The sequence below is a fragment of the Ruegeria sp. HKCCA4812 genome (genome assembly GCF_013034245.1).
In the GTDB taxonomy this organism is placed as follows: Bacteria; Pseudomonadota; Alphaproteobacteria; order Rhodobacterales; family Rhodobacteraceae; genus Ruegeria.
The window spans coordinates 53865-109471 of record NZ_WQFQ01000010.1; the positions used below are offsets into that span (position 1 = coordinate 53865).

Here is a 55607-nt window from a genome sequence, read left to right on the forward strand (position 1 = left end):
AGCTTGATCCGGCGCCAGAAGCTGCACAACGGCGTCGCCCAGTTCGGTTGCAGTCTTAACCTCTTTGGCGGCGTTCACCTGTTGCAGGCTGGAATAGATTTCCTGATGGCGGTGCACATATGGTCCGAACATGATCGCAGACCCCAGCGCGATTGCTTCGGACGGGTCCTGACCGCCCGCGCCGCGTTCCAGTGAACTGCCCATGAAGGTCACTGGTGCCATGCGATGCCATAGGCCCAGGTTTTCGGGGTCCGATGTCAGGACGACCTGAGTGGTGTCTTCAATCATGTCCCCTTCATCCCAGCTGATGCAGCGCAGGTCCATCGATTCCAGCCGCCGTCTCAGCGGCGAGACTTCCGGCTCGTTTGCCACGTGCAACACCAGAACCAGCCGATGCAGCATCCGCAGCGCCTGACGGTGGGCTGTCAGAATCGAGATGAACTCCTTGTCCTGAACCCATGCCGCCAACCAAACCGGGCGCCCGGCAAGTGTATGTGTGGTCTCGATAAGCTCGTCTTCAGGCCAGGGCCGGGGATTGGGGCTGATCCGCAAAGGCGGTGATTCCGCAACTTTTCCGGATTGGATCCCGAGGCGGCGGATCTGCCGAGCCGTCTCGGCGGATGGCGTGAGAATCTTGCGGAAACAGTCAAAGGTCACCCGCGTGATGTCCGGCAGCCAACGGGCGTTCCGGGACAGAGTGACGCTGAATTGGGCGTCGAACAGGACCAGCGGGATCGCCTGTTCGTCAGCGCGCGTGACAATGTTGGGCATCAGATCGCCACCGACCCACAACCCCATGTTCGGACGCCAGTATTCGATAAACTCGCGGGCGGCGCCACTCTGTTCCTGTGGCAGGTTGATCAAAGGGAACCTGCTGTCCGGCCAGTTGGACAGATCCTCATCCGGGGGGGCTGTCAGCAGGAAATTCAGCTTGGCCTTGACCTGCGACAGCCGACGGCAGAAGTCGGTCACAGCCCGCAGCCGATCCGGGGTGGCAACATGGATCCATAGCAACTCACCTTCGGGGCGCGGCAGGTTGGATTGCGGCGCAACCCCGTTGCGCAACCCCCATGACAACACCCTGTAGGCGGCCAGGCTGAGTGAGCGCGGTTTGCTCATGTTCCGATTTCCGGCCCGGCCGGATCCAGCAGTGCCGACAGTTGCTGATGAATCGAGGCGCTGGCGGCGATCACGCCGTTCAACCTGGGATGCATATTGTTGAAGATCAGCCGTTGACCCGTACGGTCGGAACACACGCCGCCGGCCTCTCGGATGATCAGGTCGCCGGCGGCAATATCCCATTCCCAACTGGGGCGCAGGGTCAGCATGCCATCGAACCGACCCTGCGCAACCAAAGCCATGCGATAGGCAAGTGACGGGCGATACGCGCGTTCGAAATCTGGCGCCTGCGCGTCGCGCCAGTGCCGAGCGTCAAGATTTGGCTTGGCGGCCAGAATTTCTGATTGCAAAAGCTCTGCGGTATCCGAGGTCGTGATCGTCTTACCATTGAGAGTGGCGCCCTGACCCTGTGCCGCCGTGTACAGCAAATCCCGCATCGGCAGGTAAATGACCGCCGCCGTCACCACGCCGTTATCGGCGACGGCTATGGAATGTGCCCAGGTGCGCGCGCCTTCTGCAAAGCTCCGGGTGCCGTCGATCGGGTCGATGATGAAAGTGCTGTTACGGTCCAGCCGGTCGGTGGAATCCTCGGATTCCTCACTGAGCCAGCCATAGCCCGGTCGCACCGAACACAACCGCTCCTCCAGCATCGTGTTCACGGCAAGATCTGCCTCGGTCACTGGGCCGGCGCCATCGGGTTTGTCCCAGCGCTGTGCTTGCGTGCCGGAATAGCGCGTGGCGATCTTGCCGGCCTCCAGCGCCGCCTCGATCAGCAGGGGCAGATCAGTTGCCGGCAAGTGTCATTCCTTCGATCAGAAGCGACGGAACCACGCGCGACAGGTATGGGCGGGCATCGTTCGCCGGGATGATCCGGCGCAGCATGTCCCGCAGATTGCCCGCGATGGTGCATTCATTGACCGGATGCGTGATCTCGCCATTCTCGACCCAGAAGCCCGATGCACCCCTTGAATAGTCACCGGTATTGGGGTTGATCGTCGATCCGATCATGGATGTGACCAGCAACCCGGTCCCCATATCGCGCAGCAGGTCGGCGCGGCTTTGGTCACCTTGTGTCAGGCTCAGGTTCCAGTTGCTGGGCGATGGCGGGCCCGAGACCCCACGAGCGGCATTTCCCGTGGACGCCATATCCAGTTTTCGCCCGCTTGACAGGTCCAGCGTCCAGCCCGTCAGAACGCCGTTTTCCACGATTGCCCGGCGTTGTGTCGGCAAACCCTCGGCATCAAAGGGACGCGAGCCCGAAATGCGCGGGCGGTGCGGGTCTTCGATCAGGGACAGGTGCGCGGGCAGAACGTCCTGCCCCAAACAATCCTTGAGCCAGGATGCGCCCCGTGCGATCGCCGCGCCATTGCTGGCGGCCAGAAGGTGGCCGATGAGCGAAGACGAGATCCGTTCGTCGAAGAGCACCGGAAAACTTCCCGTCACAGGTTTGCGCGCACCAACCTGTTGCACGGCGCGTTCGCCTGCTGTGCGCCCGATTTCTTCCGCGCTGCGCAGGTCGGATTGGAACGTCCGGCTGTCGCCGTCATAATCCCGTTCCATCCCGGTGCCTTCGCCCGAGATCGCAACACAGGAAACCGACCGGCTGCTGCGCGCGTACCCGCCGGTGAACCCGTTTGTCGCGGCCAGATGCACATGGTGGGTCCCGTAACTTGCGGCCGCATCCGACACCTGGGTAACACCGGCGACGGCCAGCGCTGCGGCCTCGGCCGTCAGAGCATCCTGCATCAGGGCTTCGGCAGACGGAGCCGGGGCGGGGTCTGACAATTCCAGTGACTCTATGTTCCAGTCTGTAACCAGCTGGTCCTTGTCAGCCAGCCCGGAAAACGGATCTTCGGGGGCCTCCCTGGCCATCGCGACAGCTCGTTCCGCCATGGCGCGCAGGGTTTCAGGGCGGCTGTCGGAACTGGACACAATGGCGGATCGTTTGCCCAGAAACACCCGCAATCCCAGATCAGTCCCTTCCGAGCGTTCGGCATGTTCCAGCGCGCCGCCCCGCACTTCGACGGAAACAGAGGATCCGTCGATAACGATGGCATCCGCCGCGTCCGCGCCTGCCTTGCGGGCCACGTCAAGCAAGTGATGGCTGATTTCTTCTGGTGAGCAGGTCATGAGGCCTCCGGGTTGATTGCCAAGGACCTAGCCTTGGACCGCCCGTCTCGCAAGACCTGTGACCAGATTGTGCGTTGAGGATCGCGGTGAACCCGTGCCGTTTCAGAGGTTTGGGCAGGGGTTGGCAGGACAGAGAAAGGGCCGCATGTTGCGCGGCCCTTTCCGTTGATTGTCACTTGATACGCTGACCATTCGCCAGGATCTGGCCGTCTTCGGTGAACTCGATCTTCGAGTTCAAAGTGTCCGGTTCTTCGCCCGGAACTGCCATCAGACCCATCATCATGCGGGCACCCAGCGCGTCTTCGTCCGAGATGATTCCCATTCCGATCAGGGTGTCGATCAACTGGTTGGCGCCCACCAGCTGAAGGTTCGCCACGCCGCTTGGGCTGGGCAGGCCATCAAATTCTTCGGTATTGGTGTTGTCGAAAGCAAAATCACCGGTACCGGTCAGTTTGGCGCCAACCAGCGAAACCAGCAGTTCGTTGATCTTCAGCGAGTGCAATTCCCCCGGCGCTTCGTCGGATTCGACGTCGATTTCAGGATCGAAGATATTCATCAGCACTTTCGCGGTTCCCGTCGCATCCAGCGCAATCGTCGCCGGATCACGCGGCAGCGCGCCCGCAGGATCGAAAATGCCCCACAATATGTCCGACATGGTGAAATCGGTCAGGTTCAGCCCAAAGCCGAAGGGTTGAACCTCGTCCGATTGCTGGATGGGGAATTCGAAGTTCAGGCCCGCCTTGGCCATCGAAAGTTCGATCGGGAACGGCAGGCCCGCCGTGGTAACGGCCATCTTCGTGCTGTTCTGGTCAATGTCATAGACGATACGCTCTGCATCGATGCTGGCTGCAAAACGCCCGCCTTCGGACGTGCTGTTCATCGAGAACGCCTGACCTTCGCTGGTCCCGCTCAGATCCGTGCTGCCCGCGGCATAGGTGAAGGTGCCGTCAAACGAAAAACCAGCCTTGTAAAAGGCTTCTGGGTCCGAAAAGTCAAAATCCGGCGGGACCACGTTGTTGCCCTCAAATGCCAGTTGATCGAGTTGACCGTTGATCAACCCGTTTTCGCCGCTTTCAGGATCCTGAAAGTTCAGATCATAGGATAACGTGGCTGCGTTGAACGTCTGGCTGATGTTCCGATTGTCACCGATCTGCATCCGCGAGCTGCCGGACAGATCGCTTGCTTGGACATCGATGCCAAACACATCCTTGGGCAGAGCCTCACCATCGACCTCAATCGAATCCAGTTTCACGCCCAGATTGTCAGCCTTGTAGTCATAGGTCATGTCGTCCGGTGTGCCCGACACGACCATGTTCAGTTGGCTGTGGGAATAGGTGACAGTGGCTGCGAAGTTTTCGTCTTCGGCCTGACCGGTGATTTCCATGGGAAAGCTTTCCGGCAGGTCAATGGTAACGGTCCCGTCACCAATTTCGGTCAATGTCATTTCTGGCATGACCATCTGAAACTGTCCGTCCTCTTCGGGAAGGGCCACTGAAAGCGTCATGTTGGAAATCGTGGTGACGTCGCCCGAGGTGCTTTCGTCTCCTGTGACGGTGTAACCCATCGAGGTGAAATAGCTCTGCCAATCGGACCAGACGTCATCGGCCGACAGATCGGCAAACGCCCCTTGGGTGGCAACGGCATAAGCCAGGGCAGCGCCGCAGCTGCGGCGAAGGAAAACGGACATAAGGTAACCCTTCTTGATCAATTTGTGGCGCATGGTCGGTTTTGTGGCGGGTATCGTCAAGGGGGCAAGGGCTGGACCCTTTCCCCGTTTACGCGCTACGGCTGTAGCCGACAGAGATTGCAATGCGTGAGGAAGGGCAAATGCAGGGAAAAACTGTTCTCATAACCGGGGCCAGCCGAGGAATTGGGGCCGAGGCAGGGCGCGTTTTTGCCGCAGCCGGCGCCAATGTCGCATTGGTGGCTCGCAGCAAGGACCAGATTGACGCTCTGGCGGCCGCATTGGGCGATCAGGCCATCGCATTGGCCTGTGACGTCAGCGATTTCGCGCAGGTGGAACAAGCCGTGGCCACATGCGTGGACCGGTTCGGTGGGTTGGATGTTCTGATCGGCAACGCGGGTGTGATCGATCCGATCTTTCATCTCTCGAATGCTGACACCGAGGCGTGGAGCAAGGCCATCGACATCAACCTGAAAGGTATTTTCTACGGGATGCGCGCTGCGTTGCCGGTGATGCGGGCTGCGGGAGGAGGGAGCATTCTGACGATCTCGTCCGGTGCAGCATCGAACCCGGTCGAAGCCTGGAGCCATTATTGCGCCTCGAAGGCCGGGGCCAAGATGCTCACGGAATGTCTGCATCTGGAAGAAGCCCATAACGGTATTCGCGCCATGGGCCTGTCACCGGGGACGGTGGCCACCGATATGCAGCGGTCGATCAAGGCCAGCGGCATAAATCCAGTCAGTCAGCTGGACTGGGATGTGCATATCCCTGCGGACTGGCCCGCACGGGCGCTGTTGTGGATGTGCTCGGATGATGCCGATGAATTCCTTGGCACTGAAATTTCGCTGCGGCTTGAAGACATTCGCAAACGGGCCGGGCTGATATGATCGATTTGACCAAAGAAGGCGGCCTGTGGACCGTCACGATCAACAATCCCGGCAAGGCGAACGCCCTGACCGGGGCCATGCTGGCGGAACTGGCCGAGATCGCCGAATCCGCGACAGAGGCCAAGGCGTTGATCCTGACCGGCGCGGGCAAAGTGTTCAGCGCCGGGGCAGATCTGGACGAAGCGCGCGCCGGTCTGGCCAAATCGGATGTCTGGGAAAGGCTGTCCGGCGCCATTGCCGCGTTGCCCTGTCTGACCGTTGCCGCACTGAACGGCACTTTGGCAGGCGGGGCCAACGGTATGGCGCTGGCCTGTGATCTGCGCATTGCCGTGCCGTCGGCCAAGTTCTTCTACCCGGTGATGAAGCTGGGGTTTCTGCCACAACCGTCCGACCCCGCGCGGCTGGCGGCTCTGGTCGGACCGGCCAGGGCCAAGTTGATCTTTATGGCGGGTCAGAAAATTACCGCGCAGGAGGCGTATGAATTTGGCCTGGTGGACCGGATTGTCGATCCCGATCACCTGATGCAAACCGCACGCGATCTGGTGGCCGACAGCGTGAACGCCGACCCCGAGACCGCGGCGGGAATCGCAAGGTTGTGCTCATGAGGCTGTCTGCACTGCGCCTGCGGGTCGCTGACCCGGATCGGCTGGCCGCGTTTTATCGCGACATTCTGGGCATGTCCGTTGGCCGAACAGAAACCGGCCACCGTGTCGGCTATGACGGTGCAGACGCAGATATTTTGTTGCTGCCGGGTGGAGGAGGGTACACCCATGACAAGGGGCAGCGGTACTGGAAGATAGGAATCACCGTTCCGGATGTCGATCTTGCTGCGGCTCATCTGCGCAGGTTCGACGTACCAGTGAGCACGCCGAACCAGTTTCTGGACATCGGCTATATGTGCCATCTTGCGGATCCCGAAGGGTTCGTCATCGAACTGCTGCAACATGATTTCGAAGGCAACCAGCCGCCGTATGCAGCGGACCCCGACGCGCCTTTTGCGCAGGCTCGGATCGGTCAGATTACCCTTCGAACCGGCGATATTGCCGCCGAAGACGCATTCTGGCGCGCCCGGGGCATGTCGTTGCTGTCGATGCAGGAGGTCGCCCCTTACGGCTTTGACCTGCATTTCTATGCCTTTACCGACGAAACCCCGCCCAATCCTGACCTTTGGGCTGTTGAAAACCGCGAATGGCTGTGGAAACGCGCCTATACGACGTTGGAATTCCAACATGTTGCGGGCGCACAATTCGCTCATGTACCGGACTTTCAGGGTATCGAGATCGAAGGCCTGTCCGAACCTCTCACAGATATTGTCGGCGACCAGATCCTGCCAGGTTGATCAGCGCCCGCGCCGCTTGCCCGGAACTTTCGAACGAAACCCGGGTGGACGTTTGCAGACCCAAGTCAAAAATTTCTCGAGCCTTGGATGCGCACGCAGGGCCTCGACTGTGTTGAAACTGCGTGCCAGTTCGGCTTCGGTCAGGGTGGCGTGCACCTCTTTGTGGCAGATCTGATGCAGCAGAACGGTAGGTCCGCCCTTGCCTCCTTTGAGTTTTGGGATCAGATGATGCAGGCTGCCAGCCCCGTCGGGGATCGGGCGGCCGCAAAGCGGGCAGATCGGATCGCTGTTCGTCATGATGATGTGAAACTTGCGCCTGTGATGGGCGAAGGCAAGAGGGTGCGAATGGCGCAGGCAGTGGTGATCGGAGCAGGCCCCGCCGGATTGATGGCGGCCGAGCAGTTGGCCGCAGCCGGGCATTCCGTGTTGGTGGCCGAGGCCAAACCGTCGGTCGCGCGCAAGTTCCTGATGGCCGGGAAATCGGGGCTGAACCTGACCAAGGACGAGCCGCTTGATGACCTGATCCGCGCCTATGGTGAAGCGGCAGATTGGTTGCGTCCGATCATGTCTGAATTTGATGCCGAAGCTGTTCAGCACTGGGCGCGTGGGTTGGGGCAGACGTTGTTTGTCGGCTCGACGGGGCGCGTGTTTCCCGAAGCAATGAAGGCCTCGCCCTTGTTGCGGGCCTGGTTGGCACGATTGGACAAGGCCGGGGTCGAGATCAGGACCCGCTGGCGTTGGACTGGCTGGGAAAGTGATGCGCCGGTGTTCGACACTCCGGACGGGCGGCGCAGTGTTTCGACGGATGTCACCGTGCTGGCACTGGGCGGTGCAAGCTGGGCCCGCCTTGGCTCGGACGGTCACTGGGCGCAGATATTGGCCGGAAAAGACGTGGCTTTGGCACCCTTTGAACCCGCGAACTCAGCCATTTCCGTTGATTGGAGCCCATATATGCAGCCCCATTTCGGGGCCGCATTGAAATCGATCCGATGGATGGCAGGCGATTTGGAGAGCCGAGGAGAGGCTGCGATTTCCAGAACCGGTCTGGAAGGCGGAGGGCTGTATACGCTGACACCGGCCTTGCGCGCGGGGCAGCCATTGTTTGCTGATCTGACGCCTGATCTGGACCAACAGGCTCTGCTGGCGCGGTTGTCCGCGAAACGGTCGAAAACAACACTGTCCCAGTGGATGAGAAAATCGCTGAACCTGTCTGCTCAGAAAATCACCCTGTTTCATGAAATGGCAAAACGCGGCGGCCACTCTCAACCCGTGCAAGTGAGCATATTGAAAAAGCTGCCTATCCGGCATGCTGGCCTTCGCCCGATGGAAGAAGCCATTTCGACCGCAGGTGGTATCAAACGGACAGCGCTGGATGACGGGCTGATGCTGACAGCCCTGCCGGGTGTGTTCTGCGCTGGGGAAATGCTGGATTGGGAGGCCCCGACCGGGGGCTATCTGCTTACGGCTTGCCTGGCGACCGGGCGCTGGGCCGGTCGGTCTGCCGCCGACTGGCTGGAAAAGGCTGAGTGACCTAGCGGGATCGCGCCAACATCGCCAAACGGATCATCGCGCGTTCCACCAGCGCCATTGCGGGGGCTGTCTGCCCCGCAGACCGCAGCGCCAAATCCGTATCGGTTAGAACCGTAAGCGCGGTTTGCAGCTTGGCCGCACCCCAACCTTGTGCCTGCCGCAGGATACGGTCACGCCGTTTGCCGTAAACCGGCGGACGCAGCTTGCCGATGCCCTGCGCAGCACCACCGGGATCAGAAGCGCAGGCATAGAGTGTCTGAAAATGCCGCATCGCTCCGATACACAGAGTCACGCCATTGGTGCCCTGCGCCTGCAACCTCCGGATCAGCGGCCCGATCTCACCGGCGCGGCCTTCGGCAACGACGTTGAGAACATCATCCAGCGCCGCCTCGGTCGAGCGCGGGGCGCAGGCCTCGAAATCTTCGATCGTCAAATCAGAGCTGTCACCGCGCTTGTAAAGAGACAGTTTTTCAATCGTTTGGGCGAAATCACCGGGGCTGAGGCTGACGGCCAATTCGCTGATTGCAGACATGACATCTCGGGGCACGTTTTTCATACCCGACTCGGCAAGAACCCGTTCCACTTCGGCGCGTGAGGGAGGGTCGTCATAAATGCCGACGGCATAGGCGGCAGGGTGGCCTTCGAACGCCTTGCGGATTTTCGAGCTGGGTTTCAATTGCCCCGCGGTCACGATGATCTGGGCGTCTCCGGGGGCCCAATCTTCGAGCGCGGCCAGAATTGCCGACGCCGCGGTTTCGGTTGCGTCTTCCACGAAAACGGCACGTGGACCGGGAAAGAAGCCGACCGCCTTGACCGCGTCCAGCAGCAGGGCGGGATCACCACGCAGATCGCCACCGGGCATGCGGGTCAGGCGCATTTCTTCTTCGGCTTGGGGGCCAAGCAGAGCGGCCAGCACCTGCTGCCGCTTAAGCGCAACCCGCATCGCATCCGCGCCATAGATAAGCAGCCCGGTCTTGTCCGCGTCCGGCTTGGCAAAATACCCCTCAGCCTCGCGCGGGCTCAGCTTCATGCGGCCAGATCCGGTGTGGCGTAAAGTCGGTTCATGATCTGACCCGACAGAATCATCATCAGCCGCCTCTTGGCATCGCGCTCATCCGCCAATGTGGAAACGGTCGATCCTGCGGCAGAATATGACACAAAATCCGCCACCGAGCCCGAGGCGATGATCTGACCGGTTGCGTTGGACCGCAGGTTGTATTGTGCGCTTCCGTCGATGGTATAGCGCTGCGTTTCGTTTGTGGTGGTGATTGCTGCGCCACGCGTTACGGTCGAAACTTGAACATCCAGCTTGTAATCGTTCACCGACCCGGCGCTTCGCCCCAGTTGCTGTTCCAGATTTTGGACCAACAAATAGCTTTCCACGGTGTTGGGCGCCGACACCTCGACGCGGCCATACAAGGCCGAACCCGATCCGCCAGGTGCATAGACGGGCTCAAAGCCGCAGGCGGCCAGCGCCAGCGGCATCAGCAAAAACGTTCTGCGATCAAACGACAACATTCACAATCCGGCCTGGAACGACGATCACTTTCTTCGGCGCATTCCCTTCCAGCGCCTTTTGAACAGCTTCGGTGCTGAGCGCAATTTTTTCAACCTCGGCTTTGTCCAGATCCTTGGCCACGCTGATTTCCGCGCGACGCTTGCCGTTGATCTGAATCGGCAAGGTGACGGTGTCATCAACCAGCATCGCCTCGTCGGCGACGGGCCATGGCGCAACGGCCACAAGGCCTTCGCCGCCCTGATGGGCCCAAATATCTTCTGCCAGATGCGGTGTCATCGGCGACATCAGCTGTGCCAGCGTTTTGATGGCCTGCTTTTGGGCTGCAGCACCTGCCTTGGATTTCGCCAGAGTGTTGGTGAAGGCATAAAGCTTGGCGATGGCCGCGTTGAAGCCAAAGCTTTCGACACCCAAGGTCACATCGCGGATGGTTTTGTGCATCTCGCGCAAAAGCTCCTCATCGCCTTCACCCGTGGCGTTCGGGTCCATGGCGCCGATCTTGTCGCAGAGATTCCAGACACGGTTGAGATGCTTGTACGCGGCCTCGGCCCCCGCAGCCGTCCATTCCACGTCCCGTTCGGGCGGCGAATCGGACAGCACGAACCAGCGCGCGGTATCGGCGCCGAAGGCCGAGATGATGCTGACCGGGTCGACCACGTTCTTCTTGGACTTTGACATTTTGGCCGATGGGATGATCTCGACCTCTGTGCCGTCAGCCAGTTTTCCGTCCGTGACCTCCTCGGGCAGGTGATAGACCGGACGGCCGTTGGCATCGCGGGTCTGGTAGATCTCGTGCGTCACCATGCCTTGGGTAAACAGCGCGTCGAAGGGTTCGATGGCTTTGTCCGGCAAATGCCCGGTGATGTTCATCGCACGGGCGAAGAAACGCGAATACAGCAGGTGCAGAATCGCGTGTTCGATCCCGCCGATATACTGGTCTACATTCATCCAGTATTCCGCCTCGGCCAGATCGGTGGGCGTTTCCGCGCGCGGAGCGGTGAATCGGGCGAAATACCATGACGAATCCACGAATGTGTCCATCGTGTCGGTCTCGCGCTTGGCAGGGGCGCCACAGTTTGGGCAGGCGCAGTCGCGCCAGGTCGGGTGGCGGTCCAGCGGGTTGCCCGGTTTGTCGAAGGTGACATCATCGGGCAGGCGAACCGGAAGGTTCTCTTTCTTTTCAGGGACCACACCACAGCTTTCGCAGTGAACGACAGGAATCGGACAACCCCAATAGCGCTGACGGCTCAAGCCCCAGTCTCGCAGGCGATACTTCGTGACCCCTTCGCCCCAACCGGCTTTTTCGGCGAAATCGATGGTGGTGTTGATCGCCTCTTCTCCGGTTGCTTCGGTCAAGCCTGCGAAATGGTTCACCCAGCGGACTTTCTCGGTCTTTGGCGGGACAAAGGCGATCTTGTCGACCGGCGTGTCGTCGTCCAGCGCAAAGAACGTATCGATCACCGGCAGATCGTATTTGCGGCAGAAATCAAGGTCGCGCTGGTCATGGGCCGGGCAGGCGAAGATCGCGCCGGTGCCGTAATCCATCAGGATAAAATTGGCGATCCAGACCGGCAGTTCCCAGTTCGGGTCCAACGGGTGCTTGACGCGGATGCCGGTGTCGAAACCCAGCTTTTCGCCGGTTTCGATGGCCTCTTCCGTGGTGCCGCCCTTGCGGCATTCGGCAACGAATTCAGCGACTTCCGGGATTTCGGCCTCAAGCTGTTTGGCGATCGGGTGATCGGGCGAGATCCCAACGAAGGATGCGCCCAGCAGCGTGTCGGGGCGCGTCGTGTAGACAGTGATCGGTTCCCCACCATCCGTGCGCTCGAACCCGAATTGCAGGCCGCGCGACTTGCCGATCCAGTTTTCCTGCATCAGTCGAACCTTGGCGGGCCAGTTTTCCAGCGTGTCCAGAGCGTTCAGCAGTTCTTCGGAATAATCCGAGATCTTGAAGAACCACTGCGTCAGCTCGCGCCGTTCCACCAGCGCACCCGAGCGCCAGCCGCGCCCATTTTCCACCTGTTCATTGGCCAGAACGGTCATGTCGACCGGATCCCAGTTGACCACGGCATTCTTGCGATAGACCAGCCCGGCCTCAAGCATGTCGAGGAACAGCGCCTGCTGCTGGCCATAGTATTCCGGATCACATGTGGCGAATTCACGGGACCAGTCGATCGACAGGCCCAGTGGCTTCATCTGGGCGCGCATGTCGGCGATATTGCCGTAAGTCCACTCTTTGGGATGGCCGCCGATCGCCATGGCAGCGTTTTCCGCCGGCATCCCGAACGCGTCCCAGCCCATGGGGTGCAGAACATTGTGCCCGGTGGCCAGCTTGTGCCGCGCGATGACGTCGCCCATCGTATAGTTGCGCACATGCCCCATATGGATTCGGCCGGACGGGTAGGGGAACATCTCAAGCACATAGTATTTCGGCTTGTCCGCCTTGTGGTTGGCGGTGAAGATTCCTGCGTTGTCCCAGGCCTCTTGCCATTTTGCTTCGATTTCGGTGGCCGAATAGCGCGACATTGTGCGGTCCTTCGTGAATGAAAACGCCGGGTAGGAACCCGGCGTGGTATTAGTGTGATTTTCGGCGGAGTGCTAGAACTTGTTGTCCGCGATGCGCAGCTGACGCGCGCGGGACAGAATCGCATCCTCCACAGCACGGGTTGTTGCCGCGCTTACCGGGGCGCCCCCGCTGGATTGCAGGGCGACGGACAAAGACCGGGCCGCAAGCGCCGGATCACTGATGTGTACGGTCGCCCTGTATGACCGTCCTCCGCCCGGAGGAGTGCCGTAACCCGTTACGATCACTCCGGTAAACGGATCGACCTCCTGCACAGGCAAGAAGTTCAAAATGTCCAGTGAAGCTGCCCACAAGTACCGGTTTACATTGGTGGTCTGTTCGGCCGTGCTGCGGTCGAAAATGTCCCACAGCGTCGAACGTTCAGGATCGTTCAACTCGCGTTCATCGGAATTACCGCTGGCGGGATTGGCGGAATATGTCGAAGTGCTTCGATTCTGCCCGCATGCCGCAATAGTGGTGGTCAGCATGATTAATCCCAAAATCGTAGGCAGGCGCATTGTCAGCAGGTCCTGTTTTCACTTGTTGTGCAGTATTCAGGGCATACTCCTAGCCAAGGACCCTCGCTGCAACAAGCCTATTCTTCTGAAATGTAAGCGTGTCAGCCTGATCGGGGCAAAAACGAACTGTGGCATCCTTGCACCAATCTGACCCCAATGACGTGACCGGGTTTATGCCAAGCTTGCGCAATGGGGGCAAAAAGAGCGAAACGGTGTCCGTGCTGAGACATATGCCGAGGCATGTGTCGAGTAGATAACTCTTTTGAATGAAACCGAGGGAAACAAGATGAAAAAAGTTCTCTTCGCATCGACGGCGCTGATCGCGACCGCAGGCGTTGCAGCAGCTGAAGTTAACTTCAGCGGTTACGGCCGTTTTGGTATTGGCTACGTTGAAGACCGTACCGCAACCACAACCGTGAACGGACCTGGCGCAGACGGCCTGATGGGCACAGCCGATGACGTCTCCGCAAGCTCGACCGCACAGTCTGACGACGCTATCTTGGTCTCGCGCTTCCGTCTGAACATCGACGGCATCGTAGAAACCGACGGCGGCGTTCGCTTTGAAGGTCGTGTTCGTCTGCAAGCTGACGAAGACGCCAGCACCGGTGAAGCAAACTCGGCCGGCCTGAACGGCGCACGCTTCTCGGTCATCTACGGCGGTCTGCGTGTTGACGCGGGCAACGTCGCAGGTTCGTTTGACAACCTGGCAAACTACTACGGCAACGAAGTTGGTCTGGAACTGTTCGCAGGTCAGTACTCGGGCGTTGACTATAGCTTCCTGGCTTACTCGTCGACCGGTTCGGGCGCGAACGCTGTGTTCTTCCAGTATTCGGTTGGTGACTTCTCGTTTGGTGCATCTTATGACCAAGCGCAGGTTACAACTGTTGCAGCTGGTGGTACCACTTCGACCACCGTTGACGCAGACCGCTGGGACATCAGCGCAACCTACACCTTCAACAACATCACAGCCGCTCTGGCCTATGGTCAGACCGACGGTGGCGCAGGCAGCGATCCGAGTCTGACCGTTCTGACCCTGGGTGGCGAATGGGGTGATTTCTCGGGTACTCTGTTCGTTGCAGACGACAAAACCCGAGTCGCAGCAACTGACGGCACCGCATGGGGTCTGTCGGCTGCCTACAACCTGGGCGCTGCAACCACCCTGCTGTTCACCTACGGTGACGGTAACGCCTCTGCTGACACTCAGCAGGTTGCTATCGGTGCGATCTACGACCTGGGTGGCGGTGCATCGCTGCGCGGTGGTATCGGCCGTGACGATTGTGACAGCTGCGCAAGCGACACAATCCGTGCCGACTTCGGTGCTCAGTTCAACTTCTAAGCTGATCTGAACCGTACAGTTTAAGGGCGGGTCTTCGGACTCGCCCTTTTCTTTTGTGCCGACTTGGTGTTTTTCTGCGCCAAAGACAGATTGAGGGCCGCATGTCGTTGCAAGAAATCACCGCACGTATCGCCAAAGCCGAAGCCAAAGCTCAACGACAGGCTGGTTCGGTCAAATTGATTGCCGTGTCCAAGGTGCAGCCCAACGAACGGGTTCAGGCGGTGCTGGAGCAGGGCCACAGGTGTTTTGGTGAGAATCGCGTACAGGAGGCGGCCAGCAAATGGCCCGCTTTCAAAGAGCAATTCGATGCCGTCGATCTGCATCTCATCGGCCCGTTGCAGACCAACAAGGCCAGGCAGGCGATGGAACTGTGCAATGCGATCCATTCGGTCGACCGCCCCAAACTGGCCAAAACCCTGGCGCGGCTGGCGCAAGAGGAGGGATACTGCCCCGACCTGTTCATTCAGGTCAATACGGGTGAAGAAGCGCAGAAGGCAGGCGTTCTTCCTGCGGATGCGGACGGGTTTATCGCGGAATGCCGATCGCTGGATCTTCCGGTACGCGGGTTGATGTGCATCCCGCCGGTCGATGAAGAACCCACTTTACATTTCGCCCTCTTGGCCAAGATTGCCGCACGCAATGGGCTTGAGGGGTTGTCGATGGGGATGAGCGGTGATTTCGAGCAGGCCATCGCCTTGGGAGCGACCCATGTTCGTATCGGGTCGGCCATTTTCGGCGAGCGGGTCAAACCTCAGGGATGATCAGGTGCGTTCCAAGGGCAATTCGCCCTGCAATCCAGTGCAGATGGTCCCGACGGAAGGCAATGCAGCCCTCGGTGGGGTAGCCGGGCCTGCGCCACTGGTGCAGAAAAATAGCCGATCCCTTGCCGGGAACGGCATTCGGCCAGTTCCAATCGGTCAACAGGACCAGATCGTAAAGCGGATCAGCCCGGCGCAGTTTTTCATGACTGAACGCATAAGGGGCCGGCACCATGTGATTGTAGTGGCTGTCCTCGGCGTCATCCGACCACAAGTCCTGCGGCCCAATCGGGATTGCCCAGAAGTTGGGGGCGACCAGCCGGTCGGGCCGGTAGAGCATGCCGACGATTCGATGGCATCCGGTAGGTGTCGCCCCATCACCCTCGTGTTTCGTGTTGCTCAATCCGCCTTTGCCAATCGAGCAGGGGAACGTTCTGCCAAGAAAGCGAACGCCACGCGGGGTGAGCACAAGATCGTCTGGGATCACAACAGGTGCCCGGATTTCGCGGCTTTCGTGGCCAGGTATCCCCGGTTATGCGCGGTTTCACCCACTTTCAAAGGAACGCGCTCGGTCACGGCGATCCCCGTACGTTCCATCATCGAGATCTTGGCAGGGTTGTTGGTCAGCAGGCGCACCGAGTTGAAACCCAGAGATTTCAGAATATCCGACCCGAGTCGGAAGTCGCGCTCATCATCCTCGAAACCCAGCCTGTGGTTTGCTTCTACCGTGTCAAAACCCTGATCTTGAAGAAAATAGGCGCGCATCTTGTTGGCCAGCCCGATACCACGCCCTTCCTGGTTCAGATACAGAAGAACGCCAGCCCCTTCGGCCCCCATTTGTGCCAGCGCGCCGCGCAATTGCGGACCGCAGTCGCATTTTAGGCTGCCCATCAGATCGCCCGTGAAACAGGCGGAATGCAATCGGGCCAGCACTGGTTTGTCCCGATCCGGGCGGCCTATTTCGACTGCGTAATGTTCTTCTCCGCCATCTTCGGGGCGGAAAACATGCAGGCGGCCGGCCTCGGATACTTCCATCGGAAGACGCGCGGCAACCACCTCATGCAGGGCGCTGCGGTCCGCCAGATGCGGGGCGGCGCGCGTGTGGTCAATGCAGGTCAGGCCGTGCGATACGGCAAAGGCCCGACCGTCTTCGACCGGCACGACGACCGCGGCGGGAAGAATGCGCGCGGACTTGGCCAACGCAATCGCGATGCGGTGCAAATTGGCGTTGCCGTGGCGCTCGGTCATCAACGGACCTTTCATCGGCGCGTTCAGATCGTCAGAGGGATCAGCAACCGCCTGCACCCAAGTGATATCTGCATCGGCGGGAATCGAAACGCGCGCGAGATCGCCGTCATAGGCCCGCGCCTTGAGTGTTTCGGCCCGCCGCCCGGTAATGGCCACCACCGGGTCTCCGAGCTTTTTCAGATCGGCCAGGCGTTGCGGGTTGAGCGTTTCCGCAGAGATCGCCACAACGCTAAAGCCGCTGTCATCGGTCAGCACCACTGGAACGCCCATGCGCAGATCGGCCCGGGCCCGGGCAAGAAGTTCGGTGATATCGGGGATGAGGCTCATCTATGTTACCCTATAACGCTCAGCCCTTCTCCTAGCTGTTTCGAAAGGAAATGTGAAACATTTCTGCCAACTCTGACACGAAGGCGTGAAACCGTTGCAGCAAATCTTGTTGATTGCATATTCCGCGCGCAAGTGATGGAAAAGCGTTTGGAGGATCGGGAAATGGCTCAACTCAAGAAAATCCTGTTGGTGGACGATGACGAGGATCTGCGCGAGGCGCTCAGCGAGCAACTTGTCATGACCGAAGACTTTGACGTTTTCGAAGCGTCAGACGGCCAGTCCGCGATGGAGCGCGCACGCGAAGCGATCTATGATCTGGTTATTCTTGATGTGGGTTTGCCGGATACCGACGGGCGGGAACTGTGCCGCCTGATGCGCAAACAGGGCGTCAAAAGCCCGATTCTGATGCTGACCGGTCATGACAGCGATGCCGATACGATCCTGGGCCTGGACGCCGGCGCGAATGACTATGTCTCCAAACCGTTCAAATTTCCGGTATTGCTGGCCCGGATCCGCGCTCAGCTGCGGCAGCACGAACAATCCGAGGACGCAGTATTTGTTCTTGGCCCCTATACGTTTAAGCCGGCGATGAAGATGCTGATCACGGAAGAAGACCGCAAGATCCGTCTGACCGAGAAGGAAACCAACATCCTCAAGTTCCTGTACCGATCAACCGACGGTGTCGTGGCACGGGATGTGCTGTTGCACGAAGTGTGGGGATACAATGCCGGGGTCACGACCCACACGCTGGAAACCCACATCTATCGTCTGCGTCAGAAGATCGAGCCCGATCCGTCCAATGCGCGCCTTTTGGTCACAGAATCGGGTGGATATAGGCTCGTGTCTTAACTGGTTGTGGATTGATGTGGATCAAAGTGATACTCTGCACTCATAATTAGGTTTCTCCCAACCCGTGCATGTCCGGGTTATGACATGTACCTCCCTGTTGGACTGCCGGGCCGAATGGCCCGGCTTTTTTTCGCTGCTGAGGGGCGGTTTCCACACAAGGCAGACAGCAGCACTGACCGGTATTCGACCAATGGTGGAGGTGAGTTCTGCCGCGGTTCACCCTTCCGCCGGGGCAACGGCGCGCTGGTAAAGGTGCCACGTGGTGTGGCCTAAGATCGGAAGGGTAAAGATCAGGCCCAGAAACGCCGGAACCAGCGACAGCAGTATGGTGACCGAGATGATCGCCGCCCAGCCGAGCATGACCGCCGGGCTTTCGGATACGACGCGCAATGAGGTCAACATGGCAGAGATGAAGTTGGTGTCCCGGTCTAGCAGCAAGGGCATGGCGACGACGGTCACCGAAAACAGTACGGCTGACAGGAACGCGCCGACACAGGTGCCTACGGCAAGGAAGATCCAACCCTGCGGCGTAAAGAAAACGGTGTTCAAAAACCCGTCGAAGTCCGAGAAGGATGCGTTCTGGAGGATGATCGCCAGCCAAAGCCGGACCTGGTAGATCCACACCCAGAAAATGAAAAGTGTGACAAAGGCCATCCAGCCCAATTCGCGTTTGCGTTGATTGGCCATGACGCTGAGGATTTCAGCCCAGCCAAAGCTTTCGCCTTTCTGCAAGCGGCGCGACATTTCATAAAGCCCGGCGGCGGCGAAAGGCGCGACCAGCGGAAAACCGACAATGGCGGGAATGATCATCCAGATCTGGCCAAGCCAGATCAGAGCCCAAACCAGCAGAATTCCGAATACTGCATAGAACAGACCGAAAAAGCCGCTCAGGACAGGGCGGGCCAGAAAGTCGGAAAACCCGGCTTTCAGCGACGCCCTGATGTCATCCGTCGTGATCTTGTTGACCTGCGGCATGTCCCGCTGCTGAGGCGTCAGATTCTCCGGTGGCGTGGAACCTGCGGTCTCGGATGCCATGACACTCTCCTCCCAAAGCATGGTGCCGGGCCGGTCTGTTCGCGAACAGACCCAGCGGTGAAACAGACATTCCTCATTCGCAGACAAGTCTGCATCAGGCGAGATATCAGGGCAAGGGAAAGCATGAATGTGACGCCCGCCTAACTGCCGGCCTGTGGTCCTGGCATCGGGCCGCCTTTTCTCGTGGCAACTGGCTTTGTGCCACGCTAACCTGCGCCAATCGCGACAAAGGAATCCCCGACATGCCTTTCACCCTTGCCACATGGAACATCAATTCCGTTCGCCTGCGCGAGCCTATCGTACTGAAATTGCTGCAAGAAGAAGCCCCTGACGTATTGTGCCTGCAAGAGTGCAAATCACCGGTTGAGAAGATCCCGACCGAAGGGTTTGCCGAACTGGGTTACAGGCACATGATCGCGCGGGGGCAGAAGGGTTACAACGGCGTTGCCATCCTGTCGCGCCTGCCGATGGAAGAGGTGGGTGACAAGGATTTTGCAGGCCTCGGACATGCCCGCCACATTGCCGGGCGGTTGGAAAACGGTGTCACGATCCACAACTTCTATGTCCCGGCGGGCGGCGACGTGCCGGACCGGGACGTCAATGAGAAATTCGGCCAGAAGCTCGACTATCTCACCGATATGCGCGATTGGTTCCGTGCGGAAAAGCCGGCTAAATCCATCCTTGTCGGTGATCTGAACATCGCCCCGCGCGAGGATGATGTATGGTCACACAAACAACTGCTGAAGGTCGTCTCGCACACGCCCATCGAGGTCGAGCATCTGGCCGAGACACAGGAAGCAGGTGGCTGGGTCGATATCACCCGTCAGGACATCCCGGAAGGGCAGCTTTACAGCTGGTGGTCCTATCGCGCCCGGGATTGGGATGCGGCGGACAAGGGGCGCCGGCTGGACCATATCTGGGCCACGGCCGATATCTCGAACGCGGGCCATTCCAGCCGTATTCTGCGGGACGCCCGTGGATGGGAAAAACCCAGCGATCACGCTCCGGTCTTTGCCAGTTTCGACGTCTGATCCGCAACTCAGCCCTTGGTTTCCGCGGCAAGCGGCTGCATATAGGGCGCAAGTTCGAACGAAAGAGTGATTGCCATGGACCTTCTGAACGGCGGAAACGCCCCAGCAACCGATCTGATCAAAGACGGGACCGAGGCCACTTTCATGGCCGATGTGGTGGAAACCTCGCAGGAAACACCTGTGATCGTCGATTTCTGGGCACCTTGGTGTGGCCCGTGCAAAACCCTTGGGCCGATGCTGGAAGAGGCTGTGACAGCCGCGAAAGGCGCGGTAAAGATGGTCAAGATCAATGTGGATGAGGCACAGACAATTGCCGCGCAAATGCGCATCCAGTCGATCCCGACCGTCTATGCCTTTTTCAAGGGCCAGCCTGTGGACGGGTTTCAAGGCGCGTTGCCGGGATCCGAGATCAAGGCTTTCGTCGACCGTGTGATCGAAGCCGCAGGGGGGGAAAGCCCGGGGGGCCAACTGGATGATGCTGTGCAGGCCGCCGAGGAAATGCTTGCCGAAGGCGCGGCTGCGGACGCGGCTCAGACCTTTGTCGCAATTCTGGGCGAAGATCCGAACCACGCCGCGGCGTACGGTGGGCTGGTGCGGGCGCATATCGCCACCGGTGATCTGGAGCAGGCAGAAGCGATCCTGAACGGCGCTCCGGCCGAGATCTCCACATCGGCCGAGCTGGAGGCCGCACATGCGCAGCTGGAGCTCGCCAAGCAGGCGGCAGATGCCGGCCCCGTCGCCGAGCTGACGGCAGCGGTCGAGGCGGATCCGGACAACCATCAGGCCCGCTTTGATCTGGCGCAGGCGCTGCATGCGAACGGCAATGTGGAAGAAGCCGTGGCACAATTGCTGGAACTGTTCCGCCGGGATCGTGAATGGAATGAAGGCGCAGCCAAGACACAGCTTTTCACCATCTTCGATGCGCTCAAGCCCAATGACCCGATTGTTCTGAACGGACGTCGCAAACTCAGTTCTATGATATTTGCCTAATCTCTCATCAGAGCTAGAGTCGGGTACATGATGCATCCCGCCGACCTGCCGGAAACGGTATCAGTTTTTCCCTTGCCCGGGGCGCTGCTGCTCCCGCGTTCGCGCTTGCCGCTTCACATATTCGAGCCTCGCTATCTTCAGATGCTGGACGACGCGCTGAAAACCAAGGAACGGTTGATCGCAATGGTTCAGCCAAATCCTTCGGTCAATGACGAAGACAAGTTGCACCGTATTGGATGCGCAGGGCGGGTGACGCAGTTTTCGGAAACCGAAGATGGCCGGTACCTGATCACGTTGACCGGTATATCCCGGTTCAGGGTCATGTCAGAGCTGGATTCGTTCACGCCCTACCGGAGGTGCGCGGTCTCGTGGGACGGGTTCGACCGTGATCTGGGAAAGGCCGAGAAAGACAACGGGTTTGACCGCAACGCGTTCCTGACACTGTTGGAGCGTTTCTTTTCATCCCGTCAATTGTCCACCGACTGGGATTCGCTCAAGGACGCAGAGGATGAACTTTTGGTGAATTCCCTGTCGATGCTTCTGGATTTCGACCCCGAGGACAAACAGGCCCTGCTGGAAGCCCCCTGCCTGCGCACCCGGCGCGAAACGTTGGTGACGCTGATTGAATTCGCCTTGCGCGGCGGATCGAATGAGGAAAAACTGCAATGACCGATCCTGAACACGCCTTTGATCGCCACATGCTCGAGGCGATGATCTGCCCGCAGACGCATACGACCCTGCACTATGACGCCGAAAAGCGAGAGCTTGTTTCAAAAGCGGCGGGTTTGGCTTTTCCCATCCGCAACGGCATTCCGGTCATGCTGGTCGACGAGGCCCGGCAGCTGGATTAAATCGGGCGCCCTTGCAACAGCTTGGGCAGATCACCGGTCAGCCCGGCCGCTTCGCGAACGAAACCGCGACGGAGGCCGGGCAAAGCACCGACAACCCCCATACCAATGTCACGTCCAAGCCGCAGCAGCGGGTTGTCGTTGGAAAACAGCTTGTTGAAGACATCCGTCGCCATCGCCAGCGAGGCCGTGTCGAAACGGCGCCATTCCTGATAGCGCTCCAGTACCATCAACGAGCCGATATCCTCGCCGCGCCGTCCCGCCAAAGTCAGAACCTCAGCCAGAGCGCCGACATCGCGCAGGCCAGCGTTCAGGCCCTGACCGGCAATGGGGTGCATTCCGTGCGCGGCATCCCCGACCAGCGCCATGCGATCGCTGATGAAGGAATTGGCGATGGTCAGGTTCAGCGGATAAGTGAAACGATCACCCGCCAGACTGATTTCACCAAGAAAATCGCCAAATCGCGGGCGCAGCACTTGCACGTAGTCATCCCCGGGCAGGGCGTTGATGTGCTGTGCGGTGTCGGCGCGTTCGCTCCAGACGATGGAACTGCGATTGCCGGTCAACGGAAGAATCGCCAGCGGACCGGGTGGCATGAAAAACTGATGTGCAATGCCATTATGCGGCAGCTCATGTTCGATGGCGCAGACCAATGCCGTCTGGCCGTAATCCCAACCGGTGCGTTTGATGCCGGCCCGTGACGCGGTTCCGCTGCGGCGACCGTCACAGCCAACCAGCAGGCTGCCGCCCAGGGTTGTGCCGTCATCCAACGTCACGGTCACGCTGGCCGCGTCGGCCTGTTGCGAAACGACGGATTTGCCGCTTACCTGGGTGATGCGCGGCTCTTCGGCCATCGCGCCCAGAAAAGCACGGCGCAGGTGGCGATCCTCGACCATATACCCCATGGGGCCTTCTTCGATCTCGGCATGGTCGAAATGCATGGAAAAAGGCGATGGCCCCGTTCCGGCATGGCCATCTGTGACCTTGATTTCCAGCATCGGTTGGGCGTGCTGCGCGACGCGGTCCCAAATGCCGATGGCATCCAACAACCGCTGTGAGGCCAGAGCCAGCGCATAGGCGCGTCCGTCGAATGCCGCGTTCTTGCGAACCTTTTCGACAAGCGCATCGATCACCGTGACCGAATGACCGGTTTGTGCCAGTGCCAGCGCCAAAGCAGGGCCGTTCAACCCGCCGCCCACGATCAGAATGTCAGAAGCCTGTTTCATGCCCTGCAATATGCGCGCCCTTTCGGGATTGTCCATGTGCAGTCCTGTCGCTACCGTCACCCAAAGTCGAAAAATCTGGAGGGATGAGATGCAGGATTGGTTGACAATGACCGCGTGTGATTTGGGCCGTGGCATTGGCATGGGGCAGATCGATCCGGTCGAACTGACGGAAACCTACCTGTCCGCTATTGACGCTCATCCGCATCGGGACCGCATCTATGCCCGCGTCACCCGTGACCGCGCCCGGGCTGAGGCTGAAGCCGCTCGGCAACGAGCGCAACTGGGCCTGCGCCGGTCGCTGCTGGACGGGGTCCCGATCAGTTGGAAAGATCTGTTCGACACCGCCGGCACCGTGACCGAGGCGGGTTCGGCTCTGCTGAAGGATCGCGTGCCGGATGCGGATGCGCTGGTGCTGCGCAATGCGACTCAGATGGGCACCGTTTGCCTGGGCAAGACGCATATGAGCGAGCTGGCCTTTTCCGGCCTTGGGTTGAATCCGATCACCGAAACCCCGCCCTGCATTCATGACGAGGCAGCAGTGCCCGGGGGGTCATCTTCGGGGGCGGCGGCCTCGGTCGCCTGGGGGTTGGCAGCGTGTGGCATCGGCTCGGACACGGGCGGTTCGGTGCGTATCCCGGCGGCTTGGAATGATCTGGTGGGGCTGAAAACCACTGCGGGGCGGCTCAGCCTGGAGGGTGTGGTGCCGCTGTGCCTGCGTTTCGACACGGTTGGGCCTGTGGCGCGTTCGGTCGAGGACGCAGCGCATATGCTGGCTCTGCTCGAGGGGGGAACACCTGCTGATCTGCGTGGCGCTTCGCTTAAAGGACGCCGTTTTGCCGATTTGCAGAACATTGCCAAGGACGACCTGCGTGACACACCGCGCAAGGCATATGACGAAGCCGTTGCCCAACTTGCCGACGCGGGGGCCGAGATCGTGCCGTTGGAAGTTCCCGAGTTGAACGAGGCCATGACGTTGACCAGCATCGTATACACGACCGAGGCCTATGGGCTGTGGCGCGATGTCATCGAAGCCAAGCCCGAGGCAATGTATCCCGAGATTCTCGAACGCTTCCGCATTGGCATGGGCTATTCGGGCCCCGACTATGTGGCGGCCTGGGCCAAACTCAAGGCATGCCGCAGCGCCTGGGACGTGGCGACCGCCGGGTTTGATGCGGTTCTGGCGCCGACAGCGCCGATTTTGCCGCCCAATCTGGAGCGCTTGCTCAGTGATCACGACTATTACATGACCGAGAATCTTCTGGCCCTGCGGAACACGCGGATTGGCAACCTGATGGGGCTGGCGGCGCTGAGCCTGCCCACCGGAACGCCCGGCTGCGGGTTGATGATGCTGGGCTATCCCGGCTCGGAAGAGGCGTTGTTGCGGCTGGGTTCGGCAGCGGAAACGGTGCTGGCCTGAATGCCACAATCCCCTGATTCGGAACCTCTTTGTCTGGACGAAGAGGCGCACGGACTGTAATCTGCCAAAAAAACGGGGCGCCAATGACCCCCGATATTGAGGCAGTACCATGGTTTTCCCCGAGCGGTTTTCGAACCTACCGGCTTATGCATTCCCGCGTCTGCGCGCCCTGTTGGATCACCACCAGCCGGGCGGTGATGTCGTTCACATGACCATTGGTGCACCGACACATGATTTTCCGGCTTGGGTGACGGATGTCATCATGGAAAACGCCGCCGGGTTCCAGGGATATCCTCCGAACGAAGGGTCGGATGACCTGCGCACGGCGATCACGGATTGGATCAAGCGGCGATATGGGGTTCAGATGGACCCTGATGCCAACGTGATGGCGCTGAACGGCACGCGCGAGGGGCTATACAACGCGGCCATGGCTTTGTGCCCGGAACAGAAGAACGGTCAGCAGCCGATCATCCTGTGCCCGAACCCGTTTTATCAGGTCTACATGGTCGCCTCGCTGTCGGTGGGCGCGCAGCCTTATTTTGTGCCTGCCACCGCCGCGACAGGCCATCTGCCGGACTATGCCGGCCTACCTGCGGACGTGCTGAACCGCACCGCCGTGGTCTATATCTGTTCACCTGCCAATCCGCAGGGGGCGGTTGCCTCGCGCGAGTATTGGGCTGACCTGATCCGTCTGGCCGAGCAGTACGATTTCCGTATTTTTGCGGATGAATGTTATTCCGAGATTTACCGTGAAGAAGCCCCGACAGGTATTCTGACTGTCGCGCAGGAGCTGGGCGCTGATCCTGAACGGATCACGCTGTTCAACTCACTTTCCAAACGTTCGAATCTGGCCGGCTTGCGGTCGGGGCTTGTCGCCGGTGGCCCAAAGACGATCAAACAGGTCAAGCAGTTGCGCACCTATGCCGGGTCGCCATTGCCTCTGCCCTTGCAAGCTGCCGCCGCAAAGGTTTGGGCGGATGAGGAACACGTTCGCGAAAACCGCGCGCTGTATCAAGAAAAATACGCCATTGCGGATGAGGTATTCGCAGGCGTGGAGGGCTATATGCCGCCCGAGGCCGGTTTCTTTCTGTGGCTGCCGGTCGAGAATGGTGAAGACACCGCATTGAAAGTCTGGAAGGAAACCGGTGTCCGGGTCCTGCCGGGCGCATATCTTTCACAAGGCGATCCGGGAAAGAACCCGGGCGAAGGATTTATTCGGGCTGCATTGGTGGCCCCAAAAACAGAGTTGCAGCGTGGTCTGATCACACTCCGCGACTGCATCTATTCGTGAGGTACGAGGGCAAAATGGCATCATATAACGCGCGCAACCGCGATCCATTGCTGGACAGCACAACGCAGGCAGCCCTTGAGCGACGCAGCAAAGAGTTGATCGGCATCGCCCTGATCCTGCTGGGTTTGGCTGCGGCCGCGATGATCTGGTCCTACACGCCCGATGATCCAAACTGGATGGTGTCCACCGACGCGCCGGTGCAAAATTGGATGGGGCGGATTGGGGCCTCGATCGCCGCACCCTTGTTCATGATCGTCGGCTGGGGAAGCTGGGGCATCGCATTGGTTCTGATCGGTTGGGGTTTTCGGTTTGCGGGCCATTTCGGGGAAGATCGCGCCATTGCGCGTCTGATTTTTGCGCCGATCTGGATCGCCGTCGTCTCGGTGTATGCCGCAACCCTCGTTCCTGATGCAGACTGGCGCGCGACTCACAGTTATGGTCTGGGCGGTTTGTTCGGCGATACGGTCATGGGCGCGTTGCTGACGCTGTTGCCGATTTCGTCACATTTTCTGGTGAAACTGATGTCGCTGGCCATGGCGGTCGGGATGATTGCGCTGGGTATTTTTGTGCTGGGTTTCACCAAGACCGATGTCAAGCGGGGTTTCCGGGCCTTCCTGCTGGGTCTTGTGATGGCATATGACATGCTGATGACCCTGATGGGCCGTGGTGCGGCCTCGGCTGCGCAAGCGGCACGGGATCGCCGTGCACAATGGGAAGAGCGCAAACTTGCACGTACCGCAGCGGCCGAAGCCGTGTTCGAGGATGATCTGGCTTATGCCGATCCAATCTTTGAAGAGCCCGAACTGGAAAGTCCCGAGCCTGTGGCCAAAACCGGTCTGTTGGCGCGCATGCCATCGCTGATCCGGCGCCCGGAACCGATGCCCGAGCCAGAGCTGGTCGATCCCGAACCGATCGCGGGTTTCGACGAAATGCCGGGCGAGGACCGCATCCGTTCGAAAATCTCGGCCGCTGTGCGCAATCGCAAAGTGGCCACCGGCGAGTTGACGCCCGAACCCGACCCGAACCTTCCGCTGACCAAGGGCCGTGGCCGTCGCCCGGGCCCGCTGATCCTGAACGCAAGCCAGCCGGATGGCCTGCCAATGGAACCGCCGGTGACAGCAGCAGGACTGCCGCCCGAGCCGCCCGTAACAGCGGGTGACATGCCAGACTGGCAAGAATCCACGCCGTTTGAAAATGCGCCCGAACCCATGCGGAACCACTATGCACCCGAGCCGGATCTGGAGGACGAGGTATTCGAGGATGCCGAAGAAGCTGTTTTGCAACCACGCCCGGCGATGAAAATCCCGGTGGCCGAGCCGCGCAAGCCCGTGGTCGCGCAACCGGTACGCCGCACACCGCAACCGTCTCGCCGCGCACAGGCCGAGGCACAGCCTGCATTATCCTTTGAAGAGCGGCACTCGGACTTCGAACTGCCACCTCTGGGCCTTTTGTCGAATCCGGCCAGCATTCAGCGCCACCATCTGAGCGATGAAGCCTTGGAAGAAAACGCGCGGATGCTGGAAAATGTGCTGGATGATTACGGCGTGAAGGGTGAGATCGTCAGCGTTCGCCCCGGCCCGGTCGTCACCATGTACGAACTGGAGCCTGCTCCGGGGTTGAAGGCAAGCCGCGTGATCGGCCTGGCCGATGACATCGCGCGTTCGATGTCGGCACTGTCAGCGCGGGTTTCGACCCTTCCGGGCCGTTCGGTGATCGGCATCGAACTGCCGAACGAAAACCGCGAAATGGTGGTTCTGCGCGAAATCCTGGCCAGCCGCGATTTTGGCGATGGCAACCAGGCACTGCCGTTGGCCTTGGGCAAGGATATCGGCGGCGAGTCCGTCGTGGCAAACCTCGCCAAGATGCCTCACCTGCTGATTGCGGGAACCACGGGTTCGGGTAAATCAGTGGCGATCAACACCATGATCCTGTCGCTGCTGTACAAGCTGACGCCGGATGAATGCCGCCTGATCATGATCGACCCGAAGATGTTGGAACTGTCGGTCTATGACGGCATCCCGCATCTGCTGTCGCCCGTTGTAACCGACCCGAAAAAGGCGGTGGTCGCCCTGAAATGGGTCGTGGGCGAGATGGAAGATCGCTATCGCAAGATGTCCAAAATGGGCGTCCGCAACATCGCGGGCTATAACGGCCGGGTGAAGGATGCGCTGGCCAAAGGCGAGATGTTCAGCCGCACGGTACAAACCGGGTTTGACGATGAAACCGGTGAACCAACGTTCGAGACTGAAGAATTCGCACCCGAAGCGATGCCCTATATCGTCGTCATCGTCGATGAGATGGCCGACCTGATGATGGTGGCGGGAAAGGAAATCGAAGCCTGCATCCAGCGTTTGGCGCAGATGGCGCGGGCCTCGGGCATTCACCTGATCATGGCCACACAGCGCCCTTCGGTCGACGTGATCACCGGTACGATCAAGGCGAACTTCCCAACACGGATTTCCTTCCAAGTGACGTCGAAAGTCGACAGCCGCACCATTCTGGGTGAAATGGGGGCCGAACAGCTGCTGGGGCAGGGCGACATGCTTTACATGGCTGGGGGTGCCAAGATTACCCGCTGCCACGGACCCTTTGTCTCAGATGAAGAGGTCGAGGAAGTCGTCAACCACCTGAAACAGTTCGGTCCGCCGGACTACATTGGCGGTGTCGTCGACGGTCCGGCCGAAGAAAAGGCTGACAATATCGATGCCGTTTTGGGCCTGAACACTGGCGGCAATACGAACGGAGAGGACGCGTTGTACGATCAGGCGGTGGCAATCGTGATCAAGGATCGCAAATGCTCGACCTCGTATATTCAGCGAAAACTTGCCATCGGCTACAACAAAGCTGCGCGGCTGGTTGAGCAAATGGAAGACGAAGGTGTTGTTTCGTCAGCAAATCATGTCGGGAAACGCGAAATCCTCGTCCCCGAGCAATAGGATATTTAATAACAAGGGCAGAAGACCTATCTGTACGGCATGAAACAGATTGCTTTTGCCCTTGCTTTGACACTGGCCGCACCTGCCGCATGGGCGGCGGAGAAGCTGCCGCTCTCGCAGATTTCCAATTACCTGAACGGGTTGAAGACGGTTCAGACGACATTCACTCAGGTGAATGACGATGGCTCGCTGAGCACCGGCAAGCTGTGGATGCAGCGCCCCGGCAAGATGCGGTTTGAATATGACCCGCCCAACAGTGCCGTGGTGCTGGCAAGATCCGGAAGCGTTCAGATCTTTGATCCGAAATCGAACCAGCCGCCCGAGCAATACCCGCTTAAGCGCACGCCGCTGTCCATCGTGCTGGCGCGCAACGTAAACCTGAGCCAGGCAAATATGGTTGTAGGTCACAGCTTTGACGGCACGGCCACCGTCGTCACCGCGCAGGATCCCAAGAACCCCGAAGCGGGCCGGATCGAACTGATGTTCACGGACAATCCGGTCGAGCTGCGCAAATGGGTGATTCACGACAATGCGGGCAGCCAGACAACGGTATTGCTGGGAGCCATGAATGAAGGCGGTCGCCTTGATCAGAAGCTGTTCTCGGACAAAAAGAGAAGCGGGTCAGGCAATCGCTGACCCGCTTGTACGTGTCAATACCGGCAGTTTGCCAATTGTGCCTGATATAGTTGTGCGCGTGCGTCTACGTCATTGGCAACGTTCAACAACCAGGATTTGCTGTTGTAGCTGCCACGGGCGTACCCTGTGTGACCTTCGTGATAGGCCAGGTATTGATTGCGCGTATCTGCCGGGTGGATACCGTTTCGCTCGTAGCTTTTGTTCATGTACCAGCCGATAAAATCCGAGGCGTCGCGGATGCGATCGCGCTTGGCCCGGCGTTTTCCTGTTTCACGCTGGTACTGTTCCCATGTGCCGTCCAGTGCCTGACCATAGCCGTAAGCGCTGCTTTGACGACCCATCGGGATGACGCCCAATACGTATCTATGCGGAGTGCGCGCATCGTGCCGATAGCGGCTTTCCTGATAGATGGTCGCCATCTGAACGTGAACCGGAACGCCCCATTTGCGCTCGGTGTTCTTGAAGGCTTTGATATAGTCGGGTTTTTCACGCGCAATACTGCACGCATCGTTTAATCTGCTGGGCGGCTGTTTAGAGCCGCCCCCACAGGATGCCAGAAGCAGCACCCCTAGGAGTACGAAAAGAATTCTGCTCATGTGCCTCGTGCCTTTTTTGTGTATTCTAGCGCAGATTGAGCGCTGAGGAAATCACAATCGCTATAAAATGATAGCCAGAACAGCCGGTAACGCCGCTACGGAAAGCACCGTGGACACCATGACCATGCCGGCGACGGCGTCGGAATCGGCCCCAAACCGTTCGGCCAACAGGTAAGAGGTCACGGCAACCGGCGTACAGATTTGAAGAACCAGAACGCCAAATGCGATCGTATCCAAATCAAACCATCGTCCGATTCCCCATCCCAGCGTAAAGCACACCGCCAGTTTCAGCGCTGACAGCCACAGCGCCCGCCCCAAGCTGTGCGAGGTCAGGCGGGCGATTGCCACACCCAACGTGACCAACATCAGCGGAACAGCCATTTGCCCCAAAAGCTCCAGCGTGTTGGTCAGAAATGTCGGCGTCTGCCATCCTTGCCACAAAAACACTGCGCCAAGGATCGTCGCCCAGGCCATTGGTTGGCGTGCAACCTGTCCCCACGCCCCTTTCCCGGCGACCAGATAAATCCCGTAAGTGAAAGAAAACAATGCGGTAACTGACAGAAAGACAACAGCATATCCCAGACCAATCTGACCAAAGGCAAAGATACACAGCGGCAGGCCCAGATTTCCGGTATTGCCGAAGATCAAAGGCGACAGATATGTTCGCGGGTCCAGTCTCAGCCCTCGAACGATCAACCAGAACACAACCACCAGCAGCAGATTTGCGACCAGTGTCGCCATCGTGAAGCGCGACAGATCATTGCCCGGGATCTCGGTTTGCATCAGGGCAACAAATATCAGACTGGGCATTGCCAGCATCGTTGCAAAGCGGGTAACGAATTGCAGGCGGTATTCGAAACCCAGCTTGACCCATGTAAAACCAACAGCCGCCAACAGAAAAACCGGCGCCACGATTTCGAACACTGTCAGTATAAGGTTCACAGACTGTTTCCCTGATTTTCACATCAATGATTGGCTTTTCCGCCCGGAAACGGGTAAAAAAAGCGTTGGGGGCTGATACAATGCTAAAGACACGTGCAAAATACGGCTTGGGCCAGGTGGTTCGTCACAAGAAACACCCTTTTCGAGGGGTGATTTTTGACGTGGATCCCGAGTTTTCGAATACTGAAGAATGGTATCAGGCAATTCCGGAAGACAGCCGCCCAAGGAAAGAGCAACCGTTCTACCACCTGCTGGCCGAGAACGACCAATCCTTCTATGTTGCTTATGTTTCAGAACAAAATCTGGTTGCTGACTATTCAGGCGAACCGGTCGAGCACCCGGATATTCCCAATATGTTCGGACCGTTCGAAGATGGTGCATACCCTCTGCATTTCCACCTGAACTAGCAGAGCCGAACCGGCGGGCATAGGTCTGCCGCAGATCAATATCCAAGCGCACAGCCGTCCTTGCGTGGGTCGCTGGCGCCTTCAAAAACGCCGTCGTTTCGGATTCGGATCGCTTGCGCTCCGCCAAGTGGTGTTTCCGGCACTTCAATATTGTGGCCGATATCGGACAATTGTTTCGCGATTGCCTCGCTGTACCCACGTTCCAGTTTCAGAACCGATCCGTCGAAGAAAGCGCGCGGCGCATCGATGCTTTCCTGCAACCCAAGCCCGAAATCGGTAAGATTTGACACGAAACGCGCGTGTCCGGTTGGCTGATAGGCACCGCCCATGACACCAAACGGCATAGTGACCCGACCGTTCTGCGCCAACATTCCCGGAATGATCGTGTGCATCGGGCGTTTGCCGCCGCCCAGTTCGTTGGGGTGGCCGGGTTGCAATGTGAATCCAGCCCCGCGGTTTTGCAGCAATATGCCGTATTTTTCCGACGCGATACCGGATCCAAAGCTGTGAAAGATCGAATAGATCAGCGAAACAGCCATTTGGTCGCGGTCGACGACGGTGATGTAAACCGTGTCCTTGTGAACCGCTTCGGTCAGAGGCGCCGCAGCAGGCATCGCCTTTTGGGGATCGATCAAAGCAGCCAGTCTGGCAGCGATATCCGGATCCAGAAAGCGCTCCACTCTTGCCATGTGGTCGGGATCCGCGATGAACCGGTTTCGAGCGTCATAGGCCAGTTTGGTGGCCTCGGCTTCGATATGAATACGCTCTGCTCCGAATGGATCCATCGAGGCCATGTCAAAATGCTTGAGGATATTCAGCAGCAAAATCGCGGTTGCGCCCTGGCCGTTCGGCGGATGTTCCACCAGATCCACACCTTTGTAAGCCCCATGTATCGGCTGCGTTTCAGTACATCTCGTGTGATGAAAATCCTCAGCGGAATGGACACCACCCCTTTCCGAAAGCGCGGTGATCATATCGTCGGCGATTTCACCTGAATAGAACGCGTCGCGCCCGTGGGCCGCGATCTGGCACAATACCTCCGCCTGTCCCGGCGCACGGAAAACCTGCCCGATCGACGGGGCTTGCCCGTCAATCAGATAGTGATCGCGGGCGGCGCCCTGAAGTGTTGCGGCACCCGATTTCCAATCGAAAGCGACCCGAGGAGCCACCGGAACACCCGCTTCAGCATAATGAATCGCCGGTTTCAAAATCGCGCCCAACCCCAGGCGGCCCTCGGTCTGGGCCAGGCGGCAGAAGGCATCGACGGCTCCGGGAATGGTCACGGCATCCGGCCCATTCAAAGGTACGGATGACAGGCCCTGATCCCGCAACACCTGGGAATGCGCGGCAGCCGGTGCGCGACCCGATCCGTTGAGCGCGCGTATCCTGCTTTCGCCGGCGCGATTGAACAGAACGAAGCAATCGCCGCCCAATCCGGTCATCTGAGGTTCGCAAATCCCCAAAAGAACAGCCCCGGCAATCGCGGCATCCATCGCGTTGCCGCCCTGGCCCAAGATATCGATGGCCACTTTGGCCGCCAGCGGATGCGACGTCGCGCACATGCCTTGCGTGGCAATAACTTCGGATCGGCCCGGATTATGCAGATCACGCATGGCGAATTCTCTCTCGTTGGAACAAGAGAAAGCTATTCACTGATCAGCGATTGTCCAGCGATTTCAGGATGGGAAGTTCCTCGGCGCCATTCACTGGGTGGGGGCTGTGATATGTGGCGCCGAGGGAAGCTATCTGAGCTACGAGTCACTGTATGGCGGTTGTTTGCGGCGCGACAATGTTTCGAAAATGACCTTATTGTGACCAATTGTGGTCGATCACCCGTTGGGTTGAAAGTCAAACCGCAGGGACAGACGGTTGCATCCACCGCGCCGCTCGTACCGGATATCACTGGTGAGGCGATGAATCAGGAACCAGCCGAACCCACCTTCGGGGAAGTCTTGCAGATCCGTTCCAATCGGAGCAGGGGTGCCATCCGGAAGTCGGTATCCAGGCAGCGGGCGCCCCGTATCCGAGATCAAGATGTCCAGAAGATCCCTGTCCAGCCGGCAGGTGACCTGAACCTTGGCCGCGGCGATGCCGTTGTAAGCGTGTTCCACGACGTTGTTGATGGCTTCAGCCAAAGCAATCTTCACGTCACCGGCTTTATGCGGGGGCAATCCCCGTTCCGCCAGACCGACGCTGAGCTTTGCAATGCCCTCGCTGGCCTCTGATTCCGTCGCAGGGAAGGTCAATTCCAGACAGGTCTTGTTTTCAATCGGCTCCACGCCATCTATCCCCTGCTGCCGTCAGGCGTCTGTCTCTGACAACGCGTCATCCAGTGTTTCAAAAAGCCTGAAAACCGTATCCATGCGTGTCAGGCGAAAAACTTTTTCGACCACTGGTTGCAATCCGGCCAGATCAAGCCTCCGGTCCTTGCCCAGCTGTTTCATGGAGGCAACGATTGCACCCAGACCGCTGGAGTCAATGAACTCGACATCGGACAGATCCAGCACAACGCGATGAGCGCTGTCCTCGGTATTGGCGCGCATGTCTTCCTTGAACTGAATGGCCATTGCAGCATCGATCCGGTCGGCATGAACGGTGATGATCTGAGTTTCGCCGGTTGTCTTGCTGGTCAGCCCCATCATCCTGCCGCCTTCCAAACTGAAATTGAGTCGTAGAAATACGCTAGACGGCAATTCTTACCATTCGGTATTCAAGAGCCCGAAAGCAGGAGGAAAACCCGGATGAGAGACGTTGTTATAGCAGGGGCCGCCCGTACACCGATGGGCGGGTTTCAGGGCATGTTTGACGGTGTTGCTGCGGCTGACCTCGGGGGCGAAGCAATCCGCGCGGCTTTGCAGCAGGCAGGGGTGCAGACGGTCGACGAAGTGCTGATGGGCTGCGTTTTGCCGGCGGGGCAGGGCCAGGCACCTGCGCGGCAGGCCGGTTTCGCGGCGGGGCTGGGCGAAGAGGTTCCCGCCACGACGCTGAACAAAATGTGTGGTTCGGGGATGAAGGCCGCCATGATGTCCTTTGACCAAATTGCATTGGGTCACGCAGATACGATGGTTGCGGGCGGCATGGAAAGCATGACCAACGCGCCGTATCTTCTTCCCAAGATGCGCGGCGGTGCCCGCATTGGCCACGGCCAGGTGGTTGATCACATGTTCCTCGACGGCCTTGAAGATGCCTATGACAAAGGCCGTCTGATGGGGACTTTCGCCGAAGACTGTGCCGAGGCGTATCAGTTCACCCGTGAAGCACAGGATGAATACGCGCTGCAATCTTTGTCCAACGCGCTGTCTGCGCAGGAAAATGGTGCATTCGATAAGGAAATCACGCCCGTTACCGTCCGGACGCGCAAGGGTGAAACTCTGCTGGAGACAGATGAGCAGCCAAAATCCGCCCGCCCCGAGAAGATCCCGACGCTGAAGCCTGCGTTCCGCAAGGACGGTACGGTGACCGCGGCCAACTCGTCTTCGATTTCGGACGGCGCGGCGGCGCTGGTTCTTGCGTCGGCAGAAACCGCCGAAGCGCAGGGCATGACGGTTCGGGCCCGGATTTTGGGGCATGCGAGTCATGCTCAGGCGCCCGGCCTTTTCACGACGGCTCCGGTTCCGGCGGCGCAGAAGCTCTTGTCGCGCATTGGCTGGAGCAAGGATGACGTCGACCTGTGGGAAGTGAACGAGGCCTTCGCGGTTGTGCCGATGGCTTTCATGCACGAAATGGGCTTGCCGCGAGACAAGGTGAATGTGAATGGCGGCGCCTGCGCCCTGGGCCATCCCATCGGTGCCTCTGGTGCCCGCATCATCGTTACGTTGTTGAATGCGCTGGAAAAACGTAACCTCAAACGGGGCGTCGCGGCGATCTGCATTGGCGGGGGGGAAGGCACGGCCATTGCCATCGAACGCGTTTGACCCTTCATCTTTTTCCAAATACTCCGGGGGGTTCGGGGGCCGTGCCCCCGACCATCCGAAGGGGTTGCAATCAATGACTGCCGATTATGAGACACTTGCCAAAACCATCGCGGCCCTGACCGAAGGCGAAACGGACCAGGTTGCTCTCATGGCCACTGTCGCCTGCGAGGTTCACCATTCCGACGATCGTTTCGACTGGACCGGGTTTTACCGTGTCACCGAACCGGGCGTTCTGAAGATCGGGCCCTATCAGGGTGGGCATGGTTGTTTGGTCATCCCGTTCGAACGGGGCGTCTGCGGTGCTGCGGCAAGAACGGGCGAAACGCAACTGGTGCCGGATGTCGATGCGTTTCCGGGTCACATCGCCTGCGCCAGTTCAACTCGGTCCGAACTGGTTCTGCCCGTGCGGGATTCGTCGGGAAAAGTCATCGCCGTTTTTGACATTGACAGCGACCAGCCGGATGCTTTCACGCAACAGGATGCGCGAAATCTGGAAGGCATTTTGACCGCCGTGTTTGCCGGGCACTGACCGTTGCGGTCGTTGCGGATGTGCATCAACCCAAGGGATTCCCGGGCGATTGAACGGCCCGGCTGACTTCGTCTTGCAGGCTTTGAAGCGATCTCCTATCAAAATCCATAGCGAAGTTTCGTTTTGGGGTGTTTCTCAGGGATGCAAGAGTCTGACATCAATCCGACGGTCGCGGATGAAGCGCCTCCAAAAGGGATCAGACGCGCCCATATGGCGACATTCCCGGATCGCATCGGCGTATTGCCCCATTCGCTGGCAAGCATCGCGCATCAGGTCGACAGAGTTTTCATCTGCCTGAACGAATATCAGGAAGTTCCCGATTTTCTGGGCGAGTTCGACAACGTCACCGCCGTGATCCCCGACCGGGATTACAAGGATGTCGGCAAGTTCATCTTCCAGCCGGATCCGGCAGATACCGTTTTTCTGGTCGACGATGATATCGAATATGCGGACAACTATGTCCGTCAGACCATACGCCGGGCGCGGGGCGTCGGACTGGATAAGCGTGTCTTCGGCTATCATGCCACGACGTTCACAAACCCGACGCCCAGGTCGATACGGCAGCGCACGTTGTTGCGTATGAACCAACGGCTGACCTACTCGACCAGGGTGCACCAACTGGGAACCGGAACCGTTATGGTGTCCGGGTCGCTGTTCCCTACACTGGAATACATGGAAGGCAGCGAAAAGTTCGTCGACGTGCGTTTTGCCCGTTACTGTTTCGAAAACGGCATCGAAATGTGGACGCTGCCCAGAAATCGCCGCCGCTTTCCCAGCTTGCTTGCCGGGCTGGAGCCGGAAAAGCGTGAAACGATCGCCGACAGTTTCACCCGTCGTTGGCCTCAACATGTGTTGGATGAAGTGAAGGTTTTTGCCGGCCTTCAACTCTAAAGCCAGGCGGGCTTTGCACGATTCAGGCTTTTCCAGATCTGCCTCTGTCGCGAAGGTTTTCCCATGTCGCCGCAGCGCCACGGGGGAGCGATATGTGCTGTCTTTTTGAAATGAAGTCCTTGTACGGCAAAAACTGAAATTCGGCTGCTGCACCCCTGCGGTTTTTCTGGTGTTTCAGGGGCCTGTGCGCCTGCTGGTCCTCAATTCTGTCTTTCGCACACGATGATGATCGACACCCAAATGAAACCGAGCGTGAAAAAATGCTTGGAAATTTCACCAGCTTGCTCCATCGTGAAAAACGAAGGAAGAATTTCACGAGATTCGGAGTGGCCTGTGAACAGCCAAGCCCCCCAAAGCGCGACCCTTGGTGCTGACCTGAGGGCCTTGCGCAAGGCCCGAGGGTTGACCCTGACCGAGATTGCAACTCGGCTGGATCGCTCTGTCGGTTGGTTGAGCCAGGTCGAGCGCGATTTGTCCGAGCCTTCAATCTCGGACCTGCGCCAGATTGCAGAATGCCTTGGCGTGCCAATGTCGATGCTGTTTGCGCATTCAGCCGCACCTGCGAACGAATTGGGCTACGTTGTGCGCGCTGGGTCGCGTCGCCCGATGGGGTCGAACGAAGAAGGGCTGATCGAAGAGTTGCTGTCGCCGGATCTAACCGATGATTTTGAAATGGTGCATTCCACGTTCGAGCCAAATTCACGGATGCAGACACCGGCCAACCGCCCGACTCAGGAAGTGGGCTATATGATTTCAGGTCGATTGAACCTGACGATCGGGTCACGTGAATTCCTGGTGGGGCCGGGTGACAGTTTTCGGATCAAACATGAGCCTTATCAATGGGCCAACCCCTATGACGAACCCGCCGTGGCCATCTGGGTCATTGCTCCGCCGGTGTACTGATGAGCTTCGAGGCCTGGACCATATTCGCGCTGTTCTGGGTGGTATTCGTCACCACACCGGGGCCGAACGCGGTCAACTGCATCTCGAACGGCATGAGCCTGCCGTTCCCAAAGGCCATGACGGGTGTATTGGCCATACTGACGCAGGCCAGCATGTTTTTGATTCTGTCCGCGCTGGGCGTCACAGCCCTGATTGCCGCTTCTCCGACCGGGTTTTTCGTGGCCAAGCTGGTCGGCGCGGGCTTTCTGATCTGGTTGGGCGTGCGGGGATGGATGAACGCAACAAAGCCAGCTCCCGTCTCAGAACGCCCGGCCCGGCACGTTTATCTGCACGCGCTGGCAGTGGCTACGATCAACCCAAAAAGCGTCGCGGGCTATCTGGCCGCGTTTTCGCAATTCGTGCAGCCGGACGTGCCGATCTGGCAGCAGATGGTTGTGATCATGCCAACCGCACTTTTCATCACAACGCTCAGCTATACCGGTTTTACCGTGTTGGGCGCTTTGATGGGCAAGGCGGCGCTGGGCGCAGTGTTCAACATCTGGGTGCGCCGGGTGATGGCGGCCTGTTTCATAATCTACGGCGTGTTGTTGGGAACCAGCACCGCGCCTGTGGCAAGGGGGTAATCTTATGTACAGAGGGTCCTGCCTTTGCGGTTCAGTTGCTTTCACCATCGACGGAGACCTTTCTCCGCCTTCGGTCTGCCATTGCGGGCAGTGCCGAAAGCAATCCGGCCATGTCTGGGCCTCGACCACGACCCATCAGGACAATCTGAGTTTCTCGGCCCGCGACACGCTGAACTGGTTTCGCGCATCAGACATCGCACGGCGCGGGTTTTGCAACAAATGCGGCTCATTTCTCTTCTGGCAACATACCGAAGAGGACACGATTTCGATTGCCATGGGCGCGTTCGATGCGCCCACGGGCCAAAAGCTCTCGAAGCACATCTTTGTGGCTGACAAGGGCGACTATTATGACATCACGGACGATCTGCCCCAACGGGCACAGTAACAGGGACCAAGACACATGAGTGATTTTCCGACAAAAGCCCGCGTGGTCATCATCGGTGGCGGTGTGGTGGGGGCTTCCTCGCTGTATCATCTGGCCAAGAAAGGCTGGACCGATTGCGTTCTGCTGGAAAAGAACGAACTGACCGCAGGCTCGACCTGGCACGCGGCCGGTAACGTTCCGACCTTTTCGACCTCGTGGGCGATCATGAACATGCAGCGCTATTCGACCGAACTGTATTCGCGTCTGGGCGAAGAGGTCGACTATCCGATGAACTACCATGTTTCGGGGTCGATCCGTCTGGCGCACAGCAAGGAACGGATGCAGGAGTTCCAGCGGGCCATGTCGATGGGCCGCTATCAGGGAATTCCGATGGAGATGTGGACGCCGGAGCAGGCCAAGGAACGCTACCCTTTCCTGGAAACTCATGATCTTGAGGGAGTCCTGTATGACCCGACCGACGGTGACATCGACCCGGCGCAGCTGACCCAGGCGCTGGCCAAGGGCGCGCGCGACATGGGCCAGAAGATCATCCGGTTCTGCCCCGCCACCGGCGTCACCCAGCATGACGACGGCACCTGGACCGTGCATACCGAGAAGGGTGACATCGACTGCGACTATGTCGTCAACGCTGCCGGATACTACGCGCAGCGTGTGGGTGAATGGTTCAAGCCCTATGGTGGCCGCACCGTGCCAGCGATGGTCATGAGCCACCAGTATCTGCTGACTGACGAAGTGCCGGAAATTGAAGAATGGTCCAAGAAGAACGGCGGCAGGAAGCTGCCGCTGCTGCGCGATGTAGACGTCTCCTACTACCTGCGACAGGAAAAGAACGGCTTCAACCTCGGCCCATACGAGCCCAACTGCAAGGGCCACTGGATGACCGAGGACGACCCGATGCCCGAGGATTTCAGCTTCCAGCTGTGGAACGATGATCTGGACCGGATCGAGGACATCGTCACCGACGCGATGGAGCGGGTGCCGCTGATGGCGACCTCGGGCGTGGGCCGCGTGATCAACGGGCCGATCCCTTATGCGCCCGACGGCCTGCCGCTGATTGGCCCGATGCCCGGCGTCAAGAACGCGTTCGAGGCGCATACCTTCACCTTCGGCATCGCCCAGGGCGGCGGCGCGGGCAAGGTACTGGCCGAATGGATCGTGGATGGCGCCACCGAATGGGATATGTGGGCCGTCGATCCCCGCCGCTATACCGACTACACCGATCAGGATTACTGCAATCAAAAGGGCATGGAGGTCTACGGCAACGAATACGCCATGCACTTCCCGCATCATGAATGGCCCGCCGCGCGCGACAAGAAGCTGTCGCCGGTTCACGCCAAGGTCAAGGAACTGGGCGGCGTCATGGGCGTCTACAACGGCTGGGAGCGCGCCAACTGGTTCGCGCAGCCGGGGGATGACACCTCCGAGGAAAGCACCCACACCTGGGGCCGCTCGGGCCCGTGGGAGCAGCGGATCAAGGAGGAATGCGAGGCCGTGCGCGACCATTGCGGCGTGCTCGACCTGCCGGGTTTCTCGCGGTTTGTCGTCAAGGGCGAAGGCGCGGCCGAGGCGCTGCGCGGGCTGGTCACCGGCGGTCTGCCCAAGGTGGGGCGGATCAACCTCGTCTATATCGCTGACGACCGTGGCCGCATCCTGACCGAGATGTCCTGCATGCGACTGGGCGAGGATGATTTCGTGATGATCACCGCGGCCACCGCGCAATGGCACGACCGCGACATCCTGATGAACGCGATGCCCGCGGGCGTCACCGTCGAGGACGTGACCACCACCCGCGACACGCTGATCGTGACCGGGCCGAAATCGCGCGAGATCCTGTCGGGTCTAACCGATGCCGACCTTTCGTTGGGCTGGCTGACCCATCAGGCCGCCACCGTGGCCGGGCAACCCGCCCACCTGATCCGCGTGTCCTTCGCCGGTGAACTGGGCTGGGAGGTGCATGCGCTGAACGAGCACATGCCCGCGATCTACGACGCGATCCTCGCCGCCGGGGCCAAGCCGTTCGGCATGTATGCGCTGAATTCTCTGCGCATCGAAAAGGGCTATCGCGCGTGGAAGGGCGACCTCAGCACCGATTACTCGCTGCTCGAAGCGGGTTTGGAGCGGTTTGTCAAGCTGGACAAGCCACAGGACTTCCCCGGAAAGGCCGCTATCCTGAACGAAAAGCAGCAGGGTGTGAAAAAGTCGTTCGTCACCCTGACTGTCGACGCAGGTGATTGCGATGCGCCTTACATGTCGTGCATCTGGCAGGGCGATCAGATCGTGGGCGAGACCACTTCGGGCGCATGGGGGTACCGCGTCGGCAAATCCATCGCGCTGGGCATGATCAAGTCAGAACTTGCAAACCCTGGTACCGAGCTCGAGGTGGAAATCTACGGCCACAAGTGCCGCGCCGTGGTACAGGAGGATCAGCCGCTGTGGGATCCCGCAAATGAGCGGCTGCGCGCCTGACAAAAAGGAGGCCCCCATGCGCCCGCGATATTCCAAGATGGGACCTGGTGAAGGTCCCAACTATGACTGGGAAAACGACCATACCTTCGTGAAGGTTTCCGGTCAGGACACGGGCGGAGCCTACACACTGATGGAAGACAACTTGAAGGCCAGCTTCGCGCTTGGCCTTCATCGCCACGACAGCCATGCCGAGACGTTCTATTTCCTGGAGGGCGCCGTGGACTTCTATGTCGACGGAGACTGGCACCTGTGCACGCCGGGCACCACCATGCATGTTCCGGCGGGTGTGCCGCATGCCTGCCGGGTTGCCGACAACAAACCGGCACGGATGCTCATGATCTTTCAACCATCCGGGTTTGATGGTTTCCTTGCGGAACTGGCAACCATGACCCCGGCGGATTTCGAGGACGAGGCCAAGATGGCCGACCTGAATACCCGATATGACATCGTGCCGATGGGACCGGTTCCGCCCCATCCCGACGACCAGACCTGAGAAGCCAGCGAAATGAATGCTCCAAAGACGATGTCCGGTGTCTATCTGACGGGTCACGGTGGCCCCGAAGTTCTGGAATGGCGAGATGATATCCCGGTTCCTGAACCCGGGGCAGGGCAAGTTCTGGTTCGGGTCGCCGCCGCAGGCGTGAACAACACGGATATCAACACACGGGTCGGTTGGTATTCCTCGGACGTCACCGGCGCGACGGATGCCGTTGATCAGAAGGTCGAAGCGGGCGGTTGGGGCGGTGCATTGCACTTTCCCCGCATTCAGGGCGGAGATCTTTGCGGCATCGTGGAACAGGTTGGGCCGGGTGTTGCCTTCAAACCCGGGCAGCGCGTGACCTGTCCGATAAACCTGCCGCGCCCGCGCCCGGGAAACCCGCAGGGCTTCATTGCACTGGGTTCCGAAATCGACGGGGCTTTTGCGCAGTACTGCCTGGTTGAAGCCGATGATCTCTATGACGTCAGCGCCTCGCCCCTTTCGGATGTGGAAATCGCCGCCATTCCTTGCGCCTTCGGGACGGCGGAAAACCTGCTGACCCGCGCAGGCGTGACTGCCGGGCACAAGGTGCTGATCACCGGCGCCTCGGGTGGCGTCGGGCTGGCGGCGGTGCAACTGGCCGACCTGCGCGGGGCGTCGGTTTGGGCTGTAACAGCGGGCACGAAAGCCGAGATCGTGAAATCCCAGGGGGCCGAGAATACGTTTGACCGGAACGACCCGCTTCCGCAGGATATGTTCGATGTGGTGATCGACGTTGTGGGTGGCCCGGCCTGGCCATCGCTGATCCTTTCCCTGAAATCCGGCGGGCACTATGCCGTTTCGGGGGCAATAGCAGGCCCGATTGTCGAAGCTGATCTGCGGGACATATATCTGCGCGACATCACCATACATGGGTGCACGCACCAGGCGCCCGAAGTCTTTGACCGTCTTGTTGAACTGGTGAATACCGGACGGATCAAGCCACTGGTTTCCCGGACCTATCCGTTGAAGGATATTGGTATTGCACAGGCTGATTTTCAGTCAAAGACTCTTCCGGGAAAACTGGTATTGGTGCCCTGAGGAGTAATGACATGGAGGATATCACTCTTTTGGACGGCTCTATCGGGCAGGAACTGGTAAAACGCAGTGGCGACCGGGCGACACCGCTGTGGTCGACGCGCGTGATGATCGATCACCCCGATTTGGTCGCGGAAGTGCACCGCGATTATTTCAGCCGGGGTGCGACGGTTGCGACAACCAATACTTATGCCGTGCATCGCTCTCGTCTGGTGCGGGTGGGGATGGAGGATCATATGCCTACCCTGATCGACACCGCCCTGACACAGGCCGTACGTGCCCGAACGGAAACCGGGGGGCGGATCGCGGGTGCACTGGGGCCATTGCTCGCTTCATATCGCCCCGACCTTAACCCGGACCCGGCGGATGCGGCTGAAAAGTTCGCCGAACTTGTGGCCATGATGGCCGCGCGGGTCGATCTGTTTTTGATCGAGACCGTCTCGTCGGTACAGGAAGCCGAGGGCGCATTGCGTGGCACGGCAGGATGCGGAAAACCGGTTTGGCTGTCCCTGTCGGTCAATGATGACGATGGCAGCCTTCTCAGGTCCGGCGAACCGTTGGCGGACATTGCTCCGTTGGTGAAGGAGTTTTCGCCCAATGCCGTTTTGATCAATTGTTCGTGCCCCGAGGCGATCCCGGCGGCGCTGGAAGTTCTGTCCGGCATGGGTCGGCCCTATGGGGCCTACGCCAATGGCTTCACGCATATTTCGGATGATTTCCTTCGGGACGCGCCGACCGTGGATGCGCTGCAAAAACGGCATGACCTTGGCCCCGGGGCTTATGCGGATCAGGTGATGCGGTGGATCGATCAGGGGGCAACGATTGTTGGCGGATGCTGCGAAATCGGGCCGGATCATATCGAAGAACTGGCGAACCGGTTGCGGGCCGCCGGTCATAACATCGTTTGAAAAATGGCGGCAAAATCTACTTCGGACGCTCCAAAACTGGCCATCCGGCATTTCGACATCCTTGTCGCGCCGGGTTTCGTGCTGTTGGAGCTGGCGTCGTTGGTTGAGGTCTTGAGGCTGGCCAACCGCGTATGCCCAAGCCCTCCGTTCACCTTCACCTATCGCTCGCTCAAAGGTGGCCCGATTGCCAGCAGCAGTGACGCCGTGGTTCAAACAGAAGCGGTGCCGTCACAGCCAAGGGCGGATTACCTGTTCGTAATCGGCAATTCAGACCCGGACCATCCGGATTTGTCGTTGGGGCGGGTGGTGTCGGACTATACCTTCCGGGACGCCAAGGTGTTCCTGCTGGCCGAAGCCGCCAGCCGCTATATCGACGAGCAGGGAACGGCCGACCTGGCAACCCATTGGGAAAACGCATCGTTCCTGCGGGAACGCGGCGCCCGGTTCGAAGCCAAACTGTCGATTGCAACCGAACAGGGCGCGGTTGTGACATGTGCCGGGATGGAGGCCACGACGGATATCGCCTTGGCGGTGATCGGGCGCCATATCTCGGGGCCTGCGAAGATGACCGTGGCCGACATCATGCTGCATGAGAACATCCGCGATTTCGCTTCGATGCAGCCATTTTCGGGCGCCAAGTTGACGGCGACAGGCGATTCGAAGCTGGATCAGTGCATAAAGCTTATGCAGGCCAATATCGAAGACCCTCTGCCGATCAATCAGATCGTCGAATCGCTGCACCTGTCGAACCGGTCCCTCGAGCGTAAGTTCAAAACCTTTTTTGGAACCACTCCCAACGGATTCTACCGGGAAATGCGACTGGCCAAGGCAAATAACCTGTTGCTGAACACCACGATGAGCGTACGCGAAATTGGTTTGGCCTGTGGTTTTCCGAACGGGTTTTCGTCTGTTTACAAAAGCTTCTTCGGGGTCACGCCCTTTGTCGTACGTCGGCAAAAGCGAGCGGCATCACATCGGTGAAAACTGCGGATTTCGTGACGCTTTTGGTGCATTTGTTGTCGATCTTCCGTGGCAACCTATGCCAAACCTGACACAGTGGAGATTTCAGGATGGTTGATCTTCCCAGCAAGGCCCGAGTGGTCATCATCGGCGGTGGCGTCATCGGATGCTCGGTCGCTTATCATTTGACCAAGAAGGGTTGGAAAGACGTCGTGTTGCTTGAACGAAAGCAGCTGACAAGTGGCACCACCTGGCATGCAGCGGGTCTGATCGCACAGCTGCGCGCCACCGCAAACATGACCAAGCTGGCGAAGTACAGTCAGGAGCTGTATGGCTCACTCGAAGAGGAAACCGGTGTCGCCACGGGCTTCAAGCGCTGCGGGTCGATCACCGTGGCGCTGACCGAGGAACGCAAAGAGGAAATCTATCGTCAGGCTGCGATGGCGCGGGCGTTTGGCGTCGAGGTCGAAGAAATCTCGAATGAGCGCGTGCAGGAGCTTTATCCGCATATCAATCTCGAGGGCGTCAAGGGTGCAGTTTATCTGCCGCTGGACGGGCAGGGTGATCCGGCCAACATCGCGCTGGCTCTGGCCAAGGGCGCCCGCCAGCGCGGCGCCATCGTCAAGGAACGGGTAAAGGTTACCGATATCGTCAAACAGGGCCGCAGCGTGACCGGCGTGGACTGGGTGGCCGATGACGGCAGCGCCTCGGGCCATATCGAGTGTAACATGGTGGTCAACTGCGCCGGCATGTGGGGGCACGAAGTTGGCCGAATGGTGGGCGTCAACGTCCCGCTGCACGCCTGCGAACATTTCTACATCGTGACCGAGAACATCGACGGCCTGACGCAGCTGCCGGTGCTGCGGGTGCCGGATGAATGCGCCTACTACAAGGAGGACGCCGGGAAAATCCTGCTGGGCGCCTTCGAGCCCAACGCCAAGCCCTGGGCGATGGAGGGCATCCCAGACAGTTTCGAGTTCGATCAGCTGCCCGAGGATTTCGACCATTTCGAACCGATCCTCGAAGCCGCCTGCAACCGCATGCCGATGCTGGCCGAGGCGGGCATCCACACCTTCTTCAACGGCCCCGAAAGCTTCACACCCGACGACGCCTATCACCTTGGGCTCGCGCCCGAGATGGACAATGTCTGGGTCGCCGCCGGCTTCAACTCGATCGGGATCCAGTCTGCGGGCGGCGCGGGCATGGCGCTTGCCGAATGGATGGATTCGGGTGAAAAACCCTTTGACCTGGGCGACGTGGACATCAGCCGGATGCAGCCCTTCCAGGGCAACAAGCATTATCTTTTCGAACGGTCCAAGGAGACGCTGGGCCTGCTCTATGCCGACCACTACCCCTATCGGCAAAAGGCCACGGCGCGCGGCGTGCGCCGGACGCCATTCCACCACCACCTGAATGAACACGGTGCCGTGTTCGGTGAACTGTCCGGGTGGGAGCGCGCCAACTGGTTCGCCAACGAAGGGCAGGAACGCGAATACAACTACAGTTGGAAGCGCCAGAACTGGTTCGAGAACTCGGCCGCCGAACACCGCGCTGTGCGCGAAAACGTGGGCATGTATGACATGTCCTCCTTCGGCAAGATCCGGGTCGAGGGCCCCGATGCCGAGAAGTTCATGAACTATGTCGGTGGCGGTGACTACGCGGTGCCCAATGGCAAGATCGTCTACACGCAGTTTCTGAACCGTTCCGGCGGGATCGAGGCGGATGTCACCGTCACCCGCCTTTCCGAGACCGCCTATCTGGTGGTCACCCCGGCAGCGACGCGGCTGGCGGATCAGACCTGGATGATGCGCCATGCGGGCAATTTCAACGTGGTCATCACCGACGTCACGGCGGGTGAAGGCGTTCTGGCGGTGATGGGTCCGAATGCGCGGGCCTTGCTGGAGAAAGTCTCGCCCAACGACTTCTCGAACGCGGCAAACCCCTTCGGCACCGCGCAGGAAATCGAGATCGGCATGGGCCTCGCCCGCGCCCACCGCGTCACCTATGTGGGTGAGCTGGGCTGGGAGATCTACGTCTCATCCGACATGGCGGGCCACGTCTTTGAAACGCTGCACGAGGCGGGGCAGGACATGGGGCTGAAGCTGTGCGGCATGCACATGATGGACAGCTGCCGGATCGAAAAGGGCTTCCGCCATTTCGGCCATGACATCACCTGCGAAGATCACGTGGTGGACGCCGGGCTGGGCTTTGCCGTCAAGGTGGACAAGGGCTGCGACTTCATCGGCCGCGAGGCGGTGATTGCGCGCAAGGAAAGCGGCCCGAAATCGCGCCTTGTGCAATTCCGCCTGACCGATCCCGAGCCGCTGCTGTTCCACAATGAACCGATCGTCCGCGATGGCGAGTATGTAGGCTATCTCAGCTCGGGCAACTATGGCCACACGCTGGGCGGAGCCATCGGTCTGGGTTACGTGCCCTGCGAAGGTGAAAAGGCCGCCGACGTTCTGGCCTCGACCTACGAAATCGACGTGTGTGGCACGAAAGTTCGGGCCGAGGCGTCGCTCAAGCCGATGTATGACCCGAAATCCGAACGGGTGAAGGTTTGACCACGGGGTTTGGTGGGGGCGCTGCCCCCGCCGCCTTCGGCGACTCCCCCGGGATGTTTTCGGCCACATGAAGAGCGGGTCCCTTGTTCATCTGGCCACAAATATCCCGGAGCGCGAGGCAGAGCCTCGCATTTCAGACCTCACCTAAAAAGCGTGGTCTGACAACTCATCAAACATTGTTATGTGACACTTCACTGTTTTCAGAGTTTCCAACCCGTTCATTTCTGCCTTAAACCGAACCGGTATCAACCGGAGACCCGATGTGGCAGACACGCTTCTACCTTCACAGAACACGGACACACCAAAGGGGCTTGCGCTGGCAGTCACGGCCTATGTCCTGTGGGGGTTCTTGCCTCTGTACATGAAAGCGCTGGATCATATGGGCGCGGTCGAGGTTGTGGCGCACCGTGTTATCTGGTCAGTGCCTGTGGCCGGGTTGTTGCTGGTTGTCCTGGGCCGAACCCGGGATCTGAAGGCCGCGCTTGGCAATCCGAAGATGTTGGGTATGGCCGCTTTGACAGCAGCGCTTATATCCGTGAACTGGGCGATTTACGTATGGGCCATTTCCACGGGCAACGCACTGGATGCGGCGTTGGGTTATTACATCAACCCCCTATTCAGTATCGCGCTGGGGGCAATCCTTTTGAGAGAACCCCTGACACGGACACAATTGTTCGCGGTCGGATTGGCCGCGCTGGGTGTGGTGGTACTTGTGGTGGAAGCCGGTCGTTTGCCTTGGGCGGCTCTTGGGTTGATGATCAGCTGGGGCTTCTACGCGTTCTTCAAGCGCTCGCTGCCGATTGGGCCGAACCAGGGTTTCCTGCTTGAGGTCCTGATCCTTTTGATTCCGGCACTGGTCTATGTCACCTTTCTGGGTGTGCGGGGCACTGGTCATTTCGGTGTCGCGATGTCGGACACCTTGTTGTTATCCTGTGCAGGGGTCGTGACGGCGGTGCCATTGCTGGTCTATGCAAACGGCGCCAAACTGGTGCGCCTGTCCACGATGGGCATCCTGCAATACATCGCACCGACCATGATCTTCATTACAGCGATAACCCTGTTCGGCGAGAAGATAGACACGGGCCGGATGATCGCATTCCCACTGATCTGGGCGGCTCTGGTCGTTTACTCGATCCCTATGATCCGGCAGGCGCGCGGTCAGGCCTGAAGCAACAGGCGCGCGGCTGCATCCGCCCAAAGCGCATACGCCCGGGGGCTGGGATGATAGCCATCCGGTGCAGCCAATGCCGGGTCGTCCGGCAGGTCGAGTGGCAGGTGTTGAACATGCGGAAATGCAGCCGCAACCTCTTGCAACCCTTGATCCAGGCGCGCAGCCTGGCATCCAAGCACCCAGGCCAGCGGCTGAGGCAGGGCCGGAAACCTGTTCATCTGCGGGACTGCGGTTACGACGATGCGACGAGTCCCCAGGTTTTCTGAAAGCAAGCGGATAAGGCGGGTCTGGCGGCGCGCAAATTGCTGGCGTGTCACAGCCCGGGTGACATCATTGACGCCGAGTGCCGTAACGACAGCATCGAATTCGCCTTCCATTTGCGAAAGACGGTCGATCGTGTCCTGGGTGGTGTGCCCGGTTGTCGCTTCCAGCCGCCATTCGACCGCATAGTGCCCGGCCAGACGGTTGACCAGATGGCCGGATAACGCCTGATCCTGCGTGCCTGCGCCCACTCCGGCTGCCGAACTGTCACCGGTGATCAGAAGCCGCAGACGCGGCCCGCGCCCTGTGCGGCCTTCGCGCGGGCCAGTCGGTTCCGGCAGCAACTGCGCGTTCCTGTGTACCGATAGGCCCTGCGCGGCAAGCACCGGAAGCAACGGAACCCGCAAAATCTGATCGGCAGCCAGTGAACGAGGCATTGTCAGTTCAGCGCGTTTTTGAATTCCAGAAAACGAGCGTCTGTCATGACCCGCGCCATCATGGCATCGCGCAAGGCACCTACCGTTTTGTAAGGGCGCATGACGACCTCGAAAACCTGGATCAACCCGTCGTCGTTCAACGTAACAAGATCCACGCCGATACCATCCAGATCACCGACTTTGCATTGAAACTCCAATGCCCAGTCTTTCCCGGCGCCCATGACGCGCCGATAACGAAAATCTGAAAACACCTGCCCGACATGCCCCAGAACGGCAGCGACCGGTGCGCGCCCTGTCCAGGTGCTGTAGTATGTGGGCGGCAGGAACTGCACATCTTCGGCCAGAAGCTGATGGATCAGGGCCTCATCGCCCTTTGCGACAACCTCTTGCATGCGTTCAATTGTCGGGTGCATGGCATCTCCTCCGCTTTTGAAGAGAAGGTCACCGAACATGGGCGGGCATGCAAGGACGACGTTGCGGGAGGTCACGAGCTGCGATAGGCACCCTGCATGAACGAAACCTATGAACCCCCTCAAACCCCGCTGGATGTGTTGCATGAAGATGCACAGCTGATCGTGGTGAACAAACCTTCGGGCCTGCTTTCGGTTCCGGGGCGGGGCGCGCATCTGTCAGATTGTCTGTTGACCCGGGTGCAGGATGCATTTCCACAAGCACTGCTGGTGCACCGGCTGGACCGGGACACGTCCGGTGTCATGGTCTTTGCCCAAACGCCGCACGCGCAGCGCAACCTGAGCATGCAATTCGAGCAGCGTCAGACCCGCAAAACCTATGTCGCCCGTGTCTGGGGGCAGCTGGAACCTAAGACCGGCACCGTGGACTTGCCTCTGATCGTGGACTGGCCCAACCGGCCCAGACAGATGGTTTGCCATGCGACGGGCAAACCTGCCGTGACGGACTGGCGTGTCGTCAAGACCGAAGGCAATACAACGCGTGTGCGTCTGTTTCCCAAAACGGGCCGGTCTCATCAACTTCGCGTTCATATGCAGGCGCTGGGCCACCCGATCCTGGGCGATCCATTCTATGCGACAGGCGACGCGCTGGACTTCCCCAGATTGATGCTGCATTCAGAAGAACTGCGTCTGAAACACCCGGAAGGTGGGGTTTCGATGAAGTTTCGGGCCCGGCCCGAGTTCTGATCTCAGGCCGTGCTGGTCCAGAGCATCTTCAGATTCCCCAGCGAAAAACGTTTTGATCGTTTCTTTGATACGGGCTGCTTGCAATGCCGGGCCATGGTGATTTCGCGCTCGATCTCGAAGGCGCGCAGGGTATGGTCCTGAGACCATTGCCCCAGCCTGAGTGTCATCATGACATGGGTGTCGAGGTAAGGCATTTTTCGTGCTCCTTCTTTCGATGCCATTCCAATCTGGTCCATCATTCCTGACACCCTCTTGTCAGTGGGGTGTGCTAGGATGTCAGCATGTTGACAGGAGGATGTAATGCGGCGTTCGACCCGATTGTTTGAAATCATCCAGATCCTGCGGGCTGCGGGCGCTCCGGTCACGGCAGAGGCGCTGGCCGCAAGGTTGGAGGTGTCCGTGCGCACGGTTTATCGGGATATTGCCGAGTTGCAGGCGCAACGGACGCCCATCGAAGGTGAAGCCGGTATCGGGTACGTGATGCGGCGCGGCTATGATCTGCCGCCGCTCAATTTCGATGCAGAAGAAGTTGAGGCCTTGTGGGTTGGCCTGTCTCTTCTTGCGCGTACCGGCGACAGTCACCTGCAAAGGGCCGCCAGCCGGATATGCCAGAAGATCGACGCATTGCATTGCCCAGCGGATTGGTTGCAGGTTGCCCCATGGGGTGCCCCGGCGGATGATCCAAACAAGGGTTGCGTTTCGATCGCGCATTACCGCGAAGCCATCAGGGCAGAGCGGAAAATCCTTATCACCTATGAAGATAGCGCAGGCGAACGCACGGTTCGGGTCGTGCGCCCTTTGGCGCTGATCTATCACATCGAATGCACGATGCTGGCAGGCTGGTGCGAATTGCGCAACGGGTTTCGCCATTTCCGCACCGACCGTATCTGGTCAAGTGAATGCACCGAAGATAGCTTTTCAGGACAAAGCGGGTCATTGCGCGAGCTCTGGCAGGAGCAACAGAACGCAGAAACGTTCGTAGAAGCGGTTTGAATACGTGTTTGGCGGGTATTCGCCGACTTCACCGCATTGTTGCTTGAGCCGCCAAGCCTGCACAGTGATATACTGAGGAAAACGAAGCACGCCCGAATAACGGGTGCTGGAGCAGAAGGTGATATCATGACGATTTCCAAGTTTTTCGTGGCCACAGGTTTGTGTTCAGCCCTTGTGTTGGCGGCCTGTACCGACCCGGGCACGCTGACAGTACAAGACGACCCGAACCAGAACGCCAAACAGGGCGCCGTTCTGGGTGGGCTGGTCGGCGCTGGAATCGGGGCGATTGCCAATAATTCGAACCCCGGTTTGGGCGCGCTGGCCGGTGCTGCAATCGGTGCTGCTGGGGGCGGCGTGATCGGCAATCAACTGGACAAGCAGGCTGCGGAGCTGCGTCAACAACTGGCAAATGACGGAATTACAATCGTCAACGCAGGCGATCGCCTGATTGTGACGGTCCCGAATGACATCACCTTTGACACCGACAGTTCGACCGTGCGCCCGGCGTTGCGGTCTGACCTGGTGAAAGTGGGCCAGAACCTGGTCAACTACCCGAATTCGAACGTGCAGATCATTGGGCACACTGACAGCGACGGCGACGCAACCTACAATCAAGGCCTGTCAGAGCGTCGCGCGAATGCCGTGGCCGATATCCTTCAGGCCAACGGTGTCAGCTACAACCGCATTCGCACGATCGGGCAGGGCGAAAACAACCCTGTCGCGTCCAACCTGACGCCGGAAGGAAAATCGCAAAACCGGCGTGTCGAGATTGTCGTGGTGCCCAGCGGAAACGCGTAACCACTGCGCGGCGTGAACAGCGGGGCCGCCCGATGGGCGGCTCGGTTTGCGCAATGACTGTGCGTCAAATGGGGTTTGGATCGGGGTGATCTCGGTCTAACTTGCGGGAAACACAGAAACGGAGCTTTCCCGATGTCCCAACCGACCCTTCTTGGCCTGTCCGGTTCCCTGCGCCAGAACGCGACCAACCGTAAGCTTCTACGCGAGGCGGCACGGTTGTTCGATCCGGCAAGCTTTGTCGAAGCGGAATTGAACCTGCCCCTCTACGATGGTGATCTGGAAGACGGAGAAGGGATTCCCGAGGCGGTTCATACGCTGGCCAATCAGATCGCACAGGCCGATGCGGTGATCATTTCGACACCTGAGTACAACAAGGGTCCATCAGGCGTTCTGAAGAACGCGCTGGACTGGGTCAGCCGAACGCAAGGCAATCCATGGGCCGACAAACCGGTTGCGGTAATGTCGGCGGCCGCTGGTCGTGCAGGCGGGGAACGGGCGCAGATGATCCTGCGGGCCTGTATGGTTCCATTTCAGCCGCGCATCCTTCAGGGGCCCGAAATCCATCTGGCGAACAGTTCGAACGAATTCGACGATCAGGGAAAGCTGCGTTCGGACCGGTACGAAAAGTCTTTGCATGACTTGATGCAGAAACTCCGGGCCGAGGCCGGTTTCTGATCGCGGGTCAGGCAAATGACGCAAGAGCGACAGACCGATCTCTTGGATCCGGCCCGCGCGGCCGCATTTCAGGTGGCGCTGGGCGGTGTGGCAACGATCGCCAGTGGTTCGGAATTGCCGCCCTTCTTCCATCAGCTTTATTTCTGGACCCCGCAACCGGCCGCCAAATTGGGTCGGGATGGGCATCCCAAGGTTGGGGGCCTGATCCCGGATATAGGATTGCCGCGCAGAATGTGGGCCGGCGGGCGGTTGACCTTTCACGTTCCTCTGATCGCAGGGATCACCGCCGAAAAGAAATCGGTTCTTGAAAGTCAAAGCGCCAAGGTGGGGCGGTCCGGCCCGTTGGGCTTTGTCACTTTGCGGCACGAGATCTGGCAGAACGGTCAGTTGCGCGTGACAGAGTGGCAGGATCTTGTTTATCGCGAAGATCCTGCGCCGGATGCTGAAATGCCCCAACCGCCCACAGCGCGCACCGATGAGACCGATTGCCGCGAAGTCGGGTTCGATTCAACGTTGTTGTTTCGATACTCGGCCCTGACCTTCAATGGCCACCGTATTCACTATGATCTGGACTATGCGCGCGATGTTGAAGGATATGGCGGGCTGGTCGTGCACGGGCCGCTTCTGGCGCAGCTTCTGATGCTTTTCGCGGTTGACCTGATCGGTCCGCTCGCCTCGTTTTCGTTCCGCGCGACTTCGCCATTGATGCATTTCGAAACTGCCCAGTTGTGCCGGAGGGGTGAAAACGTGTGGGTGCGCGGCCCTGGCGGGCGGCAATGCATGCAAGCCGTCGTGCAGTCACAATGAGGCTTCGGGCCGGAACTCATCAGGGATCGTATCCCGATCTTCAAGCATAAGATCGGCCATGACCTCGGCGATTTTGGGGGCCATGCCGAAACCGATTTTGAACCCGCCATTGGCGATGAACTGCCCCTGATGCAGGGGATGGGCGCCCAACATCGGCGCACGGCTTTTGCTGCGCGGGCGCACACCGGCCCAGCGTTCGATCACCTCGGCCCCGTGCAACAGGGGCAGGACGCGCGTGGCGCGGTCTATCACGTCGTCCAGAGCTTCGTCTGTGCTGGTCGGGTCCTCATAATTCCGTTCCGAGGTCGATCCGATCGCAAGTGTTCCGTCAGCATGCGGGACAATGTGAATCGCGTCGGCGAATAGTTGCGGCACTTCCCCCGCGCCGAAGCGCAACAGGGCGGCCTGCCCTTTGACACCATTTCCGACGATCTTGCCGTAGGCGTCGTTCAGTTCTTGCAATCCTGCAAGGCCCGTGGCGTGGATGACCTGCCCCTTGTCCTCGGCATCACTGACAATGTGGACGCCCATGACCTCAAGGGCTGCGACCAGCGCGGCACAGGCCCGCCGGGGGTGCATTCGTGCCGTCAGCGTATCGCGAATGACAAAGCCTGTGGGGCTGGGTGGGCACCATGAACCCGCTTGGGCCGTGGTGATGACACGCCATTCCGCCCGGCCTTGCCAAAGCTCATCTGCGGTGCCTTCGCGCTGGCGGGCCAGTTCCAGACCACGCGCGTCCGGGATCGGCTGCAGGCGGCCCAGCTGGCCATAGCCTGGGGAAACCCCGCCAGTGTCTTCGATCTGTCGCCAGAATGGCTCAGCCATGATCAGACTGTCGAACTGAAATGCTTTCTTGGCGTTCCAGTTTTCCGGCACATGCGGGGCCAATGCGCCGACCAGACCTCCGCTGGACCCGGCGCCGGGACCGGACGGATCGACAACCTGCACTTTCGCACCGCGGCGCGCACAAATCCAGGCGATGGACAGGCCGAAAATTCCTGCGCCGCGAACCGTCACATCGACCATTGCCAATTCCCTTTTCCTTGTTCAGTGTCGCGCCGCTTAGCTACAGGATTCCCCAATGGCAGACCAGCGCGCCGAATTGACGTGGACCGAAGATCAGATACCGGTCTCGGACCGCTTCGACGACCCATATTACTCGTTGCAGAACGGGCTGGAAGAGACGCGCCATGTGTTTCTGGCGGGAAATGATTTGCCTGCGCGGTTTGCACCGGGGTTTCACATTGCCGAGTTGGGTTTTGGCACCGGCCTGAACCTGCTGACCGCCTGGTCGGAATGGGAGGCATCCGGTCAGAAAGGGCCATTGCGCTTTACCAGTTTCGAAGCCTTTCCCATGGCGCCGGAAGACATGCAGCGCGCGCTTGGGGCCTTTCCTGAATTGCATCCGTGGAGCAGTCGGTTTCTGGCGCATTGGACAGGACGCACATGTGTGTTGGATTCGCTTCGGTTTGAGGTGGTGATCGGCGATGCACGCAAGGCATTGCCGAACTGGGACGGAATGGCAGATGCCTGGTTTCTCGACGGGTTTTCACCAGCCAAGAACCCCGAATTGTGGGGCGCGGACCTGTTGCAGGACGTGGCAAACCACACTGTCACGGGCGGTACCGCGGCCACGTATACGGCCGCGGGTTTCGTGCGCCGGGGACTTGAGAGTGCAGGTTTCAACGTAACCCGCACACCTGGCTATGGTCGCAAGCGGCACATGACACGGGCACACAAAGCATGACCCAGAAGAACAATGTCGGTGCGGGCATCGCTTTGATGGTGGGCGCGACAATTGTCTTTGCGTTGCAGGACGGTATCTCGCGCCATCTGGCCGGAACCTACAACACCTACATGGTGGTCATGATCCGCTATTGGTTCTTTGCGGCTTTTGTTATCGCTCTGGCCGCGCGGGCCCCCGGTGGGCTGAAGGCGGCCACAAAGACAAATCAGTTGGGTTTGCAGATCCTGCGGGGCTTGTTGCTGGCGGCCGAGATCTGCATCGCGGTCTTTGGCTTTACGGTCCTTGGCCTGATCGACAGTATGGCGGTTTTCATCTGTTATCCTCTGCTTGTCGCCGCGCTGAGCGGGCCGGTGCTGGGCGAAAAGGTCGGATGGCGGCGATGGGCTGCGATCGGTGTCGGCTGCATCGGCGTTCTGATCATCCTGCAACCGGGCGCCGGGGTCTTCAACCCGTGGGCTGTCATACCTTTGATTTCTGCATTGCTGTTTGCGATCTATGGTCTTTTGACGCGATATGTCGCCCGTCAGGACAGCGCGGCGACCAGCTTTTTCTGGACCGGTGTCGCCGGTGCCGTGGCGATGACCTTGATTGGCATGTGGTTCTGGGAGCCGATGGCGCGCGGCGACTGGCTCTGGATGGCGCTGCTTTGCGTCAGTGGGGTATTCGGGCACTGGTTGCTGATCAAGTGCTACGAAGTGGCAGAA

58 protein-coding genes (2 of these 58 cut by a window edge) are annotated in these 55607 nt (G+C 59.4%); 36 read left to right on the plus strand and 22 right to left on the minus strand.

Features of this window, described 5'->3' with window-relative positions; translation table 11 throughout:
• The 4 genes from GOW04_RS19780 to GOW04_RS19795 all read right to left on the minus strand — a co-directional run.
• Nucleotides 1-1119, minus strand: partial view of a 3-deoxy-D-manno-octulosonic acid transferase gene (locus GOW04_RS19780; protein WP_171233745.1) — the 5' portion only. The gene continues 120 nt to the left of window position 1, outside the view; only the first 1119 of its 1239 coding nucleotides appear in the window; its start codon is at nucleotides 1117-1119; its stop codon lies beyond the left edge, outside the window.
• Entirely contained in the window at nucleotides 1116-1916 is an 801-nt protein-coding gene (locus tag GOW04_RS19785) for a 3'(2'),5'-bisphosphate nucleotidase CysQ (protein WP_171233746.1), read from the minus strand. The genes GOW04_RS19780 and GOW04_RS19785 overlap by 4 nt, the downstream gene beginning before the upstream one ends.
• Nucleotides 1903-3249: a TldD/PmbA family protein gene (locus GOW04_RS19790; protein ID WP_171233747.1), complete on the minus strand. Its 1347-nt coding sequence runs from the start codon at nucleotides 3247-3249 to the stop codon at nucleotides 1903-1905. The genes GOW04_RS19785 and GOW04_RS19790 overlap by 14 nt, the downstream gene beginning before the upstream one ends.
• A gap of 172 nt (nucleotides 3250-3421) precedes the next feature.
• Nucleotides 3422-4969: a DUF2125 domain-containing protein gene (locus tag GOW04_RS19795; protein WP_254430213.1), complete on the minus strand. Its 1548-nt coding sequence runs from the start codon at nucleotides 4967-4969 to the stop codon at nucleotides 3422-3424.
• 107 nt (nucleotides 4970-5076) lie between these two features.
• On the opposite strand from GOW04_RS19795, the gene GOW04_RS19800 reads away from it, so the two are divergent.
• The 3 genes from GOW04_RS19800 to GOW04_RS19810 are packed head-to-tail and all read left to right on the plus strand — an operon-like array spanning nucleotide 5077 to nucleotide 7159.
• Nucleotides 5077-5820, plus strand: coding sequence for an SDR family oxidoreductase (locus GOW04_RS19800; RefSeq protein WP_171230591.1), 744 nt, complete (start codon nucleotides 5077-5079; stop codon nucleotides 5818-5820).
• Complete coding sequence (locus GOW04_RS19805; RefSeq protein ID WP_171233749.1) at nucleotides 5817-6425, plus strand: enoyl-CoA hydratase/isomerase family protein; 609 nt, start codon at nucleotides 5817-5819, stop codon at nucleotides 6423-6425. The genes GOW04_RS19800 and GOW04_RS19805 overlap by 4 nt, the downstream gene beginning before the upstream one ends.
• On the plus strand, nucleotides 6422-7159 hold the full coding sequence (locus GOW04_RS19810; protein ID WP_171233750.1) for a VOC family protein: 738 nt from the start codon (nucleotides 6422-6424) through the stop codon (nucleotides 7157-7159). Before GOW04_RS19805 ends, GOW04_RS19810 begins: the two co-directional genes overlap by 4 nt.
• On the opposite strand, the gene GOW04_RS19815 is transcribed toward GOW04_RS19810, so the two are convergent.
• Complete coding sequence (locus GOW04_RS19815; protein ID WP_171233751.1) at nucleotides 7160-7456, minus strand: HNH endonuclease; 297 nt, start codon at nucleotides 7454-7456, stop codon at nucleotides 7160-7162.
• Between the two features lie 48 nt (nucleotides 7457-7504).
• Between GOW04_RS19815 and GOW04_RS19820 the strand changes: the two genes are divergently transcribed.
• A complete protein-coding gene (locus GOW04_RS19820) occupies nucleotides 7505-8689 on the plus strand; it encodes a TIGR03862 family flavoprotein (protein WP_171233752.1) in 1185 nt (394 codons plus the stop codon).
• 1 nt (nucleotide 8690) lies between these two features.
• Here the strand turns inward: GOW04_RS19820 and holA are convergent, their stop codons facing one another.
• The 4 genes from holA to GOW04_RS19840 all read right to left on the minus strand — a co-directional run bounded on the left by holA (nucleotide 8691) and on the right by GOW04_RS19840 (nucleotide 13286).
• Nucleotides 8691-9719, minus strand: a complete 1029-nt coding sequence (gene holA / locus GOW04_RS19825) for a DNA polymerase III subunit delta (protein WP_171233753.1) — start codon at nucleotides 9717-9719, stop codon at nucleotides 8691-8693.
• Nucleotides 9716-10207: an LPS assembly lipoprotein LptE gene (lptE, locus tag GOW04_RS19830; RefSeq protein ID WP_152459267.1), complete on the minus strand. Its 492-nt coding sequence runs from the start codon at nucleotides 10205-10207 to the stop codon at nucleotides 9716-9718. Before lptE ends, holA begins: the two co-directional genes overlap by 4 nt.
• Nucleotides 10194-12731: a leucine--tRNA ligase gene (leuS, locus tag GOW04_RS19835; RefSeq protein WP_171233754.1), complete on the minus strand. Its 2538-nt coding sequence runs from the start codon at nucleotides 12729-12731 to the stop codon at nucleotides 10194-10196. The genes lptE and leuS overlap by 14 nt, the downstream gene beginning before the upstream one ends.
• A 72-nt stretch (nucleotides 12732-12803) precedes the next feature.
• A complete protein-coding gene (locus tag GOW04_RS19840) occupies nucleotides 12804-13286 on the minus strand; it encodes a DUF3576 domain-containing protein (protein WP_171119915.1) in 483 nt (160 codons plus the stop codon).
• Between the two features lie 286 nt (nucleotides 13287-13572).
• On the opposite strand from GOW04_RS19840, the gene GOW04_RS19845 reads away from it, so the two are divergent.
• Complete coding sequence (locus GOW04_RS19845) at nucleotides 13573-14622, plus strand: porin (RefSeq protein WP_171233755.1); 1050 nt, start codon at nucleotides 13573-13575, stop codon at nucleotides 14620-14622.
• A 101-nt stretch (nucleotides 14623-14723) separates the two neighbouring features.
• Entirely contained in the window at nucleotides 14724-15383 is a 660-nt protein-coding gene (locus GOW04_RS19850) for a YggS family pyridoxal phosphate-dependent enzyme (protein WP_171233756.1), read from the plus strand.
• Here the strand turns inward: GOW04_RS19850 and GOW04_RS19855 are convergent.
• Together GOW04_RS19855 and ribA are read right to left on the minus strand one after the other, a co-directional pair.
• Nucleotides 15367-15867, minus strand: a complete 501-nt coding sequence (locus GOW04_RS19855; RefSeq protein ID WP_171233757.1) for a L,D-transpeptidase family protein — start codon at nucleotides 15865-15867, stop codon at nucleotides 15367-15369. The genes GOW04_RS19850 and GOW04_RS19855 overlap by 17 nt on opposite strands.
• Nucleotides 15864-16955: a GTP cyclohydrolase II gene (ribA, locus tag GOW04_RS19860; RefSeq protein WP_152459261.1), complete on the minus strand. Its 1092-nt coding sequence runs from the start codon at nucleotides 16953-16955 to the stop codon at nucleotides 15864-15866. Before ribA ends, GOW04_RS19855 begins: the two co-directional genes overlap by 4 nt.
• 162 nt (nucleotides 16956-17117) lie before the next feature.
• Here ribA and GOW04_RS19865 point away from each other — a divergent pair, with 162 nt between their 5' ends.
• Nucleotides 17118-17804 (plus strand): response regulator transcription factor, encoded by a 687-nt coding sequence (locus GOW04_RS19865; RefSeq protein ID WP_117872957.1) that lies wholly within the window; start codon nucleotides 17118-17120, stop codon nucleotides 17802-17804.
• Nucleotides 17805-18020: 216 nt separating this feature from the next.
• Here GOW04_RS19865 and GOW04_RS19870 read toward each other — a convergent pair whose 3' ends face one another.
• Nucleotides 18021-18839: a DUF2189 domain-containing protein gene (locus GOW04_RS19870; protein WP_171233758.1), complete on the minus strand. Its 819-nt coding sequence runs from the start codon at nucleotides 18837-18839 to the stop codon at nucleotides 18021-18023.
• 242 nt (nucleotides 18840-19081) lie between these two features.
• On the opposite strand from GOW04_RS19870, the gene GOW04_RS19875 reads away from it, so the two are divergent.
• The 4 genes from GOW04_RS19875 (at nucleotide 19082) to GOW04_RS19890 (ending at nucleotide 21711) form a co-directional block, all read left to right on the plus strand.
• Complete coding sequence (locus tag GOW04_RS19875; protein WP_171233759.1) at nucleotides 19082-19870, plus strand: exodeoxyribonuclease III; 789 nt, start codon at nucleotides 19082-19084, stop codon at nucleotides 19868-19870.
• 75 nt (nucleotides 19871-19945) lie between these two features.
• Nucleotides 19946-20860 (plus strand): thioredoxin, encoded by a 915-nt coding sequence (gene trxA, locus GOW04_RS19880; protein ID WP_171230603.1) that lies wholly within the window; start codon nucleotides 19946-19948, stop codon nucleotides 20858-20860.
• Between the two features lie 27 nt (nucleotides 20861-20887).
• The gene (locus tag GOW04_RS19885; RefSeq protein ID WP_152459257.1) at nucleotides 20888-21529 is read left to right on the plus strand and encodes an LON peptidase substrate-binding domain-containing protein; all 642 of its coding nucleotides are present in this window, start codon (nucleotides 20888-20890) and stop codon (nucleotides 21527-21529) included.
• Nucleotides 21526-21711, plus strand: coding sequence for a Trm112 family protein (locus GOW04_RS19890; protein WP_171119907.1), 186 nt, complete (start codon nucleotides 21526-21528; stop codon nucleotides 21709-21711). Before GOW04_RS19885 ends, GOW04_RS19890 begins: the two co-directional genes overlap by 4 nt.
• Here GOW04_RS19890 and GOW04_RS19895 read toward each other — a convergent pair.
• Nucleotides 21708-22934 (minus strand): FAD-dependent monooxygenase, encoded by a 1227-nt coding sequence (locus tag GOW04_RS19895; RefSeq protein ID WP_171233760.1) that lies wholly within the window; start codon nucleotides 22932-22934, stop codon nucleotides 21708-21710. The genes GOW04_RS19890 and GOW04_RS19895 overlap by 4 nt on opposite strands.
• A gap of 88 nt (nucleotides 22935-23022) precedes the next feature.
• On the opposite strand from GOW04_RS19895, the gene GOW04_RS19900 reads away from it, so the two are divergent.
• The 4 genes from GOW04_RS19900 (at nucleotide 23023) to GOW04_RS19915 (ending at nucleotide 29214) form a co-directional block, all read left to right on the plus strand.
• Nucleotides 23023-24351, plus strand: a complete 1329-nt coding sequence (locus GOW04_RS19900) for an amidase (RefSeq protein ID WP_171233761.1) — start codon at nucleotides 23023-23025, stop codon at nucleotides 24349-24351.
• 109 nt (nucleotides 24352-24460) lie between these two features.
• Nucleotides 24461-25642: an aminotransferase class I/II-fold pyridoxal phosphate-dependent enzyme gene (locus GOW04_RS19905; protein WP_171233762.1), complete on the plus strand. Its 1182-nt coding sequence runs from the start codon at nucleotides 24461-24463 to the stop codon at nucleotides 25640-25642.
• Nucleotides 25643-25656: 14 nt separating this feature from the next.
• Nucleotides 25657-28578: a DNA translocase FtsK gene (locus tag GOW04_RS19910; RefSeq protein ID WP_171233763.1), complete on the plus strand. Its 2922-nt coding sequence runs from the start codon at nucleotides 25657-25659 to the stop codon at nucleotides 28576-28578.
• 39 nt (nucleotides 28579-28617) lie between these two features.
• Entirely contained in the window at nucleotides 28618-29214 is a 597-nt protein-coding gene (locus GOW04_RS19915; protein ID WP_152459252.1) for an outer membrane lipoprotein carrier protein LolA, read from the plus strand.
• 14 nt (nucleotides 29215-29228) lie between these two features.
• Here GOW04_RS19915 and GOW04_RS19920 read toward each other — a convergent pair whose 3' ends face one another.
• On the minus strand, nucleotides 29229-29810 hold the full coding sequence (locus GOW04_RS19920; protein WP_152459251.1) for a lytic transglycosylase: 582 nt from the start codon (nucleotides 29808-29810) through the stop codon (nucleotides 29229-29231).
• Nucleotides 29811-29870: 60 nt separating this feature from the next.
• A complete protein-coding gene (locus GOW04_RS19925) occupies nucleotides 29871-30752 on the minus strand; it encodes an AEC family transporter (protein ID WP_152459250.1) in 882 nt (293 codons plus the stop codon).
• A gap of 80 nt (nucleotides 30753-30832) precedes the next feature.
• Here GOW04_RS19925 and hspQ point away from each other — a divergent pair, with 80 nt between their 5' ends.
• Nucleotides 30833-31159 carry a heat shock protein HspQ gene (gene hspQ, locus GOW04_RS19930; RefSeq protein WP_050604943.1) on the plus strand — a complete coding sequence of 109 codons (327 nt, stop codon included), beginning with the start codon at nucleotides 30833-30835 and terminating at the stop codon, nucleotides 31157-31159.
• A gap of 35 nt (nucleotides 31160-31194) precedes the next feature.
• Here hspQ and ggt read toward each other — a convergent pair whose 3' ends face one another.
• The 3 genes from ggt to GOW04_RS19945 all read right to left on the minus strand — a co-directional run bounded on the left by ggt (nucleotide 31195) and on the right by GOW04_RS19945 (nucleotide 33798).
• Nucleotides 31195-32772 (minus strand): gamma-glutamyltransferase, encoded by a 1578-nt coding sequence (ggt, locus tag GOW04_RS19935; protein ID WP_171233764.1) that lies wholly within the window; start codon nucleotides 32770-32772, stop codon nucleotides 31195-31197.
• Between the two features lie 216 nt (nucleotides 32773-32988).
• On the minus strand, nucleotides 32989-33438 hold the full coding sequence (locus tag GOW04_RS19940) for an ATP-binding protein (protein ID WP_171233765.1): 450 nt from the start codon (nucleotides 33436-33438) through the stop codon (nucleotides 32989-32991).
• Between the two features lie 21 nt (nucleotides 33439-33459).
• Nucleotides 33460-33798 (minus strand): STAS domain-containing protein, encoded by a 339-nt coding sequence (locus GOW04_RS19945; RefSeq protein ID WP_117872067.1) that lies wholly within the window; start codon nucleotides 33796-33798, stop codon nucleotides 33460-33462.
• Nucleotides 33799-33900: 102 nt separating this feature from the next.
• Here GOW04_RS19945 and GOW04_RS19950 point away from each other — a divergent pair, with 102 nt between their 5' ends.
• The 13 genes from GOW04_RS19950 to rarD all read left to right on the plus strand — a co-directional run bounded on the left by GOW04_RS19950 (nucleotide 33901) and on the right by rarD (nucleotide 48025).
• Complete coding sequence (locus tag GOW04_RS19950) at nucleotides 33901-35073, plus strand: acetyl-CoA C-acyltransferase (protein ID WP_171233766.1); 1173 nt, start codon at nucleotides 33901-33903, stop codon at nucleotides 35071-35073.
• Nucleotides 35074-35146: 73 nt separating this feature from the next.
• A complete protein-coding gene (locus GOW04_RS19955; protein ID WP_171205288.1) occupies nucleotides 35147-35602 on the plus strand; it encodes a GAF domain-containing protein in 456 nt (151 codons plus the stop codon).
• A gap of 141 nt (nucleotides 35603-35743) precedes the next feature.
• Nucleotides 35744-36493: a hypothetical protein gene (locus GOW04_RS19960; RefSeq protein WP_171233767.1), complete on the plus strand. Its 750-nt coding sequence runs from the start codon at nucleotides 35744-35746 to the stop codon at nucleotides 36491-36493.
• Nucleotides 36494-36826: 333 nt separating this feature from the next.
• The gene (locus GOW04_RS19965; protein WP_171233768.1) at nucleotides 36827-37396 is read left to right on the plus strand and encodes an XRE family transcriptional regulator; all 570 of its coding nucleotides are present in this window, start codon (nucleotides 36827-36829) and stop codon (nucleotides 37394-37396) included.
• The gene (locus tag GOW04_RS19970) at nucleotides 37396-38019 is read left to right on the plus strand and encodes a LysE family translocator (RefSeq protein WP_171233769.1); all 624 of its coding nucleotides are present in this window, start codon (nucleotides 37396-37398) and stop codon (nucleotides 38017-38019) included. The genes GOW04_RS19965 and GOW04_RS19970 overlap by 1 nt, the downstream gene beginning before the upstream one ends.
• 4 nt (nucleotides 38020-38023) lie before the next feature.
• The gene (locus GOW04_RS19975; RefSeq protein ID WP_152459241.1) at nucleotides 38024-38404 is read left to right on the plus strand and encodes a GFA family protein; all 381 of its coding nucleotides are present in this window, start codon (nucleotides 38024-38026) and stop codon (nucleotides 38402-38404) included.
• 15 nt (nucleotides 38405-38419) lie between these two features.
• Nucleotides 38420-40870 (plus strand): FAD-dependent oxidoreductase, encoded by a 2451-nt coding sequence (locus GOW04_RS19980; protein WP_171233770.1) that lies wholly within the window; start codon nucleotides 38420-38422, stop codon nucleotides 40868-40870.
• A gap of 16 nt (nucleotides 40871-40886) precedes the next feature.
• On the plus strand, nucleotides 40887-41363 hold the full coding sequence (locus GOW04_RS19985) for a cupin domain-containing protein (protein ID WP_171233771.1): 477 nt from the start codon (nucleotides 40887-40889) through the stop codon (nucleotides 41361-41363).
• 12 nt (nucleotides 41364-41375) lie between these two features.
• Nucleotides 41376-42428: an alcohol dehydrogenase family protein gene (locus tag GOW04_RS19990; RefSeq protein WP_171233772.1), complete on the plus strand. Its 1053-nt coding sequence runs from the start codon at nucleotides 41376-41378 to the stop codon at nucleotides 42426-42428.
• Between the two features lie 11 nt (nucleotides 42429-42439).
• Nucleotides 42440-43333, plus strand: a complete 894-nt coding sequence (locus GOW04_RS19995; RefSeq protein WP_171233773.1) for a homocysteine S-methyltransferase family protein — start codon at nucleotides 42440-42442, stop codon at nucleotides 43331-43333.
• A 3-nt stretch (nucleotides 43334-43336) separates the two neighbouring features.
• Nucleotides 43337-44314 (plus strand): GlxA family transcriptional regulator, encoded by a 978-nt coding sequence (locus GOW04_RS20000; protein WP_171233774.1) that lies wholly within the window; start codon nucleotides 43337-43339, stop codon nucleotides 44312-44314.
• Nucleotides 44315-44403: 89 nt separating this feature from the next.
• Nucleotides 44404-46857 carry an FAD-dependent oxidoreductase gene (locus GOW04_RS20005; RefSeq protein ID WP_171233775.1) on the plus strand — a complete coding sequence of 818 codons (2454 nt, stop codon included), beginning with the start codon at nucleotides 44404-44406 and terminating at the stop codon, nucleotides 46855-46857.
• 262 nt (nucleotides 46858-47119) lie between these two features.
• Entirely contained in the window at nucleotides 47120-48025 is a 906-nt protein-coding gene (gene rarD, locus GOW04_RS20010) for an EamA family transporter RarD (RefSeq protein ID WP_171119891.1), read from the plus strand.
• Here rarD and GOW04_RS20015 read toward each other — a convergent pair.
• Complete coding sequence (locus GOW04_RS20015) at nucleotides 48016-48726, minus strand: SGNH/GDSL hydrolase family protein (RefSeq protein ID WP_171233776.1); 711 nt, start codon at nucleotides 48724-48726, stop codon at nucleotides 48016-48018. The genes rarD and GOW04_RS20015 overlap by 10 nt on opposite strands.
• Nucleotides 48727-48728: 2 nt before the next feature.
• Nucleotides 48729-49139: a nuclear transport factor 2 family protein gene (locus tag GOW04_RS20020; RefSeq protein ID WP_171233777.1), complete on the minus strand. Its 411-nt coding sequence runs from the start codon at nucleotides 49137-49139 to the stop codon at nucleotides 48729-48731.
• A 96-nt stretch (nucleotides 49140-49235) separates the two neighbouring features.
• Here GOW04_RS20020 and GOW04_RS20025 point away from each other — a divergent pair, with 96 nt between their 5' ends.
• Nucleotides 49236-49883 (plus strand): RluA family pseudouridine synthase, encoded by a 648-nt coding sequence (locus GOW04_RS20025; RefSeq protein ID WP_171233778.1) that lies wholly within the window; start codon nucleotides 49236-49238, stop codon nucleotides 49881-49883.
• 2 nt (nucleotides 49884-49885) lie between these two features.
• Here the strand turns inward: GOW04_RS20025 and GOW04_RS20030 are convergent, their stop codons facing one another.
• The gene (locus GOW04_RS20030; protein ID WP_171233779.1) at nucleotides 49886-50077 is read right to left on the minus strand and encodes a hypothetical protein; all 192 of its coding nucleotides are present in this window, start codon (nucleotides 50075-50077) and stop codon (nucleotides 49886-49888) included.
• Between the two features lie 106 nt (nucleotides 50078-50183).
• Between GOW04_RS20030 and GOW04_RS20035 the strand changes: the two genes are divergently transcribed.
• From GOW04_RS20035 to GOW04_RS20050, 4 genes are all read left to right on the plus strand, one after another.
• On the plus strand, nucleotides 50184-50876 hold the full coding sequence (locus GOW04_RS20035) for a YafY family protein (protein WP_171233780.1): 693 nt from the start codon (nucleotides 50184-50186) through the stop codon (nucleotides 50874-50876).
• A 126-nt stretch (nucleotides 50877-51002) separates the two neighbouring features.
• On the plus strand, nucleotides 51003-51674 hold the full coding sequence (locus tag GOW04_RS20040) for an OmpA family protein (protein WP_152459228.1): 672 nt from the start codon (nucleotides 51003-51005) through the stop codon (nucleotides 51672-51674).
• A gap of 132 nt (nucleotides 51675-51806) precedes the next feature.
• Nucleotides 51807-52349 carry an NADPH-dependent FMN reductase gene (locus GOW04_RS20045; protein WP_171233781.1) on the plus strand — a complete coding sequence of 181 codons (543 nt, stop codon included), beginning with the start codon at nucleotides 51807-51809 and terminating at the stop codon, nucleotides 52347-52349.
• Nucleotides 52350-52364: 15 nt separating this feature from the next.
• A complete protein-coding gene (locus GOW04_RS20050; RefSeq protein ID WP_171233782.1) occupies nucleotides 52365-53156 on the plus strand; it encodes an acyl dehydratase in 792 nt (263 codons plus the stop codon).
• On the opposite strand, the gene GOW04_RS20055 is transcribed toward GOW04_RS20050, so the two are convergent.
• Entirely contained in the window at nucleotides 53148-54182 is a 1035-nt protein-coding gene (locus GOW04_RS20055) for an FAD-binding oxidoreductase (protein WP_171233783.1), read from the minus strand. The two genes, GOW04_RS20050 and GOW04_RS20055, sit on opposite strands and share 9 nt — an antisense overlap.
• Before the next feature lie 55 nt (nucleotides 54183-54237).
• Here GOW04_RS20055 and mnmD point away from each other — a divergent pair, with 55 nt between their 5' ends.
• On the plus strand, nucleotides 54238-54903 hold the full coding sequence (gene mnmD / locus GOW04_RS20060; RefSeq protein ID WP_171233784.1) for a tRNA (5-methylaminomethyl-2-thiouridine)(34)-methyltransferase MnmD: 666 nt from the start codon (nucleotides 54238-54240) through the stop codon (nucleotides 54901-54903).
• Nucleotides 54900-55607: the 5' portion of a DMT family transporter gene (locus GOW04_RS20065; RefSeq protein WP_171233785.1), read on the plus strand. The gene runs 162 nt beyond the window's last position; only the first 708 of its 870 coding nucleotides appear in the window; its start codon is at nucleotides 54900-54902; its stop codon lies beyond the right edge, outside the window. Before mnmD ends, GOW04_RS20065 begins: the two co-directional genes overlap by 4 nt.

What these genes read in the sequence shown, in the direction of transcription:
- GOW04_RS19795 (WP_254430213.1), bottom strand. Translation starts at nt 4,969, where the DNA reads ATGCGCCACAAATTGATCAAGAAGGGTTACCTTATGTCCGTTTTCCTT.
- GOW04_RS20040 (WP_152459228.1), top strand. Translation starts at nt 51,003, where the DNA reads ATGACGATTTCCAAGTTTTTCGTGGCCACAGGTTTGTGTTCAGCCCTT.
- GOW04_RS19850 (WP_171233756.1), top strand. Translation starts at nt 14,724, where the DNA reads ATGTCGTTGCAAGAAATCACCGCACGTATCGCCAAAGCCGAAGCCAAA.
- GOW04_RS20045 (WP_171233781.1), top strand. Translation starts at nt 51,807, where the DNA reads ATGTCCCAACCGACCCTTCTTGGCCTGTCCGGTTCCCTGCGCCAGAAC.
- GOW04_RS19810 (WP_171233750.1), top strand. Translation starts at nt 6,422, where the DNA reads ATGAGGCTGTCTGCACTGCGCCTGCGGGTCGCTGACCCGGATCGGCTG.
- GOW04_RS19910 (WP_171233763.1), top strand. Translation starts at nt 25,657, where the DNA reads ATGGCATCATATAACGCGCGCAACCGCGATCCATTGCTGGACAGCACA.
- leuS (WP_171233754.1), bottom strand. Translation starts at nt 12,731, where the DNA reads ATGTCGCGCTATTCGGCCACCGAAATCGAAGCAAAATGGCAAGAGGCC.
- GOW04_RS20035 (WP_171233780.1), top strand. Translation starts at nt 50,184, where the DNA reads ATGCGGCGTTCGACCCGATTGTTTGAAATCATCCAGATCCTGCGGGCT.
- GOW04_RS19865 (WP_117872957.1), top strand. Translation starts at nt 17,118, where the DNA reads ATGGCTCAACTCAAGAAAATCCTGTTGGTGGACGATGACGAGGATCTG.
- GOW04_RS20055 (WP_171233783.1), bottom strand. Translation starts at nt 54,182, where the DNA reads ATGGTCGATGTGACGGTTCGCGGCGCAGGAATTTTCGGCCTGTCCATC.
- GOW04_RS19900 (WP_171233761.1), top strand. Translation starts at nt 23,023, where the DNA reads ATGCAGGATTGGTTGACAATGACCGCGTGTGATTTGGGCCGTGGCATT.
- GOW04_RS20050 (WP_171233782.1), top strand. Translation starts at nt 52,365, where the DNA reads ATGACGCAAGAGCGACAGACCGATCTCTTGGATCCGGCCCGCGCGGCC.
- GOW04_RS19950 (WP_171233766.1), top strand. Translation starts at nt 33,901, where the DNA reads ATGAGAGACGTTGTTATAGCAGGGGCCGCCCGTACACCGATGGGCGGG.
- GOW04_RS20005 (WP_171233775.1), top strand. Translation starts at nt 44,404, where the DNA reads ATGGTTGATCTTCCCAGCAAGGCCCGAGTGGTCATCATCGGCGGTGGC.
- ggt (WP_171233764.1), bottom strand. Translation starts at nt 32,772, where the DNA reads ATGCGTGATCTGCATAATCCGGGCCGATCCGAAGTTATTGCCACGCAA.
- GOW04_RS19870 (WP_171233758.1), bottom strand. Translation starts at nt 18,839, where the DNA reads ATGGCATCCGAGACCGCAGGTTCCACGCCACCGGAGAATCTGACGCCT.
- GOW04_RS19980 (WP_171233770.1), top strand. Translation starts at nt 38,420, where the DNA reads ATGAGTGATTTTCCGACAAAAGCCCGCGTGGTCATCATCGGTGGCGGT.
- trxA (WP_171230603.1), top strand. Translation starts at nt 19,946, where the DNA reads ATGGACCTTCTGAACGGCGGAAACGCCCCAGCAACCGATCTGATCAAA.
- mnmD (WP_171233784.1), top strand. Translation starts at nt 54,238, where the DNA reads ATGGCAGACCAGCGCGCCGAATTGACGTGGACCGAAGATCAGATACCG.
- GOW04_RS20025 (WP_171233778.1), top strand. Translation starts at nt 49,236, where the DNA reads ATGAACGAAACCTATGAACCCCCTCAAACCCCGCTGGATGTGTTGCAT.
- GOW04_RS19960 (WP_171233767.1), top strand. Translation starts at nt 35,744, where the DNA reads ATGCAAGAGTCTGACATCAATCCGACGGTCGCGGATGAAGCGCCTCCA.
- GOW04_RS19945 (WP_117872067.1), bottom strand. Translation starts at nt 33,798, where the DNA reads ATGGGGCTGACCAGCAAGACAACCGGCGAAACTCAGATCATCACCGTT.
- GOW04_RS19995 (WP_171233773.1), top strand. Translation starts at nt 42,440, where the DNA reads ATGGAGGATATCACTCTTTTGGACGGCTCTATCGGGCAGGAACTGGTA.
- GOW04_RS19790 (WP_171233747.1), bottom strand. Translation starts at nt 3,249, where the DNA reads ATGACCTGCTCACCAGAAGAAATCAGCCATCACTTGCTTGACGTGGCC.
- holA (WP_171233753.1), bottom strand. Translation starts at nt 9,719, where the DNA reads ATGAAGCTGAGCCCGCGCGAGGCTGAGGGGTATTTTGCCAAGCCGGAC.
- GOW04_RS19970 (WP_171233769.1), top strand. Translation starts at nt 37,396, where the DNA reads ATGAGCTTCGAGGCCTGGACCATATTCGCGCTGTTCTGGGTGGTATTC.
- lptE (WP_152459267.1), bottom strand. Translation starts at nt 10,207, where the DNA reads ATGTTGTCGTTTGATCGCAGAACGTTTTTGCTGATGCCGCTGGCGCTG.
- ribA (WP_152459261.1), bottom strand. Translation starts at nt 16,955, where the DNA reads ATGAGCCTCATCCCCGATATCACCGAACTTCTTGCCCGGGCCCGGGCC.
- GOW04_RS19815 (WP_171233751.1), bottom strand. Translation starts at nt 7,456, where the DNA reads ATGACGAACAGCGATCCGATCTGCCCGCTTTGCGGCCGCCCGATCCCC.
- GOW04_RS19820 (WP_171233752.1), top strand. Translation starts at nt 7,505, where the DNA reads ATGGCGCAGGCAGTGGTGATCGGAGCAGGCCCCGCCGGATTGATGGCG.
- GOW04_RS19805 (WP_171233749.1), top strand. Translation starts at nt 5,817, where the DNA reads ATGATCGATTTGACCAAAGAAGGCGGCCTGTGGACCGTCACGATCAAC.
- GOW04_RS19840 (WP_171119915.1), bottom strand. Translation starts at nt 13,286, where the DNA reads ATGCGCCTGCCTACGATTTTGGGATTAATCATGCTGACCACCACTATT.
- hspQ (WP_050604943.1), top strand. Translation starts at nt 30,833, where the DNA reads ATGCTAAAGACACGTGCAAAATACGGCTTGGGCCAGGTGGTTCGTCAC.
- GOW04_RS19895 (WP_171233760.1), bottom strand. Translation starts at nt 22,934, where the DNA reads ATGAAACAGGCTTCTGACATTCTGATCGTGGGCGGCGGGTTGAACGGC.
- GOW04_RS20030 (WP_171233779.1), bottom strand. Translation starts at nt 50,077, where the DNA reads ATGCCTTACCTCGACACCCATGTCATGATGACACTCAGGCTGGGGCAA.
- GOW04_RS19915 (WP_152459252.1), top strand. Translation starts at nt 28,618, where the DNA reads ATGAAACAGATTGCTTTTGCCCTTGCTTTGACACTGGCCGCACCTGCC.
- GOW04_RS19845 (WP_171233755.1), top strand. Translation starts at nt 13,573, where the DNA reads ATGAAAAAAGTTCTCTTCGCATCGACGGCGCTGATCGCGACCGCAGGC.
- GOW04_RS19985 (WP_171233771.1), top strand. Translation starts at nt 40,887, where the DNA reads ATGCGCCCGCGATATTCCAAGATGGGACCTGGTGAAGGTCCCAACTAT.
- GOW04_RS19990 (WP_171233772.1), top strand. Translation starts at nt 41,376, where the DNA reads ATGAATGCTCCAAAGACGATGTCCGGTGTCTATCTGACGGGTCACGGT.
- GOW04_RS19905 (WP_171233762.1), top strand. Translation starts at nt 24,461, where the DNA reads ATGGTTTTCCCCGAGCGGTTTTCGAACCTACCGGCTTATGCATTCCCG.
- GOW04_RS19890 (WP_171119907.1), top strand. Translation starts at nt 21,526, where the DNA reads ATGACCGATCCTGAACACGCCTTTGATCGCCACATGCTCGAGGCGATG.
- GOW04_RS20015 (WP_171233776.1), bottom strand. Translation starts at nt 48,726, where the DNA reads ATGCCTCGTTCACTGGCTGCCGATCAGATTTTGCGGGTTCCGTTGCTT.
- GOW04_RS19955 (WP_171205288.1), top strand. Translation starts at nt 35,147, where the DNA reads ATGACTGCCGATTATGAGACACTTGCCAAAACCATCGCGGCCCTGACC.
- GOW04_RS19800 (WP_171230591.1), top strand. Translation starts at nt 5,077, where the DNA reads ATGCAGGGAAAAACTGTTCTCATAACCGGGGCCAGCCGAGGAATTGGG.
- GOW04_RS19975 (WP_152459241.1), top strand. Translation starts at nt 38,024, where the DNA reads ATGTACAGAGGGTCCTGCCTTTGCGGTTCAGTTGCTTTCACCATCGAC.
- GOW04_RS20020 (WP_171233777.1), bottom strand. Translation starts at nt 49,139, where the DNA reads ATGCACCCGACAATTGAACGCATGCAAGAGGTTGTCGCAAAGGGCGAT.
- GOW04_RS19920 (WP_152459251.1), bottom strand. Translation starts at nt 29,810, where the DNA reads ATGAGCAGAATTCTTTTCGTACTCCTAGGGGTGCTGCTTCTGGCATCC.
- GOW04_RS19875 (WP_171233759.1), top strand. Translation starts at nt 19,082, where the DNA reads ATGCCTTTCACCCTTGCCACATGGAACATCAATTCCGTTCGCCTGCGC.
- GOW04_RS19885 (WP_152459257.1), top strand. Translation starts at nt 20,888, where the DNA reads ATGATGCATCCCGCCGACCTGCCGGAAACGGTATCAGTTTTTCCCTTG.
- GOW04_RS20000 (WP_171233774.1), top strand. Translation starts at nt 43,337, where the DNA reads ATGGCGGCAAAATCTACTTCGGACGCTCCAAAACTGGCCATCCGGCAT.